General features: G+C 52.6%; 34 protein-coding genes and 1 pseudogene (1 of these 35 running past the window's edge). 23 read left to right on the plus strand and 12 right to left on the minus strand.

All coding sequences use genetic code 11. From position 1 onward, the window contains the following. From nusA to rpsO, 5 genes are all read left to right on the plus strand, one after another. On the plus strand, window positions 1-640 hold the end of the coding sequence (gene nusA, locus CBE72_RS13865; RefSeq protein ID WP_100144242.1) for a transcription termination factor NusA. It extends 860 nt beyond the left edge of the window; only the last 640 of its 1500 coding nucleotides appear in the window; its start codon lies beyond the left edge, outside the window; the stop codon is at window positions 638-640. 24 nt (window positions 641-664) lie between these two features. Next, a complete protein-coding gene (gene infB, locus CBE72_RS13870; protein WP_100144244.1) occupies window positions 665-3322 on the plus strand; it encodes a translation initiation factor IF-2 in 2658 nt (885 codons plus the stop codon). 57 nt (window positions 3323-3379) lie between these two features. Further along, entirely contained in the window at window positions 3380-3793 is a 414-nt protein-coding gene (gene rbfA, locus CBE72_RS13875; protein ID WP_100144246.1) for a 30S ribosome-binding factor RbfA, read from the plus strand. Continuing rightward, a complete protein-coding gene (gene truB / locus CBE72_RS13880; RefSeq protein WP_100144248.1) occupies window positions 3793-4740 on the plus strand; it encodes a tRNA pseudouridine(55) synthase TruB in 948 nt (315 codons plus the stop codon). Before rbfA ends, truB begins: the two co-directional genes overlap by 1 nt. A gap of 101 nt (window positions 4741-4841) precedes the next feature. Then, window positions 4842-5111, plus strand: a complete 270-nt coding sequence (gene rpsO / locus CBE72_RS13885; RefSeq protein WP_100144250.1) for a 30S ribosomal protein S15 — start codon at window positions 4842-4844, stop codon at window positions 5109-5111. A gap of 111 nt (window positions 5112-5222) precedes the next feature. Here rpsO and CBE72_RS13890 read toward each other — a convergent pair whose 3' ends face one another. Next, entirely contained in the window at window positions 5223-7277 is a 2055-nt protein-coding gene (locus CBE72_RS13890; RefSeq protein ID WP_100144252.1) for a putative bifunctional diguanylate cyclase/phosphodiesterase, read from the minus strand. 200 nt (window positions 7278-7477) lie between these two features. Here CBE72_RS13890 and pnp point away from each other — a divergent pair, with 200 nt between their 5' ends. From pnp to deoD, 10 genes are all read left to right on the plus strand, one after another. After that, the gene (gene pnp, locus CBE72_RS13895) at window positions 7478-9580 is read left to right on the plus strand and encodes a polyribonucleotide nucleotidyltransferase (protein ID WP_100144254.1); all 2103 of its coding nucleotides are present in this window, start codon (window positions 7478-7480) and stop codon (window positions 9578-9580) included. A gap of 153 nt (window positions 9581-9733) precedes the next feature. Continuing rightward, a complete protein-coding gene (nlpI, locus tag CBE72_RS13900) occupies window positions 9734-10633 on the plus strand; it encodes a lipoprotein NlpI (RefSeq protein ID WP_100144256.1) in 900 nt (299 codons plus the stop codon). 99 nt (window positions 10634-10732) lie between these two features. Continuing rightward, window positions 10733-12316, plus strand: coding sequence for a peptide chain release factor 3 (prfC, locus tag CBE72_RS13905; protein WP_100144258.1), 1584 nt, complete (start codon window positions 10733-10735; stop codon window positions 12314-12316). Between the two features lie 226 nt (window positions 12317-12542). Continuing rightward, complete coding sequence (locus tag CBE72_RS13915) at window positions 12543-13340, plus strand: TatD family hydrolase (RefSeq protein WP_167387676.1); 798 nt, start codon at window positions 12543-12545, stop codon at window positions 13338-13340. A 176-nt stretch (window positions 13341-13516) separates the two neighbouring features. Continuing rightward, on the plus strand, window positions 13517-14812 hold the full coding sequence (locus CBE72_RS13920) for a NupC/NupG family nucleoside CNT transporter (protein WP_100144262.1): 1296 nt from the start codon (window positions 13517-13519) through the stop codon (window positions 14810-14812). Window positions 14813-15108: 296 nt separating this feature from the next. Then, a complete protein-coding gene (locus tag CBE72_RS13925) occupies window positions 15109-16023 on the plus strand; it encodes a nucleoside-specific channel-forming Tsx family protein (protein ID WP_100144312.1) in 915 nt (304 codons plus the stop codon). Between the two features lie 385 nt (window positions 16024-16408). Further along, window positions 16409-17182, plus strand: a complete 774-nt coding sequence (gene deoC / locus CBE72_RS13930; protein ID WP_100144264.1) for a deoxyribose-phosphate aldolase — start codon at window positions 16409-16411, stop codon at window positions 17180-17182. 143 nt (window positions 17183-17325) lie between these two features. Then, entirely contained in the window at window positions 17326-18666 is a 1341-nt protein-coding gene (gene deoA / locus CBE72_RS13935; RefSeq protein ID WP_100144266.1) for a thymidine phosphorylase, read from the plus strand. Window position 18667: 1 nt separating this feature from the next. Continuing rightward, window positions 18668-19885, plus strand: coding sequence for a phosphopentomutase (locus tag CBE72_RS13940; RefSeq protein ID WP_044733933.1), 1218 nt, complete (start codon window positions 18668-18670; stop codon window positions 19883-19885). Between the two features lie 76 nt (window positions 19886-19961). Next, window positions 19962-20672 carry a purine-nucleoside phosphorylase gene (gene deoD, locus CBE72_RS13945; protein ID WP_039033651.1) on the plus strand — a complete coding sequence of 237 codons (711 nt, stop codon included), beginning with the start codon at window positions 19962-19964 and terminating at the stop codon, window positions 20670-20672. Between the two features lie 96 nt (window positions 20673-20768). Here the strand turns inward: deoD and CBE72_RS13950 are convergent, their stop codons facing one another. Continuing rightward, window positions 20769-21824 (minus strand): YtjB family periplasmic protein, encoded by a 1056-nt coding sequence (locus CBE72_RS13950; protein ID WP_100144268.1) that lies wholly within the window; start codon window positions 21822-21824, stop codon window positions 20769-20771. 78 nt (window positions 21825-21902) lie between these two features. Between CBE72_RS13950 and serB the strand changes: the two genes are divergently transcribed. Together serB and CBE72_RS13960 are read left to right on the plus strand one after the other, a co-directional pair. Further along, window positions 21903-22880 carry a phosphoserine phosphatase SerB gene (gene serB, locus CBE72_RS13955; RefSeq protein WP_100144270.1) on the plus strand — a complete coding sequence of 326 codons (978 nt, stop codon included), beginning with the start codon at window positions 21903-21905 and terminating at the stop codon, window positions 22878-22880. A 91-nt stretch (window positions 22881-22971) separates the two neighbouring features. Continuing rightward, entirely contained in the window at window positions 22972-23892 is a 921-nt protein-coding gene (locus CBE72_RS13960) for an alpha/beta fold hydrolase (RefSeq protein ID WP_167387675.1), read from the plus strand. On the opposite strand, the gene CBE72_RS13965 is transcribed toward CBE72_RS13960, so the two are convergent. After that, a complete protein-coding gene (locus CBE72_RS13965; RefSeq protein ID WP_100144275.1) occupies window positions 23859-26273 on the minus strand; it encodes a PilZ domain-containing protein in 2415 nt (804 codons plus the stop codon). The genes CBE72_RS13960 and CBE72_RS13965 overlap by 34 nt on opposite strands. Before the next feature lie 168 nt (window positions 26274-26441). Between CBE72_RS13965 and radA the strand changes: the two genes are divergently transcribed. Next, window positions 26442-27806 carry a DNA repair protein RadA gene (radA, locus tag CBE72_RS13970; RefSeq protein ID WP_100144277.1) on the plus strand — a complete coding sequence of 455 codons (1365 nt, stop codon included), beginning with the start codon at window positions 26442-26444 and terminating at the stop codon, window positions 27804-27806. 35 nt (window positions 27807-27841) lie between these two features. Here the strand turns inward: radA and CBE72_RS13975 are convergent, their stop codons facing one another. Beyond that, on the minus strand, window positions 27842-28210 hold the full coding sequence (locus tag CBE72_RS13975) for a PilZ domain-containing protein (RefSeq protein ID WP_100144279.1): 369 nt from the start codon (window positions 28208-28210) through the stop codon (window positions 27842-27844). A gap of 148 nt (window positions 28211-28358) precedes the next feature. Here CBE72_RS13975 and torR point away from each other — a divergent pair, with 148 nt between their 5' ends. After that, window positions 28359-29069 carry a two-component system response regulator TorR gene (gene torR / locus CBE72_RS13980; RefSeq protein WP_100144281.1) on the plus strand — a complete coding sequence of 237 codons (711 nt, stop codon included), beginning with the start codon at window positions 28359-28361 and terminating at the stop codon, window positions 29067-29069. Here torR and torT read toward each other — a convergent pair. Next, window positions 29059-30168, minus strand: a complete 1110-nt coding sequence (torT, locus tag CBE72_RS13985) for a TMAO reductase system periplasmic protein TorT (protein WP_100144283.1) — start codon at window positions 30166-30168, stop codon at window positions 29059-29061. The genes torR and torT overlap by 11 nt on opposite strands. A gap of 126 nt (window positions 30169-30294) precedes the next feature. Here torT and torS point away from each other — a divergent pair, with 126 nt between their 5' ends. After that, a complete protein-coding gene (gene torS / locus CBE72_RS13990; protein ID WP_100144285.1) occupies window positions 30295-33156 on the plus strand; it encodes a TMAO reductase system sensor histidine kinase/response regulator TorS in 2862 nt (953 codons plus the stop codon). A 185-nt stretch (window positions 33157-33341) separates the two neighbouring features. Here torS and torD read toward each other — a convergent pair whose 3' ends face one another. The 4 genes from torD to CBE72_RS14010 all read right to left on the minus strand — a co-directional run bounded on the left by torD (window position 33342) and on the right by CBE72_RS14010 (window position 37894). Beyond that, on the minus strand, window positions 33342-33971 hold the full coding sequence (gene torD, locus CBE72_RS13995; RefSeq protein WP_100144287.1) for a molecular chaperone TorD: 630 nt from the start codon (window positions 33969-33971) through the stop codon (window positions 33342-33344). Window positions 33972-34042: 71 nt separating this feature from the next. After that, window positions 34043-36532, minus strand: a complete 2490-nt coding sequence (gene torA / locus CBE72_RS14000) for a trimethylamine-N-oxide reductase TorA (RefSeq protein WP_071475593.1) — start codon at window positions 36530-36532, stop codon at window positions 34043-34045. A 12-nt stretch (window positions 36533-36544) separates the two neighbouring features. Then, entirely contained in the window at window positions 36545-37723 is a 1179-nt protein-coding gene (gene torC / locus CBE72_RS14005) for a pentaheme c-type cytochrome TorC (protein WP_100144289.1), read from the minus strand. 18 nt (window positions 37724-37741) lie between these two features. Next, window positions 37742-37894, minus strand: a complete 153-nt coding sequence (locus tag CBE72_RS14010; RefSeq protein WP_025009952.1) for a nitrate reductase — start codon at window positions 37892-37894, stop codon at window positions 37742-37744. 352 nt (window positions 37895-38246) lie between these two features. Here CBE72_RS14010 and CBE72_RS14015 point away from each other — a divergent pair, with 352 nt between their 5' ends. Beyond that, on the plus strand, window positions 38247-39602 hold the full coding sequence (locus tag CBE72_RS14015) for an NCS2 family permease (protein WP_028781194.1): 1356 nt from the start codon (window positions 38247-38249) through the stop codon (window positions 39600-39602). A gap of 189 nt (window positions 39603-39791) precedes the next feature. On the opposite strand, the gene CBE72_RS14020 is transcribed toward CBE72_RS14015, so the two are convergent. Further along, window positions 39792-40298 carry a GspH/FimT family pseudopilin gene (locus tag CBE72_RS14020; protein ID WP_100144291.1) on the minus strand — a complete coding sequence of 169 codons (507 nt, stop codon included), beginning with the start codon at window positions 40296-40298 and terminating at the stop codon, window positions 39792-39794. Window positions 40299-40392: 94 nt separating this feature from the next. Next, complete coding sequence (locus CBE72_RS14025; RefSeq protein ID WP_100144293.1) at window positions 40393-40923, minus strand: GspH/FimT family protein; 531 nt, start codon at window positions 40921-40923, stop codon at window positions 40393-40395. Between the two features lie 347 nt (window positions 40924-41270). On the opposite strand from CBE72_RS14025, the gene glnB reads away from it, so the two are divergent. Further along, the gene (gene glnB / locus CBE72_RS14030) at window positions 41271-41609 is read left to right on the plus strand and encodes a nitrogen regulatory protein P-II (protein ID WP_025009956.1); all 339 of its coding nucleotides are present in this window, start codon (window positions 41271-41273) and stop codon (window positions 41607-41609) included. Window positions 41610-41873: 264 nt separating this feature from the next. Here the strand turns inward: glnB and CBE72_RS14035 are convergent, their stop codons facing one another. Next, entirely contained in the window at window positions 41874-42371 is a 498-nt protein-coding gene (locus CBE72_RS14035; RefSeq protein ID WP_054744774.1) for a hypothetical protein, read from the minus strand. A 260-nt stretch (window positions 42372-42631) separates the two neighbouring features. Here CBE72_RS14035 and CBE72_RS20425 point away from each other — a divergent pair. Beyond that, window positions 42632-43749 (plus strand): annotated as a pseudogene (locus CBE72_RS20425) (transposase). Window positions 43750-44625: the final 876 nt, after the last annotated feature.

Raw genomic sequence — 44625 nt, forward strand, 5'->3', positions numbered from 1 at the left:
TGTTATCAACGCTATGGCGCCGGCCGATGTGGCCTCAATTATTGTTGACGAAGATAACCATTCCATGGATATCGCCGTCGAAGCCGATAGTCTGGCACAAGCTATCGGCCGCAATGGTCAAAACGTTCGTTTGGCGACACAGCTGACCGGCTGGGTACTGAACGTGATGACAGTGGAAGACATGAACAAGAAACATCAGGCCGAAAGCGCCAAAGTGATGGAGCTGTTCATGGGTGCGTTGGATGTGGACGAAGATTTCGCCCAGGTGCTGGCCGACGAAGGATTCACCTCTCTGGAAGAGGTGGCTTATGTTCCTGTTTCCGAGCTGTTGGCCATCGAAGGATTTGATGAAGACATAGTTGCCGCATTGCGTGAGCGCGCCAAGGCTGCCTTGTCTACCCGTGCACTGGCATCCGAAGAAGCACTGGATGGTGCCGAACCGAGTGAAGAGTTGTTGTCCATGCCTGGAATGGAGCGCCACCTGGCCTACGTTCTGGCAAGTATGGGTGTGATAACTCTGGAAGATTTAGCCGAGCAAGGCATTGACGATTTGATCGAAATTGAAGAATTGACAGAAGAAAAAGCAGGTGAGCTCATCATGGCAGCCCGCAACATCTGTTGGTTTGGCGAAGAAGCATAGTCGATCAACAGGGGGATTTAACTGATGGCAGAGACAACAGTAGAGAAACTGTCCACTGAAGTGGGAAAAAGCGTAGAGCGATTGATCGAGCAGTTTTCCAAGGCCGGTATCAAGAAAGGCAAGAATGACAGCGTCACCGAGGCCGAGAAACAGCAACTGCTGGACTACCTGAAAAAACAACATGGTGCGGACAGTGCGCCCACCAAGATGACATTACAGCGTAAAACCGTATCGACTTTGAGTGTTGCCGGCAGCGGCGGCCAGTCCAAAGACGTCAAAGTCGAAGTACGCAAGAAACGCACCTTTGTGAAGCGTGACCCGGCCGAATTGGCCCGTCAGGCGGAAGAACAGGCTCGCGCCGAAGCCGAAGCCAAAGCTCAGGCAGAAGCCGAAGCGAAAGCCAAGGCAGAAGCTGAAGCCAAGGCTAAGGCAGAAGCCGAAGCGAAAGCCAAGGCGGAAGCTGAAGCCAAGGCCAAGGCTAAAGTGGCTCAGGATGCCGGTAAAGCCAAAGAAGAGGTTAAGGCCGATCCCAAGACCAGCGCTGAGCAGGAAGCTGCCCGTGTTGAGGCCGAGCGTCTGAAAGCGGCTCAGGCTGAAGCTGTTAAGCGCAAGGCCGATGAAGAAGCCGCCCGTGCGGCAGCCGAAGCCCGTCGCCTGGCTGAAGAGAATGAAAAGCGCTGGGCCGAAGAAGAGCGTCAGCGTCTTGAGGCCGAGAAGCGCAGCGATCACCATATCACTACCTCTAAAGTGGCCCGCGCCGCCGAAGACACCAGCGATATGGATGAGGAGAAGCGTGGTCGTCGTTCACGTCACAAGAGTGCCGGTAAGAAACGTACCAAGGACTCCCGTGACGGTCGCGAGCGCAACATCCGTAACCGTGCGCCTCAAGCCATGAACCATGGCTTCAATAAGCCGGTTGCCGCAGTCAACCGCGATGTACGCATAGGTGAAACCATTACTGTGGCCGAGCTGGCGCAGAAGATGGCCATCAAAGCCACTGAAATCATCAAGACCATGATGAAGATGGGCTCTATGGTGACCATTAACCAGGTACTGGATCAGGAAACTGCCCAACTGGTTGCCGAGGAGATGGGCCACAAGGTTGTGCTTATCCGTGAAAACGAGCTGGAGCATCAAGTTCTGGCCGACCGTGACGGTGAAGATGTCAAGCTGGAGCCTCGTGCGCCGGTTGTGACCATCATGGGTCACGTTGACCACGGTAAGACCTCGTTGCTTGACTATATCCGTCGCACCAAGGTTGCGGCCGGCGAAGCAGGTGGTATTACCCAGCATATCGGTGCCTACCATGTAGAAACCGATAACGGCATGATCACCTTCCTGGATACTCCAGGTCACGCTGCGTTTACCGCTATGCGTGCCCGTGGTGCCAAGGCTACTGATATCGTGGTTCTGGTAGTGGCTGCCGATGACGGCGTAATGCCTCAGACCATTGAAGCTATCCAGCATGCCAAGGCCGGTGGTGTACCGCTGATTGTGGCGGTGAACAAGATGGATAAGCCTGAAGCCGATGTCGATCGCGTCAAGAGTGAACTGTCTCAGCACGGCGTGATGTCGGAAGAGTGGGGCGGCGACAACATGTTTGTGTTCGTATCTGCCAAGACAGGTATGGGCGTAGACGAGCTGCTGGAAGGTATCTTGCTGCAAGCCGAAATTCTCGAGCTCAAGGCCGTACGTGACGGCATGGCCGCCGGTGTGGTTGTTGAGTCTCAGCTGGACAAGGGCCGTGGTCCTGTTGCTACCATCCTGGTTCAGGAAGGTACTCTGCGTCAGGGCGATATCGTTCTGTGTGGTTTGGAGTACGGTAAGATCCGTGCCATGAAGGATGAAAACGGCAAGAACATCACTGAAGCCGGTCCGTCGATTCCGGTTGAAATCCTGGGTCTGTCTGGGGTGCCTTCTGCCGGTGACGAAGCGACCGTTGTTCGTGATGAGCGTAAGGCCCGTGAAGTTGCCCTGTATCGTCAGGGTAAGTTCCGCGATATCAAGCTGGCGCGTCAGCAGAAGTCCAAGCTGGAAAACATGTTTGCCAACATGACCGAAGGCGAAGTGAAAGAGCTGAATATCGTGCTCAAGTCCGACGTACAGGGTTCTTTGGAAGCCATCGTCGACTCGCTGACCCGTCTGTCTACCGAAGAAGTGAAAGTGAACATTATCGCCAGTGGCGTGGGGGCACTGACCGAGACAGATGCGACTCTGGCCGCAGCGTCCAACGCCATCATGGTGGGCTTTAACGTTCGTGCCGATGCACAGGCTCGTAAGACCATCGAAAGCGAGAGTGTGGATCTGCGTTACTACAGCGTGATCTATGACCTCATCGACGAAGTTAAGTCGGCCATGAGCGGTATGCTTTCTCCTGAATTCAAGCAGGAGATCATTGGTCTGGCTGAAGTGCGTGATGTGTTCAAGTCGCCTAAACTGGGTGCAATCGCCGGTTGTATGGTGACAGAAGGTATCGTTAAGCGTAGCGCACCTATCCGGGTTCTGCGTGAGAACGTGGTTATCTATGAAGGTGAGCTTGAGTCTCTGCGTCGCTTTAAAGATGACGTTAGCGAAGTTCGCAATGGCATGGAATGTGGTATCGGCGTGAAGAACTACAATGATGTTCGCGTAGGCGACCAGATTGAAGTGTTCGAAACCGTCGAAGTTGCCCGTACCCTGTAACGACAACATCGAAAAGGGCGGCTGAGGCCGCCCTTGTTGATTTTGGGGAAGAATACTATGGCAAAAGAATTTAGTCGTACCCGACGTATCGCCCAGCAACTGCAACAGGAGCTGGCGCAGGTATTGCAGCGTGATATGAAAGATCCTCGTGTAGGCATGGTCACTGTCAACGACGTGGAAGTCTCACGGGATCTGAGTTATGCAAAAGTGTATGTCACCTTCTTTGAAGAAGACCCGGTCAAGGTCGATGAAAAGTTGGCTGCACTCAACAAGGCAGCGCCTTATGCCCGCACCCTGGTTGCCGGCAGAATGAAGCTTAGGGTGATGCCAGAGCTGAGATTTGTCTATGACAAGTCACTGGTCGAGGGGATGAGAATGTCTAACCTGGTGACCGAGGTCATCAATCAGGACAAGGCCAAGCAGCAAACCTTTGGCACCGAATCCCACGACAAGGATGAGGAAAATAACTGATGGCGCGTCGTCCCAAAGGCCGTTTGGTCGATGGTATCGTCCTGTTGGATAAAGACACAGGCATGAGCTCCAACTTTGCCTTGCAAAGGGTAAAGCGGATTTACAACGCCGCCAAGGCCGGCCATACCGGCGCGCTGGATCCTCTGGCGACCGGTATGCTACCCATCTGCCTTGGCGAAGCCACCAAGTTTTCCCAGCACCTGTTGGATGCCGATAAACGCTATCTGGTGACCGCCAAGCTTGGGCAGCGCACCGATACCAGCGATTCTGACGGCGAAGTGGTACAAACCCGGCCGGTTGAGTTTTCCATGGCCCAACTGGAACAGGCGCTGGAGCATTTTCGTGGCGATAGCATGCAGGTGCCTTCCATGTACTCAGCGCTCAAGTATCAGGGCCAACCCTTGTACAAGTACGCCCGGGAAGGCAAGGAAGTACCCCGTGAAGCTAGGCCTATTCATGTCTATGAGCTCAAGTTCATCTCTTGGGAGAATGATGAGCTGACGCTGGATATTCACTGCTCCAAGGGCACGTACATTCGCACCATAATAGATGACTTGGGTGAAATGCTTGGTTGCGGCGCCCATGTGATCATGCTGCGCCGCACTCAGGTGGCGGGTTATCCCTATGAGCGCATGGTTAGTTTGGCACAGCTCGAAGCCTTGCTGGAACAGGCCATGACCGAAGAACGGGTGCCTTCCGAACTGTTGGACCCTTTGTTGCTCCCCATGGACACAGCGGTAGCCGACCTTCCAGAGTGCAATGTTCCCGATGCCATGGCTGGTTATCTGCTCAATGGTAACCCGGTGCGGGTCGCCAAGCTGGAGGCCGATACTCTGGTGCGGATCACCTTGGGTGATGACAAGCGCTTTATCGGTGTTGGCATGATGAATGATGATGGTTTGTTGGCTCCCAAGCGTTTGGTCGTACTGCCAGAAGCAAAAAACTGAGCTCGACTTGCGATCTACAGCCCTTGGGGTTATTATGTCGCGCCCTTTGGCTGAGTTAGTGATCGGCTGGGGAAACTATCAAGACTATTTTGGAGAGACACATGTCACTAAGTACTGAAGCGAAAGCGAAAATCCTGGCTGAATTCGGCCGTGGTGAAAACGACACAGGTTCTACTGAAGTTCAGGTTGCACTGTTGACTGCTCAGATCAACCACCTGCAAGGCCACTTCAAAGAGCACACTCACGATCACCACTCTCGTCGTGGTCTGCTGCGTATGGTTAGCTCTCGTCGTAAGCTGCTGGCTTACCTGAAGCGTACCGACGTTGCTCGTTATACTGCTCTGATCCAGAAGCTGGGTCTGCGTCGCTAATCGCGAACTGTACCCAAAGAAGAGGAGGCCTTGGCCTCCTTTTTTTGTGTCTGTTCTAAGGCGATTAAGCTATGAGAGACTTCCCCCCGGTGTGCCATCCTTAGTAACCATTTAGCTTAACTGACCATCGAGATCGAGGATCCTGGCGTTATGGGGGACGATATACTTGGCTTCAAATTCTTCCAGTGGCAGAGGTTGACTGAAATAGAAGCCTTGGCCTATGGCGCAGTGGTTTTGCTTTAACCACTCCAGTTGCAACTCGTTCTCAATGCCTTCGGCGACAATTTTCAGATCCAATTGCCGCCCCAACATCAAAATAGTGGAGGCTATTGCGCTCTCTTGCGGCAGATCGGTTACAAAACAGCGGTCAATCTTCATGGTGGTGATTGGTAGGTGTCTTAGGTAAGAGAGGGACGAGTAACCCGTGCCGAAGTCATCGACGGCAATACCGAATCCTGCCGATTTAAGCTGTTCTAGTTTGCTGATTGCCAGCTCAATATCATTCATCAGTGAGGTCTCGGTGATCTCCACTTCCAGTAATTCAGGCTTTATTTGATAGCGCAGCGCCATCTGTTTGATATCCGGTACCAGGCTAGCATCGGCAAACTGTTGCGAGGCAACATTGACGGCAATAATGGTGCTAAAGTTGTAGTGCTTTTGCCAACGTCGTAGCACTCTACAGCTTTGTTCTATGACCCAACGACCGATAGGGATGATGATCCCGGTTTCTTCCGCTACCGGAATAAACGACATGGGGCTTATCAGACGACCATCTTTTTGCCAGCGGATCAGCGCCTCGCATCCCACTAATTCGCCGGTTTCGATATTGACCTTAGGTTGAAAGTGCAGCAGGAATTCGTTGTTACGAATGGCGTCGTGCAGCGAGGCCTCGGTGCGCAGCCTCACCGCCGCCCGCTCTGTCATCTGCTGCTTGAAGAAGGCCCATTGGTTGGAGCCTGCGGCCTTGGCGCTGTACATGGCGATATCGGCGTGACGAATAAGGTCTTCGGCGCTCAGACCATCTTCCGGATAAATGGAAATACCTATGGATGCCGCCGGATGAATGGCATGTTCATTGAGCTGCACCGGGGTATTGAGTTGGATCAACAGTTTGTCGACAAAGTCGGCGGCTTGGGTTGGTGATTGAATTTCATCGGCCAGGATCACAAACTCATCACCGCCGAGGCGGGCCACAGTGCCCTTGTCCCCAACAACCCGCTCCAAGATACGGGCTATCCTTGCCAGAAACTGATCGCCCACCGCATGCCCCAGTGAGTCGTTGACGTTTTTGAATCTATCGAGGTCAATAAACAACAGACTGAAGTTGCGTTTATGTACCCGGGCGCGTTGAATGGTAACGGCTATGGTTTCCAGCAGCAAGGTACGGTTAGGTAGGCCGGTGAGCGGATCCCGGGTCGCCATTTTGCGCAGCTTACCTTGAGTCTTGCTGAACTGCTTGAGGATCTGGTTGAACTTGGAAGTCACCAGCCCCAATTCATCATCTTTGTGATTGGCCGACACCGGCAGCATGTTTTCATCCGGAGATTCCGGGTCAATCTTGTCTATCGCTTCACTGATCCGGGCGATGGGCTGAGTCAGGAAACGGTGGAACACTATGGACAGCACCAGAGTCAGAAATAGCGCTCTGGCCAAGGTTGCCGTAAAACTGAATTGCAGTTGTCTGATCAGGCTTTGGGTTAGCTCCCGAGTATCATAGTTGATGGTGAGCGTGCCTATCAGTTGCTCCTTTTGCGCGCCTTCAAAATAGAAGGGTCTCAGCAAAGGTCTTGAGATCTGTTTAAGATCGCCAAACAGTTTGAGACTGATATCTCCGAATGTATCTGAGTGTTCGGGAAGACCGCTGCCGAGATTAACGAATAGGGAGTTATCATCCAAAGTGATCTTGGCCGAGCCGACATGCTCTACCTTCATCACCCCTTCAAGGGTTTGCCGGGCCAGATTATCATCCAGCGCCCAAACTGCATTGGCGGCCGGCTGCTCCACAGAATCGAGCAACTCTTGTTGACTGCTGAGTAATGATTGTCTCTCAGTCTTTACCACAATGGCTATTTCGATGATAAAAATGGCAACGGCAAAAAAAAGCGCGGTGAAAACCACCAGGTTGGTTTGCTTCCAAGTGAGTGATTTAAACCTGGCAGTATTCATCTGCCTCTTCCTGCTTTGTGAGCGATATCTATATTCAAGGCTAGTCCAAATTGGTAGCAATGCCGCAACTTGTGGCTGATATAGTCCACTTTAGAAAAAAGAAGCGCCTTTGTCATCATCTGGCACTCTTTATCTATTCAAGAGGTTTGCAGTATACTTACGCGCGAAATTCAAGGTTATTAAATTAAGGAATGGGTCAAGTGAATCCTATTGTAAAAAGTTTTGAGTATGGTCAACACACAGTCACTCTGGAAACAGGGGTTATTGCACGCCAAGCCGATGCAGCCGTTCTGGCCAGCATGGGCGATACTACAGTTCTGGTGACTGTGGTTGGCAAGAAAGAAGCAGACCCAAGCCGTGACTTTTTCCCGCTGACTGTTAACTATCAGGAAAAGACTTACGCAGCCGGTAAGATCCCTGGTGGTTTCTTCAAGCGTGAAGGTCGACCATCTGAAGATGAAACACTGATCGCCCGCCTGATTGACCGTCCTATCCGTCCACTGTTCCCTGACGGCTTCACCAACGAAGTCCAAGTGATCATCACTGTGGTTTCTGTTGATCCACAGATCGAGCCAGACATTGTGGCCATGATAGGTACCTCTGCTGCTTTGGCTATTTCCGGTATTCCATTCAATGGTCCTCTGGGTGCGGCACGTGTCGGTTACATCAATGGCGAATATGTGCTGAACCCTGGTGCAGAGCTGCGTGAAAACAGCGAGCTGGATCTGGTTGTTGCCGGTACCCAGAGCGCCGTGCTCATGGTGGAATCTGAAGCCAAGGCCCTGCCTGAAGAAGTAATGCTGGGTGCCGTGGTATACGGTCACGAGCAGCAGCAGGTGGTAGTTAATGCCATCAATGAACTCAAGGCCGAAGCCGGTAAGCCTGCTTGGGACTGGACGGCTCCTGTTGCCAACGAAGAGCTGGTTGCCAAGGTTAAGGCGCTGGCCGAAGAAGGTCTTACTGCCGCTTACCAGATCATCGCCAAGCATGAGCGCCGCGATGCGGTAGTTGAAGTCAAGAAAGCCGCTATCGAAAAGCTGCTCGAGGAAAACCCTGAGCTGGATCAGCGTGAGCTGGACGGCCTGCTGGGTAGCCTGGAGAAGAAAGTGGTTCGTAGCCGCATCATCAAAGGTATGCCTCGTATCGACGGTCGTGAGCCTGATATGGTGCGTGCCCTGTCTGTGATGGCCGGCGTGCTGCCACGTACTCACGGTAGCGCCCTGTTTACCCGTGGTGAAACTCAGGCTCTGGTGACCTGTACTCTGGGTACTGAGCGTGATGCGCAGAAGATTGACTCCATCATGGGCGAGCGTACCAACCGCTTCATGCTGCACTATAACTTCCCTCCATACTCTGTCGGTGAAACCGGCATGGTGGGTTCACCCAAGCGTCGTGAAATCGGTCACGGTAAGCTGGCATGGCGTGGTATCAACGCAGTAATGCCTTCTGCTGAAGAATTCCCATACAGCGTGCGCGTAGTATCTGAAATCACTGAATCCAACGGCTCCAGCTCTATGGCGTCTGTGTGTGGTACTTCTCTGGCGCTGATGGATGCCGGTGTACCTATCAAGACTTCTGTTGCCGGTATCGCCATGGGTCTGGTGAAAGAAGGTGATGACTTCGTGGTACTGTCTGACATTCTGGGCGATGAAGATCACCTGGGTGACATGGACTTTAAAGTGGCCGGTACCCGTGATGGTGTGACCGCACTGCAGATGGATATCAAGATTGAAGGTATCACTAAGGAAATCATGGAAATTGCGCTGCAGCAAGCCTATGGTGCCCGTGTGCATATCCTCAATGTAATGGATCAGGCCATTGGCTCTGCCCGTGACGATATCTCTGACCATGCTCCACGTATCACTACCATCAAGATCAACCCTGAGAAGATCCGTGAAGTGATAGGTAAGGGCGGTGCAACTATCCGTGCACTGACCGAAGAGACTGGTACTACCATCGAGCTGGAAGACGACGGCACTGTGAAGATTGCTTCAAGCAATGCCGATGCCACCAAGGAAGCTATCCGCCGCATCGAAGAGATCACCTCTGAAGTGGAAGTGGGTCGCATCTACAAGGGTAAAGTTATCCGCATCGTTGACTTCGGTGCCTTCGTTAACATTCTGCCCGGTAAAGATGGTCTGGTACACATCTCTCAAATCGCTGAAGAGCGTGTGGCCAACGTATCCGACTACCTGCAACTGAACCAGGAAGTTACCGTTAAGGTAATGGAAGTGGATCGTCAGGGCCGTGTACGTCTGTCTATCAAGGAAGCACAACAAGCTGCTCCAGAAGCAGCCGAGTAAGCTTTCATCGCATGAGAAAAGGAGACCTTAGGGTCTCCTTTTTTATTGCCACCACTTAAATTATCTTGGATTTGCCCGCGTTGGCGGATAGCGTAGCCACGGCTGTATTGCTATGATTGAGCCTGCATTGGGATATGACAAAGGAAGGATTGGATGAGTTTTAATCTGCGCGCCGCTGTGTTTTCTGTACTGGCCGGAGCCAGTTTGCTGACTTCGGGATGCGCTTCCCTGCCGGCGTCTGAAACCAACAGTGAGCTGTTGGTCGCCCCTGTTTTGCCTGACTATAAGTTGGAAGTCACTCTGGCAAAACTCAACGAGATTCTGGCCAGAGCTGAACTGACCACAGAGCAACGCGCCCGTTTTCATTATGATCGCGGCGTTATATACGACAGCGTTGGCTTGAGGATCTTGGCTCGCATCGATTTTCATCAAGCGTTGAAACTGCAACCGGATTTAGCCGATGCCTATAATTTCCTTGGCATCTATTACACTCAGGAAGGTGAGTTTGAAAGCGCCTACGAGGCGTTTGATGCGGTTCTTGAATTATCGCCCGAATATGATTATGCCTTTCTCAATCGCGGAATTGCGCTTTACTATGGCGATCGCAAAGAGCTTGCCGCCAAAGATATGGAAAGCTTTTACCTCAAGGATGAAAGCGACGGTTACCGGGCGCTGTGGTTATATTTGACCGAATATGAACTCTCACCCCAAGAGGCGATTGCAAGGCTGCAATTCAACCGCACCCGTCTGGATGATAATGCCTGGGCGACAGTGTTGGTTGACTTCTATCTGAGAGCGGTTGATGAGTCTCAGGTATTTGCCATGGCCAAGAGCGGCCTGACTCATCCCAAAGAGTATGCCGAGCGTTTATGTGAAGCTTATTTCTATCTCGCAAAGCTGGCCGCGGAACAGGGAAATAAAGATAAGGCGGCCGATTATCTGCGCCTGGCGCTGGCCACCAATATCTACGATTTTGTTGAACACAGATATGCCAGAATGGAACTGGCATTGCTGGAGCAAACGCCGGAACCCGTGCAACAGACGGCTAACTGATCTGCCTTTATCTGACAATCAAAGGCCTTGCCTAGCCAAGGCCTGAGGGAGGCGCTATAATTTGCGCCTTTTTCAAGCGTCATAAGTGTACGGAAGAACATGTCAGGTATTAAAGTCGAAGTGGATAAGCGCCGCACCTTCGCCATCATTTCTCACCCGGATGCGGGTAAAACCACCATTACAGAAAAAGTCTTGCTTCATGGCCGCGCCATTCAATCTGCCGGTACAGTAAAAGGCCGTGGTTCGTCTCAGCATGCAAAATCTGACTGGATGGAGATGGAAAAGGAGCGGGGGATCTCGGTCACGACTTCTGTGATGCAATTCCCCTATAACGACTGCCTAGTTAACCTGCTGGATACCCCCGGCCACGAAGACTTCTCTGAGGATACCTACCGTACCCTGACAGCGGTGGACTCCTGTCTTATGGTTATCGATGCCGCCAAAGGGGTTGAGGACAGAACCCGCAAGCTGATGGAAGTGACTCGGCTGCGTGATACCCCTATCGTCACCTTCATGAACAAACTTGACCGGGATATCCGCGATCCAATGGAATTGCTCGATGAAGTGGAAAACGAGCTCGATATTCTCTGTGCTCCGGTCAGTTGGCCCATAGGTTGTGGTAAGTCTTTCAAAGGCGTTTACCATATCCACCGCGATGAAACCATTCTGTATCAAACCGGTCACGGTCACACCATTCAGGAAGTACGGATAGTCAAAGGGTTGGATAACCCTGAGCTGGACCAAGCTGTTGGCAGCGATCTGGCCGCGCAGCTGCGTGACGAGATGGAGCTGGTAACCGGCGCCTCCAATGAATTTGATCTCGAACTGTTCCTGAGCGGCGAGCTAACACCTGTGTTCTTCGGGACCGCTTTGGGTAACTTCGGGGTCGACCATATGCTGGATGGCTTGACCGCCTGGGCGCCCAAGCCTATGCCAAGACAGACTACTGAACGTTTGGTCGAAGCCGGTGAAGAGAAGTTTTCCGGTTTCGTGTTTAAGATCCAGGCGAACATGGATCCCAAGCACAGAGACAGAATCGCCTTTATGCGCATCGTTTCCGGTAAGTACACCCAGGGCATGAAGATGAAACATGTCCGTATAGGGAAAACTGTCAGCATCTCCGATGCGGTAACCTTTATGGCCGGTGACCGTGAGCGCGCCGCCGAAGCCTATGCCGGCGATATCATAGGTTTGCACAACCATGGCACGATTCAGATAGGTGATACTTTTACCCAAGGGGAAGAGTTGAAGTTCTCCGGGATCCCCAACTTTGCGCCAGAAATGTTCCGTCGTATTCGCCTTAAAGATCCGCTGAAACAGAAACAGCTGTTAAAAGGTCTGGTGCAACTCTCGGAAGAGGGGGCCGTGCAGGTTTTCCGTCCGCTGGATACCAATGATTTGATTGTAGGGGCTGTTGGGGTACTGCAGTTTGAGGTGGTAGTCGCCAGACTCAAATCGGAATACAACGTGGAAGCCATCTATGAGGCCATCAACGTGGCAACTGCGCGTTGGGTGTACTGTGATGATGCCCGTAAGTTGGAAGAGTTCCGTCGTAAGTGCTCCACCAACCTGGCGTTGGATGGTGGTGACAACCTGACTTATATTGCTCCGACCATGGTTAATCTCAATTTGTCCGTGGAGCGCTATCCGGACATTGAGTTTGCCAAGACTCGGGAACATTAACTATAAAGGTGGAGCTTGCTCCACCTTTTTTATTGGATGTTGTTGAGAGATCTTCTGATGTTGTTTATTCAAAAGTGCTGGCAAAGTTACATACGCTTTTGTGATCGTTTGGGACTAACTGAAGAAAATCGGCGCTGCTGTATGCCGAGACTCAGCGATCCTCCACTGCAAAAAAGAGCACAAACGTCTGATGGTCAAGAAAGGCCAAAAGAGGACGAGCGGCATGATCTTTGACTCCCATGCCCACTTGGATTTCAGTGACTTTGATCATGACAGATTGGCCTTGATAGCCGCGATGAAGGCTGCCGGTATTGGTGGGGCCATTATTCCCGGTGTCAGCCGTGAGCATTGGTCAAAGCAGAAAGCGATTGCTCACCAACTGCAACTGCCTTTCACCTTAGGGATACATCCTTGGTATTGCCCGCAAACGCTTGTTGATTGTGATCTTTCTTTGGCTGCGCTCAAAACTGAACTCACGACCGCGAATGACTCTCTGTTGGTGGGAATTGGTGAGTGTGGTTTGGACAAACCCAAGGCCGAACTTGCGCAAGACAATCCGGCGCATGTCTCTTGGAACCGTCAATACCGGGTGCTGGAAGGGCAGTTGGCCTTGGCCGAAACATTGAACCTGCCGCTGATACTGCATTCGGTGAAGACCCATAATGAACTCTTGGGCATGTTGAAACAGCATTCGTTGCCGCGGGGGGGCGTAATCCATGCGTTCAATGGTTCTTACGAAATAGCCACGGCTTATCTGGATCTTGGCTTCAAGCTGGGGATCGGTGGTTTGCTGCTCAATAAAAATGCAAAAAAGTTGCGTGATGTTGTTGGCAAATTGCCGCTCGATGCCCTGTTAGTGGAGACAGATTCGCCCTCAATGACGCCGAGTATCCTATCGGAAAAACGCAATACCCCATTGACATTGGTACAAATAATCGCCGAATTGGCAAATTTGCAGAAAAATACTAATGTTCTAATATCAGAACACTTGCAGCAGAACTTGATGCAACTGTTTGAGCTTTAGTTTTTTTTAATTAAACAGGTGTAACTCGCATTCGGCTGTGTGACTAAACTTTTGAAAATTAACTTCAAAAACTTGATCAAAACGACGATTTTGCCCCGGAGGTCGGGTATAATCTTGCTCGGAAAAAGGTTGGTTAACAACATAATTAAAAAGCGTTAACAATAGGGTGATGGTTAATGAATATACTTATGAGCTTGGTAGGGGTGGTCACCCTACTCGCGATTGGTTTCTTGTTGTCAAACAACAAGAAGGCAATCAATCTTAGAACGGTTGGTGGTGCACTGGCGATTCAGGCCGCTTTCGGTGGTTTTGTGCTGTATGTGCCGGTTGGTAAAGATATCCTGAAAAGTATATCCGATGCTGTTTCCAGCGTTATCGGTTATGCACAAAATGGTATTGGTTTCCTGTTTGGTGATTTGGCTAACTTCAAAGTCGGCTTTATCTTCGCAATAAACGTACTGCCAATCATAGTGTTCTTCTCCTCTCTGATCGCAGTGCTCTATTATCTGGGCATCATGCAGTGGATTATCCGCATCATAGGCGGCGCCTTGCAGAAGGCTCTGGGTACCAGCCGTACCGAATCTATGTCTGCTACTGCCAACATCTTCGTGGGTCAGACAGAAGCGCCTCTGGTGGTTCGTCCCTTCATTCCTACCATGACTCAATCTGAGCTGTTTGCCATTATGGTGGGTGGTCTGGCATCTATCGCAGGCTCTGTTTTGGCTGGTTACGCGCAAATGGGTGTACCGATCCAGTATCTGGTAGCGGCTTCCTTTATGGCGGCGCCTGGTGGTCTGTTGATGGCCAAACTGATGCATCCAGAGACCGAAACCGCCAAGAATGACATGGATGAACTGCCGGACGATCCCGATAAGCCTGCCAACGTGCTTGACGCCGCTGCAGCCGGTGCATCTTCTGGTATGCATCTGGCGCTGAACGTTGGTGCTATGCTGCTGGCCTTCATCGGTTTGATTGCCATGCTCAACGGTATCATTGGTGGTATCGGCGGCTGGTTCGGTGTTGAAAACCTGACGCTGGAACTGATCCTGGGTTACATCTTTATGCCGCTGGCTTACCTTATCGGTGTGCCATGGAACGAAGCCATGGTTGCTGGTTCTTTCATCGGTCAGAAGATAGTGGTCAACGAGTTTGTGGCTTACATGAACTTTGCACCCTACATCCATGATGCTGCTATGGCTTGTACTACAGTTGCCGCTGATGTCACTAAAGAGCTGCCTATGTGTGTGGCTGAAACTCAGGCGCCAATGACAGCCCGTACAATGGCGATTGTCTCTTTTGCTCTGTGTGGCTTCGCTAACCTGTCTTCTATCGCGATCCTGCTGGGCGGCTTGGGTGCAATGGCACCAAATCGTCGTCACGACCTGGCTAAACTGGGTCTGCGCGCTGTGGTTGCCGGTTCTCTGGCTAACCTGATGAGTGCGACTCTGGCCGGTTTGTTCCTGGCACTGTAAAGGTGATAGTAAATAGAGGTCTGGATCTCCAGGCCTCCTGTTTAATCCAATCGATTTCCAAATTAGGTTTGCTTGACTCCAATGCCCGCTAAGGTAGGCAATGAGAGTTGGACAAGAGTGCAGATAATTCTGACTACAGACTTAAATTGGCATTTTTGTTCAGATAATAAAATTTAGTGTTCGTATTTTATTTAGTCTTTCTTGTGGTTTTGGATGGAGTAGGTAGAATGCGGGCGCCAATTAAAAGAATGCTGCTCCAAGAGGGTAGCGAGAACCAAAGATGAATGGGGTTGATGATGAAAAACGTTAAAACTTTAGCTTTAGCCGCTACTGCAGTCGCAGCCATGTCTGGCAACGCCTATGCTGCCGATCGTTCTGATCTGCACGGTAGTGACTACAAGTGGATGCAGTTTAATGCGATGTACTCTATTGATGAGCATCCAATTGCTGCCGGTTCCGATGCCGAACATAACTACCTGGAAATGGAGTTCGGTGGTCGCTCTGGTATTGTTGATCTGTATGGTTATGTCGATGTATTTAACCTGGCAAACAGCAAGTCTGGTGACAAGGTTGATGGCGCGAGCAAGATGTTCATGAAGTTCGCTCCTCGCTTCTCAATCGACGCTATGACTGGTTGGGATCTGTCAGCCGGTCCTATCCAAGAAGTTTACTTCTCTACTCTGTTTAACTGGGGCGGTGGCGCTATCACAGGCGTTTACGATGCCAAAGACCCAGATGGTAAAGACGTTAAAGTAGAGACTGAAGGTGATACCAACGTATCATTCTGGGGTATCGGTGCAGACGTTATGGTGCCTTGGTTGGGTAAAACCGGCATGAACCTGTACGCTACTTATGACTTCAATAAGAAGGATTGGAACGGTTATCAGTTCTCTATGAACTGGTTCAAGCCTTTCTACTTCTTCGACAACAAGAGCTTCCTGTCTTTCCAAGGTTATATCGATTGGCAGTTCGATATGGACGTTGATCCAAACAACTTCAACGCCTTTACTGGTAAGAACAATAACTCTTCTCATGGTGGTAACGTGTTCCTGGGGCTGTACTGGCATTCAGATCGTTACGCGGTTGGTTACGGTGCCAAGTACTACAACAGAGTATATGGCCTGAATAACCAAGCGTTTGCCAACGAGTTCTGGGGTGGTTTGGATACAACGGGTTGGGGCCACTATTTCAGTGTGACCTACAAGTTCTAAGTTGTGATGGGGGCTGCCCTCAGGGCGGCCCCATTTTATTTGCTCTGACTTAATCTTTACCTAAGCCTGAGCTATAGTGAGTTGGGTTCGTTGAGCCCGCAATAATAGCCGGAAGCTGATTCAGCTTGTTTATGTAAAGGTTGACAGATTTCTCGCGTTAAAAGGGATTTTTCGCGGCAAGGCAAGGAACTCGAGTTCCCCCTTCCCGGTCTTCAAGGATTCAAGTCGTGATACTCGTTATCAAGGTTGAATACCCTATAAAGATGATTTGCAGTTAAATGCAGGCGTCGCCCGAAGGCCCGGCCATAACAATAACCACAAAAGCCCCTCTGGCGCTGCCAAGACAGATTTTTAATCCTTTGATTTTATGTCTCGGAGAGCAATTATGAGCGATTTAAAACTAGCAGCACAGCGCGCCATCCAACTGATGGACCTAACCACTCTGAATGATGATGATACCGATCAGAAGGTGATTGAGCTGTGTCATAAGGCCAATACTCCGGCTGGTCATACCGCTGCTATCTGCATCTATCCACGCTTTATTCCCATTGCGCGTAAGACTCTGGACGCCATGGGCGCCGATGATATTCGTATTGCCACAGTCACTAACTTCCCTCACGGCAATGATGACATCGCCATCGCCGTACTGGAAACCCGCGCCGCCGTAGCCTACGGTGCCGACGAAGTGGATGTGGTATTCCCTTATCGCGCACTGATGGAAGGCAACGAAACTGTTGGTTTTGAGTTGGTAAAGGCCTGTAAAGAAGCCTGTGGCGAAGATGTGCTGCTGAAAGTGATCATCGAATCCGGTGAGTTGAAAGACCCGGCGCTTATTCGCAAGGCTTCAGAGCTGTCTATCGATGCTGGTGCCGACTTTATCAAGACCTCTACCGGCAAGGTGCCGGTAAACGCCACTCTTGAAGCGGCTGAAATCATGTTGACCGTTATCAGTGAAAAGAACCCCGCAGTAGGCTTCAAGCCTGCCGGTGGTGTGCGTGATGCCGCCCAAGCCGCAGAGTTTCTCGGTACAGCCGAGCGCATCTTGGGCAGTGATTGGGTGTCCCCCCGTACTTTCCGTTTCGGTGCATCCAGTCTGCTGTCCAGCCTGCTACACACTTTGGATTTGGCCGATGCGCCTGCAGTCACTCAAGGATACTAATTCCCTCAGAGTGTGATCTAAGTCTATTTGGTGGCGTCAAAACTTGATTCGTTTCTGTAATAAAGTTACTACATGTTTTGACGTCCAACCCCAATACTGTGATGGTTATCTAGATTGATTCACAGTAGAAAGGAGGCAGTATCATGTTTCTGGCACAAGAAATAATCCGTAAGAAACGCGAGAAAATGGCGCTTTCCAAGGAAGAGATCCAGTTTTTTGTCAAAGGCATTACCGATAACAGCGTGTCTGAAGGTCAGATAGCTGCATTCGGGATGGCGGTGTATTTTAACGACATGAGCATGGATGAACGCATTGCGTTGACTACGGCCATGCGTGATTCCGGCACTGTGCTCAATTGGGACAGCTTGCAGCTCGACGGCCCCGTCATAGATAAACACAGCACTGGCGGTGTGGGCGATGTTATCAGCCTGATGCTCGGCCCCATGGCGGCAGCCTGCGGCGGGTATGTTCCCATGATTTCCGGTCGTGGTCTGGGCCACACAGGTGGCACTCTGGATAAGTTTGATGCCATCCCCGGCTATCAGACAGAGCCCGACAGCGAACTGTTCCGTAAGGTGGTTAAAGAGGTCGGTGTGGCCATTATAGGTCAAACCGGCGATCTGGTGCCCGCCGACAAGCGTTTCTATTCCATTCGTGACAACACGGCCACTGTCGAATCCATTCCGCTTATCACCGCCTCTATTCTGTCGAAGAAGCTGGCTTGTAGCCTGGATGCGCTGGCGATGGATGTCAAAGTGGGCAGCGGAGCCTTTATGCCTACTTATCAGGCATCCGAGGAACTGGCTCGTTCTATTGTTGCGGTTGCCAATGGTGCCGGTACCAAGACCACGGCGCTGCTGACAGATATGAACCAGGTGCTGGCCTCCTGCGCCGGGAACGCGGTCGAGGTGCTCGAGGCGGTGAACTTCCTTACCGGCAAATACCGCAATCCGCGCCTCTACGAAGTCACCATGGGACTTTGCAGTGAGATGTTGCTGCTCGGTGGCCTAGCCGCCAATGAGGCTGAGGCCCGCAGTAAGCTCAACGCCGTGCTGGATAACGGTAAGGCTGCCGAGATCTTCGCCCGTATGGTTTGCGGACTGGGTGGCCCGGCCGATTTTGTCGAACACCCTGAGAAATTCTTGCCCCAAGCCAAGATTATTCGTCCTGTATATGCCGAGCGTTCAGGTTTTGCTTACAGCATGGATACTCGTGAACTCGGCTTGGCTGTGGTTACACTGGGTGGTGGTCGCCGTAAGCCTGGTGATGCCCTGGATTACAGTGTCGGCCTGACACAAGTTTGTGCCCTGGGACATGAAATCAATGCCGACAAGCCGCTGGCAATGGTGCATGCCCAGTCAGAAAGCGCCTTCGAAGAAGCCGCTGCCGCGGTGCGCCGAGCCATAGTCATTGGCGACAGTGCCCCTGAGAAAACACCGGAGATCTATCGCGCCATCCGCGCCGCCGATCTCCAGGAGAAGTAGTATGAAACGTACCATTATTTTAATGCTGGATTCCTTCGGCGTCGGCGCAGCAGGTGATGCTGCCAAGTTTGGTGACCTGGGTTCAGATACCTTTGGTCATATCGCCAAGGAGTGTGCCGAAGGCCGCGCCAACGATGGCCGTGAAGGGCCGCTGAAGTTACCCAATCTGAGCCGTCTGGGGTTGGCACATGCCGCCATGGAAAGTACAGGTCAGTTTGCCCCAGGGTTTGACGCCGATGTCGAGCTGATAGGCGCTTATGGTCATGCCGAAGAGCTGAGCTCAGGCAAGGACACCCCCAGTGGTCACTGGGAAATGGCCGGCGTTCCCGTGCTGTTTGATTGGGGCTATTTCAGCGACAAGCAAAACTCTTTCCCCAAAGAGTTGACCGATAAGATCCTGGCGCGCGCCGGCCTTGGCGGTTTCCTCGGTAATTGTCACGCATCCGGTACTGCGATTCTGGAAGAGTTGGGTGAAGAGCATATGCGTTCCGGCCTACCTATCTTCTACACCTCGGCCGACTCTGTGTTCCAGATTGCCTGCCATGAAGAAAGCTTCGGCCTGGAGAACCTCTACCGTTTGTGTGAAATCGCCCGTGAAGAGCTTGAGCCATATAATATCGGCCGAGTCATAGCGCGACCCTTTGTTGGCAGCGGCGCCGCCGATTTTGCCCGCACCGGTAATCGCCGTGACTACGCGGTAGAGCCACCGGCGAAAACTGTGCTGGATAAGCTCAAAGCCGCCGGCGGCCAAGTGGTCAGTGTCGGTAAAATTTCCGATATTTATGCCCACTGCGGTATCACCAGCAAGGTTAAGGCCTCGGGCCTGGAAGCCTTGTTTGATGCTACACTGGAGCAGGTCAAGGCTGCCGGTGACAACACCATAGTCTTCACCAATTTCGTGGATTTCGATTCCCACTATGGCCACCGCCGTGATGTGGCAGGTTATGCTCGGGGACTGGAATACTTCGATGCAAGATTGCCTGAAATCCTGGCACTGCTGAATAAGGATGACTTGCTTATCCTGACCGCAGACCATGGTTGCGATCCTACCTGGGAAGGCACAGATCATACCCGCGAACATGTGCCGGTTCTGGCCTATGGCGCAGGTTTGAGTGCCGGCTCGTTGGGGCGTCGCAAGAGTTTTGCCGATATCGGCCAATCCATTGCCAGCTATTTTAAGCTGGAACCAATGGAATACGGCGAATCATTTATTCGCTGACAAGATTTGGCTCCCTCGCCGGAGTCGTCTTTAATAAACAGACTTGAGTCTCTATAAAACTAACGGGGTTATTTCGATGGCAACACCACATATTAATGCAGTTGACGGCGCATTCGCTGAAACCGTACTTTTCCCAGGCGATCCTCTGCGGGCCAAGTACATCGCCGAAACTTTTCTAGAAAACGTAGAGCAGGTTACCGACGTACGTAACATGCTTGGTTTTACCGGTACTTACAAAGGCAAGCGTATCTCTGTGATGGGTTCAGGCATGGGTATCCCTTCCTGCTCCATTTATGCCACAGAGCTTATCAAGGACTATGGCGTCAAGAACCTGATCCGTGTAGGCACCTGTGGTGCAATCAGTACTGACGTTAAAGTGCGCGATGTGATCATCGGCATGGGCGCCTGCACCGACTCGCAGGTGAACCGCCTACGTTTCAAAGGCCAGGACTTCGCTGCCATCGCCAACTATGAGCTGATGAGCGCCGTGGTTGATTCAGCCAAGGCTCACGGTACCAAAATTCGTGTAGGTAACGTGTTCTCTGCCGATCTCTTCTACACTCCGGATCCTGAAATGTTCGACGTGATGGAAAAGATGGGGGTACTGGGCGTGGAAATGGAAGCTGCCGGTCTCTACGGTGTTGCCCATGAATTCGGTGCCCGCGCTCTTTGCGTGGTAACTGTTTCCGACCATATCCGTACCGGTGAGAAGACCAGCTCTGATGAGCGTCAAACCACTTTCAACGATATGATCGTCATGACGCTGGACGCCGCGATTACCCTGTAATCCGGTAACCAACTGACATCATAAGGGCTCCCTCGGGAGCCCTTATTGTTTTTAAGCCTTTTCACTTATTCCTAGAGCGCGGCTCTGCAACTTATGCTAGTTCTCTGGTTGCTTGTTCTTTTCTGTACTTACTGGCTCCCGCTTCGGAGCAACTCCTGGCCAGGGCCGTTTACCGCGGGGATCGTCTGCATCGACAGGATCCGGGATCAAGCTATCGTTGGCTTGCTTGGCTTCGCTTTGGTTACTTGGGTCAATTGGGGCCGCTGAAGTTTCAGCGCCTGTTTCTGTTTGGACCTTTTCCCCTGTTTTATTGTCAATCCCAAATTCAGTGTTGACCTCCGAGTGCTTTGGCCTGGCAGCCTTTCTGGCCAGGGCTTTGGCGGGCTTTTCTGCCTGTTTGGGAGATATATTGGTGTTGGATTCAGCGTTAAGCTCGGTCTGGGAACCGCCGGTATCCGGGGCTGAATCTTGGCTTTCGGTGGCATTAGGTTCAATATCCGCGGCTTCCTTGGCGGTTGCTTTTTCCTGCTGTTTAAGCTTTTTACGCCTGCGTTTGACCCGGGTACGGCGGCGGTCAAAGTCGGCACGCTTGAACGACAAGGCCCGCGACAGCAATAGGCCGATAAAGCCTGCGACTATCAGCATCAGTTGCTGCTGCTCCATATTCAGCTCGTGGGCTTCCTGGATCTCATTGAAAAACAGCTTGGGATCCAACCTGACTTCGACAAAGCCCAGGTTTTTACCTTGCTGGATCACCGGCTCGACATACGGAGGGTAGGGGGCCAGCAGATCATCCAATTCCGGGGAATCCGGTTCCAGTCGCTCTGGGCTGACATCCTGGGCAAACGATAGTCGCTGGCCATCCTCGCTGTAGATAGTGGCCGCCATCACCTTGGGATCTTCCACCAGGGCGCTGGCCAGCCACTGCAACTGCTCATCATTTTGCAGCTGCAGCGCCGGGGCGGCCCCATAGGCAGTCTGTTGCACCAATAATCTGGCCATCTTTTGGGTTTGGGTCTTCAGAAGCCGTTGCCCTTGTAGTAGGCTTGTCTGCCACAGCTGGACCAGGCCGACCAGCAGAGTGACGGCTATGGCGATCTGCAGCAGTCTGCTGATCTTCTGGCTTTTTTTGAGGCCCTTGAACAATAACACTTTGTCCCTTAATCAAATTCGGTGTTTCCCTAATCATAATGGATTATGGGTATGCCCGATAGCCGGAGAGCAGTGACCATGGAGTCAGTCTTACCTTTTCCCCTGTTGGCCAGTCAGCGTCAGGATGGCGTTTATACCTTGAGTCTGCAGCAGCACACCTGGCCGGCTTTCAAGGAAGGACAGCATACCCAAGCCGAGCGACTGCGGCTGATCTTCAGTGAAAAGGCCGCGGCGGCTGTTGCCGACTTGCTTCCCGAGTTGGCACCGAGGGCGGTGGCGATTTTGCAGCGTAGGCAACCTTTGTATGGGCTCGAGGTGCAGCTCGAAACTAGCCCCTGTCAAGCCATGTTGCAACGTCTTGAGTCAATTGGCGAGCTGGATTACCTGCCCATAGCCGCGACAGCGAATTTACCTGAGCTTTCGACTCCGGGGCTGTTGGTGATGGATATGGACTCGACCGCGATTACCATTGAATGTATTGATGAATTGGCCGCCGCTGCCGGCGTGGGCGCCGAGGTGGCACAAGTGACCGAACGGGCGATGCAGGGGGAGCTGGATTTTGAGCAGAGCCTGCGCCAGAGGGTAACTAAGCTCAAGGGCGCCGACCAAAGTATTATTGATGATCTCTGTGCCCGCTTGCCCCTGAGTCCAGGGCTTGAGAGCATGGTAGCCGAACTCAAGTTCCATGGCTGGCGCACTGTGGTAGCCTCAGGTGGTTTTACCCCCTTTGTTGGTCATCTGCAGCAGTTGCTTGGGTTGGATGCCGCTTTTGCCAACGAGTTGGTGATAAGCGATGGCAAGTTGCTCGGCGAGGTTCGCGGCCAGGTAGTGGATGCCGCCTTCAAGGCCGATGTGGTGACAAAATGCGCCGAGCAGTGGCAGATAGCTGCCGGGCAAAGGCTGGCCATAGGTGATGGCGCCAACGACATCCCCATGGTGCAGGCGGCCGATTTTGGTATCGCCTATCATGCCAAACCTAAGCTGGCTGCGGCGGCTGCGGCGAAGATCAATAAGCTGGGCTTGCAGGCATTACCTTTCTTGCTGCAAGGGCGCTGAAGCGTCAACCGTTAGAACTAGAGTGATTGCTCTTGTTTTTATGACCGGGTTTTATTAGCTTCTGCTTTATAACCCGGTGATGACACAATTCATGGAAACTGTACAGCAATCAATCTTTCTGCCTTATCGCGATGGTGAGCTTCACCTTCGCAAAATTTCTCCCGCTGCCGGTTTTCGGCATCAGATCCCGATTTTGATGTTGCATGGTGCCATGTCCAACGGCCGGGTATTTTATAGCAGCAGTGGTCGAGGTCTGGCGCCGTTTCTGGCTCAGGCGGGCTTTACCGTCTACGTACTGGACAGTGCAGGTCGCGGCCTCAGCACGCCTAAGCTGGCGCGCGGGTTTGAGCTTGGGCAAGGCGAGGTTATCCGTGAACAGCTGCCCCTAGTGCAGCAATATCTGCTCGAAGCCGAGTCTTTGGACAAGCTGCATTGGTGCGCCCATTCCTGGGGCGGGGTGCTGATGGCCAGCGCTTTGGCCCGGTTTCCTGAACTGCAAGCCTCGGTGGCATCACTGCTAACCTTTGGCAGCAAGCGCACCATAAGAGTCAGGTCATTGAAAAAATGGTTGATGGTGGATCTTGTTTGGAACCGCCTGGCTCCTGGGATTGCCGCCAGTCACGGTTATCTTGCGGCCGACAAGTGGCGTATGGGCATGGATAACGAGAGCCAGGCCTCGCTGCAGCAGAGCATAGATTGGGTACGCGGTGATTGGATAGATCACGACGATGGTTTCGACTATGGTCGGGCTGCCGCCCGGGCCACTTGGCCCAAGAGTTGGTTTATCGCCGGGCAGAATGACACTGTACTCGGCAACCCGGAAGATGTGTTGGATATGATGGCCGAATGCGGCTTGCAAAATAGCCGCTTTACCTTACTGTCACGGGAAAATGGCAACCGCCACGACTATGGTCATGCGGATATGCTGACCCATGTGGATGCACCAAACGATCACTTCAACAAGGTGCTCGCTTGGTATCAGGGGTTTGAACTTTCCAGCGTCAGTGACTGAGCCTCAGGGTTCAGTTCCGGGTAGCGCAGCAAGACTTCGTTGCTGATCTCCAGAAACTCGCCAACGCCGACCACTCGCCATAGCATCTCTTCGAGCTTCTTGGCCTTGTGCTTGGCATGGACACCTATATATTCCAACTCGCGGCGAATATAACCCAGATCCGGTTTGCCGGCGGCGCCGCGATAGACTTTCAATGCCATAAAACGGCCAAGCGATTGCGCCTGACGAATAAAATCTATTTGAGCCTGACGTCCCGCCAGTTCGTCTCGAGGAATACAGCGCAGCCGCAATTGGCCACTGGATTGTCCCACCAATTGCACAAAGACCTCGAAGCTGTCCATGGCCATTTGCGGCTTCATCGCCCGTATCGGGCCGATAAAGTCGCGCTTCAGCCGGCCGTCTTGCAGTAAAGGTTCGAGATTGAATTGCAGCTGCTCTGTGCTGCTATTAGCGAATAAATCACTGGTGGCGTTGGGCTCTACACCGACCCCTAGCGCCGAGATGCAAAAAGACTTGGCCGTTTTTTCCAACAGGAAAGGCACTGAGTGCAGTTTGCGCATCAAGAGATTTTTCATTCCCTCTGCCAGCTCTTTGACCTCAGCGTTATCTTCGGTCAATTGCTGAAGTTTCTTGCGGTTTTGCTCTATCAGTCTGCGCAAAAACTCCACGCCCGGGTGAGGTGTGTGGCCCATCACCGCGGCCAGATGCAGAGTGACGCCGTTTTTGCGGCTACGTACCAAGCGGTAGGGCAGCGCCTGCAATTTTGCCTTGGGTGCCAGCTCCTGCAGCTTGGGAAAACTCAGCAACAGCGGCTCTTTGGGGTTAAGGCTGGCGTTGTCATCCAGATTCAGCTGCAGGCCGCGACTGGAAATATCATGGGTGAATCCTGTGTACTGCTGTTTGCCCTGACTGATATTAACCAGGGTCTTAAAGGAGAACCTGGCCTCCTGGCGCCTTTCGCTAAAATACAAAGACACCAGCCGGATACTGTTGGTGGTGATTTTGGCTTGGCCAAAACGCTTGAGTTCATTGACATCCATCTTGAATGGCCAGCGGCGATACTCCTCGGCTGCCTGCTCGTCGGTCACATCCATCAGTTGCAGTATGTGGCTGTATTTTTGCAGCTGTTGCTCTGTCAGCGCCGAATAGTTGCTGTCATCCCCCGGGAGCATGGAGGCCTTGTAGGAACCCTGGTGGTCTATGGCATCCAGGCTCACCTGAATCACCTTCCAGCTGCCTTTGGTGGCACCAAAACCCAAAAATAGAGGTTGCAGGCGGCTTTTTTTCAGCTCGCTGAGACTGGCCGAATAAAAGTACAGCTGACCACGGGCATTGTAAGTAAAGCTGAACAGCAATCTGTGCTCGGCGTTGTCCGGCTCGGCGAGCATGGCCGCCAGCCTCTTTGAGGTCAAGAGTCCCGGCAATTGGTTGATATCGGCTTCATCGAGAAAATCGTGCAGCAGTGCCTGATTGTCTCGACTCAGCAGCAGTGCGCCAATGCTTGGGGTTCCCTGGCTGTCCCGCTCGATAAACAGCGGCAGATGAGGCAGATGCGCCAGATAATGGCGCTCGAACCCTAATCCTGTGGCCGTTACCAGCACATCATTGACATCCACCTTGTAACGGAACTTATAACCACGGATCAGGTTGGCGAGCAGCTCGGAGAGTTGTTCACTGCCGCCGATGCGTTTGAGTCGCATCCAGCAGGCGTCTTGCTCTGTCTGGGCATCGACTATCTGGTAATCGACTCCGAGTTGCAGATCCCGGTAATAATATTCATCGCTGAGATCCAGCAGCTTGACCCTTAGCGGCCGGTTAAGATCTAAGTTGTGTCTGGCGGGCAGGCGCACTCTGGCACCACCCACCGAGAGGTCTGCGGTATTGCCGCGTATTTCCTCTCTGCCGGGTTGGGAAACCGCAATTCTGATACTGTAGTTCATCCGCTCTTCGCTACGGTTGAAGTAGCGCCCCAGGACGATTCCGGGTACCTGATAGGGATTGTCTTGATCTTCTTGACCGCGAGGCGCTTGCTTGAGCCGCTGGCGCCGCAGATGATGCGTTTTCATCACCTGCTCGTACACTCCCATGGTGTACTGGCCGCGGTACAGCGCCAAGGCGGCATCGAAGGCCTCTTTGGCCGGGGCATCGAGATAATGGCGTTGGTCGGCAAAAAGATACTCTTGGCAGGGCAGTTCCGACTTGTCTCTGAGGTCAATGATCCTTAGGCAGGAGGAGGCTAGGCGCTGGATCTCCATTTTCAACAGAAAGCGGGTCGAGTTGGACTCTTCGGCGGTGAGCTGCAAGAAGAGCTCGTTGAAGTCCGGCTCCATCATCAGGGGCTTGAGTTGTTCAATCAGGGCGCTATGGTGATCTGGGCTCATGGACTCGCTCTTTAAATGGGTGCTTATTCTTGTGCTGACTGTTAGTCTTATGTCGGCCCGCTTTTGGGAAGCTTGAACCCAATTCGGGATTATCACGCTGAAAGTATCACTTTGAAAGTGCAATTATTTTAATTAACTATTACAGATTTTACACAAGTTTGAATTCAGATGGCGAAGAATAAAACAGCATACGTGTGCAACGAATGTGGTCAGGACTTTCCCCGTTGGCAGGGACAGTGCAGTGCCTGTCATGAATGGAATACCATTACCGAAGTCAGGTTGGGGGCGGCTACGCCATCCCGGGGCGGCCAGTTCAGCGGTTATGCCGGTGCCGGTGCCAGTGAGATCCAGACGCTGGATCAGATAGATCTCAACGAAGTGCCACGGATCCCCAGCAGTTTTGTCGAATTCGACCGTGTGCTCGGCGGTGGCATAGTCGCTGGCAGCGCCATTCTGATTGGCGGACATCCGGGTGCCGGTAAGAGTACCCTGTTGTTGCAGACCCTGTGTCAACTGGCCGAAACCATGCCGGCTCTCTATGTCACCGGCGAGGAATCTTTGCAGCAAGTGGCGATGCGTGCCCACCGTTTGGGGCTGCCCACCGGACGTTTGAAGATGTTGTCCGAGACCAGTGTCGAGACTATCTGTACTGTGGCACTGCGGGAAAAGCCCAAGGTCATAGTGATAGACTCGATTCAGGTGATGCATATCAGCGATGTGCAGTCCTCCCCCGGCAGCGTGGCTCAGGTTCGGGAATCTGCCGCCTTTTTGACCCGTTTTGCCAAGCAAAATGGCATTGCCATCATCATGGTGGGTCATGTCACTAAAGACGGCTCCCTGGCCGGTCCCAAGGTGCTGGAGCACTGCATAGATTGCTCTGTGATGTTTGAAGGGGACAGCGATAGCCGCTACCGTACCCTGCGCTCCCACAAGAACCGCTTCGGTGCCATCAATGAGCTGGGAGTGTTCGCCATGACGGAGCGGGGACTCAAGGAAGTGGCCAATCCATCGGCGATATTCCTGTCACGCGCCGATGAAGCCGCCTCCGGCTCGTTGGTGATGGTGGTTTGGGAGGGCACCCGGCCCTTACTGGTGGAACTGCAGGTGTTGGTAGACAGCTCGGCACTGTCGCATCCGCGGCGGGTCGCTGTGGGGATGGATGCCAACCGTTTGGCTATGTTGCTGGCGGTAATGCACCGCCATGGCGGCTTACAGATGTCGGATCAGGATGTATTCGTCAACGTGGTTGGTGGTGTCAAGGTGACCGAAACCAGCGCCGATTTAACGCTGCTGCTGGCCATGGTTTCCAGCTTCCGTGGTGATATTTTGCCCAGGGATCTGGTGGTGTTTGGTGAAGTGGGTCTTTCCGGCGAGATACGTCCTGTGCCCAATGGCCAGGAGCGTTTGGTGGAAGCTGCCAAGCACGGCTTTACCCGGGCGATTGTGCCCAAGGCCAATATGCCGAAAAAGCCGCCTATGGGGATGCAGGTGATAGGAGTGAGTAAGCTCAGTGAGGCGCTAGGAGCTTTGTGAGTAATAGCCCTGTAAAGGGCGAAACAGGAGCCGCCTTAGCGGCTCTGTTCATGCTCGGCGATAAATTGCTCCAACTCCCGGTGCAGCAGTGAGGCATCGCCAAGATTCAACTCCAGCAGCCTTCTCAAGTGACTGATGCTCTCGACATCGATGAGGGCGCACTTGAGGCCCAACCGGCCGTTACGGCGATGCACAAGTTCGGCCTCCATGCTGAGTTGAACCTCGGACTGAGGCAGGCTAAAACTTAGCTCCAGCACACCTTCGGGAGCGAAATCGGCAGGTTCTTCTACCAGAGCGCCGTTGAGGCAGAGATCCAGCAAGTGGGTGTCCCATATCTTGTCACCGCAGCTCAGCTGGGCATCCAAGGAAAACAGGATCCGTGAAAACTTGCGCTTGTCGTCCATATTCAGTCCTTTAATTCTTGGTCTGTCCTTATTGTAGCCACAATAAGAAGCGCTTGACACCGGACTTAGGTCAAATATCTTTCGGCTACAGACAAAATGTAAAAAATTGTGAATAATGGCGCCTATCCCGGTCGGTAGGAATACAAGCATGGCATACCGTATATTGATAGTGGACGATGAGGCTATCATTCGGACTCGTTTAAAAGGCTATTTTGAAAAAGATGGCTACCAGGTGATGGAAGCCGCCGATGGTGAACAGATGTGGCAGCAGCTGCAACAACAGGCTGTTGATCTGGTGATGTTGGATATCAATATGCCAGGGGACGATGGTCTGATGCTGACTCGTGAGCTACGCAGTCGCTCAGATGTCGGCATTATTCTGGTGACAGGCCGCGATGAGGCAATAGATAAGATAGTCGGTCTGGAGATGGGCGCCGATGACTATGTCACCAAGCCGTTTGAGTTTCGCGAGCTCAGAGTCAGGGTCAAGAACCTACTCTGGCGCATCTCTCTGGTGAAGAAGGCGCAGCAGCAAACGGCAGAGCAACTGGCGCGTTCGGACGACAACCTCTATTTCGAGGGCTATCATCTGCAGCTCAACAGTCGCCGTTTGAGTCAGGACGGGCAGGCTATCAAGCTGACCAAGGCTGAGTTTGAACTCTTGGTGGCTTTCGCCCTGCACCCGCAGCAGGTGCTCTCGAGAGAACGCTTGATGCAACAAACCAGCCACAGGGATCAGGATGTTAACGACCGCACCATAGATGTGATTATTCGGCGTCTGCGCAATAAACTGAGCCCGGAGCTATTTGTTACCGTGCATGGTGAAGGTTACCTGTTTGCCGCCGAAGTCAGTGATTGAGTGCTGAGGCCTTGGCTTCTACTCTATACACAGGGTAGAAATCCGCCGGGGCCAGGCTGTCATCCAGCTGCATGCTGTTGAGATTATCCGGGCGCAGCTGCAAAATCGCCGGGCCTATATCACCAAACGCCTTTTCCCCCTGTAATCGCCTGACCGCAAGATCGACCGCCAGTCGGCCCTGCAACACCACTCTGTCATCGTTGGCATAAGCGACCTTGTTGCGCTTGAGGCCACGCATGACATCCGGAGATAAGTAGCTGCTCACCAGCGCCATTTTATCCGTCATATTTCCCTGTCTCAGCGTGCCCATGGCGGCTTCAATCGCCACGGCACTGCCGAGTAAGGCTTGCGGCAGTGGCTGCTTATTTTGATTGAGCAACAGATTGAGCTGATCCCGGTAGAGATTGCGGTTGTTGTCGGCGTGCATCACCGCCACTATCTCTACGGTGCTGTCTTGCAGCGCCTGCCTGACGCCTTTTTCCACCAGATCGGTACCACCGCGGCCTTCAGGCCCCGCCAGCATTGCCAGACGTTGATATGGTGTGGATGCGAGAAATTGGCCTGTGAGATACCCCATCTGATACCAGTTGACTCCTATATGGGTTTGTACTCGGCTGTCTGCCAACTGGTTCACCAGTGCCAATACAGGTTTGGTCAGCTCAAGACTCTGGTTCTCGAGTAGGTGAGGGCTGACGGCACCGAGCAAAATCGCATCGGCATCGCCATCGAGGCAGGATTTGAGTTGTGCCAACTGGGTCTGAGTGTTGCCATAGCCACCGGCTTCATGGAGTTCCAGCCCGAGCCCCAATACTTGGCTCTGTTTAGCTAAGCCATAATTAATCCCTATCCAGTAAGCATCTTTGAGGTGTGGTACCAAAGCACACAGTTTCCAGGGTTTATTAGCCTTGGTGAGCGGCGTGTGGGTTAGGGGGCTGGCCTGCTGGATTGCTTCGTTGAAAGGACTGCGTTGCTCAAGCTCCCAGGCTTCATAGGCCTGCGCAGGATAAAGGCATAACCACAACAGCAATAGTGACCAGAGTTGCAGTGGTTTTTTGCCTACAGGCAACACAGCCTCGAACGTGGCAGCAAATTGGCTCATGGGGAAGATCCTGATATATGATGCAAGTATTCTATAAGCCTAAGGCTCTTGAGTGTACCATACCATGCCTGTGAACCGCTTGCGTCAGTCAATGCCGAAGCAGCATGGTATCAATAAGGATGACGAGTGAGACCTTTATCTTCATGGCTGAGCAGCCTGACCGGTCGTTTGATGCTGGCGTTTTGTTTGCTGGCGCTGTTGCTGTTATTGCTGGTGACTCTGGGCAACTTGAGTCTGCATTGGGTCAAGGGTGCCGACAGCTTTCTCTATGAGAAGGCCTTGCCCGCATCAGAAGCCGCGCGGCAGTTGTCGCAGTCGGCCACCTCGTTGGCGGAGAATGCCCAGCGTCTAGGCACAGTGGCCGATGAAAAACAGCGCCAATATTTGGGGCGCCGCCTGTCTCTTGAAAGTAACCGCATGCTGGCGGCAATTGCGACCCTGGAGCAGTTGGCAGTGCCGGATTCGGCCGAGCTGAAACAGGCGGCGGCTACCATCATCGCCGAGCTGACCTTGCTCGGCGAGCAGACGGGTGAGTTGCTAGAGCGCACTCAGGCGCTGAAACAGCAAGGGCTTTTACTGGTGCAAGCCGCCAAGCAGGCCGATAATTTGCTGCGCTCAGAGCTGGCGGTGTTGGACTCTGTAATCATTGCCAAGCTGAGCCAAACTCCCGGGCCGGCGACTTTGGATGACATTATAGAGCTGGATCTCAGCAGCGCCGAGCAGCTCAACCGCGCTCTGAAATTGACCCACAAGATAGCCTTGCTCGGACAGATATTTGCTGCCGCCGATGCGCCGCAAGACTTGGTCGGCGCCATCAACCAGGCGCCGCTGGCCGATGATGCCCTGTCCCCGGGATTGCTCAAGCGTATTCCTGTAGCTGATTTGGTTCGGGATCCCGGTAGAGCCGAGGCGCTCGAGGCCGAATTTGCTCGTCTTGACCAGGTGACCGCTGGCCAACAACAGGCCGAAGCGATCTGGCAACTGCAACAACAACTGGAGCAGCGGCAACTGGTGATATCTGACAATCTCAAGTCGATGGAGCAAACCGTGGATGCCGCGCTCGAGGGGCAACAGCAACTGCTGAGTCTGGCTCGTCGCGACTATCTGGGGCAGCTCAACTGGGCCAGTGTCGGATTATCGGGCACTGGTGCCTTGATGTTACTGCTGATCCTGTTTGTCAGCTGGCAGGTGATCTACAAGGGCATTGCTCGGCGCTTGAGTGATGCCACCCGGGCGCTGAGTCGGCTGAGTCTTGGCGATACCAATGTCAGCATTCGTTCATACGGCGATGATGAACTCACCGCCATGGCCTCGGCGCTGGAGGCCTTCAAACAGAAAACGGCCCATAATCAAAAGCTGCAACAAGATTTGCAGCGCACCGCTGCCGAGTTGACCGAGCATAAATTGGCGTTGGAGCGGAAGGTGGCCGAACGAACCCGCGAGCTCGCCCAAACCAACGCCCAGCTGGAAGAAGCCAGTCAGGCCAAGTCGTTGTTTTTGGCTACCATGAGTCATGAAATACGCACGCCGCTTAACGGGCTGCTCGGCACCTTGAGTCTGTTGGGGCAGGCGGAATTGCCGGTCAAGGCGCGGCAGATGCTGGCGTTGTCCCAGTACAGTGGCACCTTGCTGCAAACCGTGCTCAATGACATCCTCGACTTCTCCCGCCTGGAGCAGGGCAGTCTGCTCAATGAACCCAGGGCCGTGGAGTTGCCAGCGCTGCTCAACGAAGTGACCGCCATCATGTTGGCCGGAGCCAATCTTGCCGGACTTGAGCTCAGGTTATTAAAGCCGGAATTACCCGAATGGGTCTGGCTCGATGGGCCCAAGCTCAGACAAGTGCTGTTTAATCTATTGGGTAATGCCATCAAGTTTACCGCCAAGGGCAGTGTGACCCTGGAGGTCAGTATTGAAGATGCGCGCCTTCGTTTCAGTGTCACAGACACTGGGGTGGGCATTCGTCCCGAGGCCATGGCACGTCTGTTTACCCCCTATGCCACAGAGGCGACCCATGCCAGCGCCAGGGGGACTGGACTTGGGTTGAGTATTAGCCGCGATCTGGTGCTGCTGATGAATGAGTGTGATGATGCGGATAGCGGCGCCATCGAAGTCATCAGTACGCCGGGGCAGGGCAGCCGCTTCAGTTTCAGTGTGCCGCTTCAGCCCTGTGAACAGGGGGAGCAACAATCGAGTAGCTTGCCGCAGAGCGCCATTGCCAAACGGGTGTTGCTGGTGGAGGACAATAGAGTTAACGCCTTGGTGGCTCAGGGCTTTTTGGCGCACCTTGGACATGAGTCACTCTTGTGTGTCAGTTTGGCCGAAGCGCGGCAACTGCTGCATGATGACACAACTTCAGATCCATTCGATGCGGTGATGCTGGATTTACAGCTGAGTGATGGCTCCGGCAGCGAGCTGCTGCCTGAGCTCAGACGACAGCTGGGCACCAAGGTGCCGATTGCCGCCTTTACCGCTCAGTTGCAGACTCAGGATATGGCAGATTACCAGGCCATGGGCTTTGATCTGGTGTTGGGGAAGCCCCTGGGATTACAGGCGCTGGCCAACTGGCTCGGTGTCGTCTCCGGTGCGAGGGCGAGCGATGAGCGCTCCAAGGAAGAGGACTCTCAAGCGCCGGATTGTCAGTCCTGGAATACGGACAACGTTCAATGGCTGGCGCTGGAGCAACTTGAACAGGACCTGCAGGTGCTCGGCAAGGCCACTTTGCTGGAGATGCGGCAGCAGTTTGTGGACAGCTGTGACGCGCAGCTGCAAGCTTTACAGGCGGCAGATGGGCAACGGGATATCATTGCTGCCAAGTTGCACGCACTCAAGGGCAGCAGTGGCAACATGGGGCTTGAAGCGCTTCATTTGCGCTGCGCCGCACTGGAGCAGGCCATCAAGGCTGGCAATCCTTTGAGCGACGAGGAACTTACCGAGCTGACAGATTGCGTAGCGGCATCATTGCAGGCGCTCGATAGCTGGCTGGAATAGCAATCAGACTAAGGCGCTTTTTAAGCACTGAAGACAGGAAGTGCAGCATTTAACGGCTGCTGAGGATATAGAAAGGGCGCCGCTCGATACTCGAGTTGGCGCCCTTTGATCCTTTGATTAGGGGGGCCTGCATTACGTTTGATTCAGGCAAGCACTCGAGTCAGCGCCTGTCTAAATCGCCTCGCTCAGTGCGCTGCGGCGCCTTTCAACCACTCGGCATCGCTTTGAACAAAGGCCAGGGTCAGGCGCGCGAGCGCGGCATAAAAACCGCCGCGATCGCATTCGGTCACCCGCTGACAAAATGGCTCCAACCAACTGAGCAGACACTCTTGCAGATACTCCTGCTGTGTTGATGCCGAGGCGTTCAGACACAGATGAGCCTGATAGGCCAGAATCACCGCTAGGTGGTCTGCTGGCTCGGGGAAGTCACTGCTTTGTTGCAACTGACTTCGCTGCAAAAAGGCCAGCATCTGTTGATGCTGCTCACCAAACAGAGTGACTTCTTCATCCGCTTGCAGATAGAGGCCGGCATAGGGCGACGCGCTCTGTTTACTGCCCACCAGAAACAGCCCGCAGAAGTCTGCCGCCAGCTCCAGCAGCGCCTTGTCTCTGTCCTGCATCCAGGCGATGGATTGCAGCTTTTGCTCCATCAGCTTGGCTTCTTGCTTGAGGCTGGGCTCACTGCCCAGCTGTTGCCAAAAGGCCTTGCTCTCCGGTGCCGTCAGCTGGCTGAGGCGCTCGGCGTTCAACTCGCGGGCGAACAGCCCCGAGAGGAAGTTGTACAGCATGGCTCTGCCTTGATTTAACTGTTCCATTGGCTTACCTCAGTTATCAGCGATTAGTGATGGTGCGAATAAGTCATCGTGGGACTTGTTTGCACCTTCCCTTAGATTTTAACCTCAATCGGACCATCGAAGGAGGATACCTTGGGCGCCTTGCCGGTGAACTTTTCAAATTCCACCTGGCAAGTGTAGGCCGAGCAGGCCTGCGCCAGCTTGGAGGTACCTATATCCTGAGTCAGGGTATTGGGGTCACCATAGCTGCACAGGGCACCGATTTCGGCGCCGCCTTCGACGCTGCCATCTTTGCCGACCGGGCCATACCAGGCACCTTCATGGATCCGGATTACCCCTTTGGGGAAACGGCCGGAGACGACGGCACCGGCCAACAGTTGACCGCGGCCGTTGAACACCCGCACCAGATCGCCGTCTTTGATACCGCGGGCCCTGGCATCTTCTGGGTTGATATAAACCGGCTCACGCCCTTGCACCGTATAGGTTTCGCGATATTCCTTGGACTCACACATCTGTGAGTGCAGGCGCTTGTCCGGGTGGCAGGACTGCAGCCAAACCGGGTACTTATCGCTGCCTGGACCGCCGTGGCTGCGCTCGGATTTTTCCATCCACACTGGGTGGCCAGGGCAGTCATCATAACCGAACTGGGCAATCTTACGGCTGAAGATTTCAATCAGGCCGGAAGGGGTTCCCAAGGGATTGATCTCAGGATCCTCACGGAAGTCGGCGTGTCTGACCCAGTTTTGCCCTTCACCGAAGTGCACATAACCCTGCTTCCAGAACTCGTTGAAGTCCGGCATGGCAAACTTGCCCTGGTTGGCGGCCTTACACTCGTTGTAGAGTTTTTCCAGCCATTCCATTTCGGTTAGCCCGCGGGTGTATTCCTTCTCTTTGCCGAGTATTTTGGCAAAGCGGGTGAATATCTCAAAGTCAGACAGACTTTCAAACAGCGGTTCAACCATCTTGTGCATCGCCAGAATACCGCGGCCGGCGTAGGCACCGTAGACATCGATATCGTTGCGCTCCATTGTGGTACAGGCGGGCAAGACTATATCGGAGAAGCGGCAGGTGGCGGTCCAGTTCACATCTATGGAGACCACGCATTCCAGCTTGCGGAACGCCTGCTTCATACGGTTTCTGTCCTGATGGTGGTTCCAAGGGTTGTTGCCCGAGAACACCATCATGCGGATATCCGGATAGGTGACCTTGCTGCCGTTGGCATCAATAGTCTTGCCGGGTTCCAGAATGGCATCTATCCAGCGGGCGACCGGAATAGTGCTGCTGGCACCCTTGAAGTCGTTGTTGTCAAACAGTGGCTTTTGGCCTTCGTCCAGGTTGCGCGGGAAGGCGCCCGGTGCTGCGGCACCTGTGGCGGGTACGCCGATACCTGAGTAGTGGTGACCATAGCTGATACCACCGCCAGGCAGGCCTATCTGGCCTATCATGGTGGCCAGTACCGCCGCCATCCAGTAAGGCTGCTCACCGTGTTGCTGACGCTGAATACACCAGCCCATCATGATCTGGGTACGGCCCTTGGTCAGGGTGCGAGCCAGGTCGCGGATGACTTCAGCCTTGACGCCACAGATGGCTTCTGCCCATTCCGGAGTCTTGGCGATGCCGTCTTTGTCACCCAGGAGGTAGGGCAGGAACTCTTCAAAGCCCAGGCTATAGCCTTCGATAAACTTGGCATCGTGCAGCTTGGCTGTGTACATCTCATGGGCGATACCCAACATCAAGGCCACGTCTGTTTGTGGGTTGACATACAGCTGCTCACAACCGAGATAGGCTTGGGTCTTGGTTTCGACCGGATCTATGCTGATCACCCGGATCTTACCGGCTTTGACCTTTTCCTTGAGCTGCGCCAGATAGGCGAAGGACTCGTGGGTTTCGGCGTTCCAGCCCACCTGCAGGTTTTTGTAAGGATCGTTGGACCAGAGCACTATGGTATCGCTGTGCTCGAGGATCAGCGGCCAGGAGGTGCCCTGAGCGTACACTTCGGTAGAGCCCAGCACATAAGGCATAATTGTTTGCCCGGCGCCGGTGGAGTAGTCGCCCACTTTCTTGACGAAGTTGCCGTGCATGGCGATGGCGCGCTGCATATGGCTGGTGCTCGAGTGCAGCTGTCCGGTGGCACGCCAACCGGTTTGTCCGGCGTGCAGGCCAGATGGGCCGTACTGGGTTTGAATGATATCCAGCGACTCCTTGAACAGAGTCAACGCCTTGTCCCAGGTGACACGAACGAAACGGAAGTCGCCGCGTTCATGGGTATTGCTCTTGTGTCCCTTGAGCAGGAAGTCGAGCCGCACCATGGGATAACGGATCCGTGATGGATTATAGACCAGGCCACGGATGCCACGGATCATGTCGGTGGGATACTTGTCGTATTCCAGTGGTTTGACTTCGGCGATAACCCCGTTGCGGCGCTTGATACGAAATGCGCCGAAGTGGGAGCCTGTGGTCAGCCAGGCGTCACCGTCATCCATCCCCTTGGCCAGCGCCGACAGGGGAGCGAGTACCGAACTGCTTCCGGCAACCACAACGGAAGTGGAGGCCAGGCCTTTTAAAAAGTCTCTTCTGTTCATAACGCCAACCTCTTAGTGCTCTTCTTTGCTGAAGGTGGAAGAATGTTGTTGCAGGTATTTCTGCACCAGTGCCTGGGTGTCCTGATCCATGTTGACGAAGGCCAACATCCCCTGGAACATGCCCGGCCAGGTGTTGGCATCGAAGTGATGCTCATCGGGCTGGGTGTGGCAGACACTGCAGCTAGAGGCATAAGTGCTGCGGGCATAGCCCCAGAGTGGTGCCAGTTCGGTCAGCAGATAATCGCTGTCGGTCCAGATCTCGGCTTCCACACGCTGCCACTTGAGGCCAGTCATGGGATCTTCTTTCTCTTCAAAGGTCTTGATCACCCCGTCGGTTTCGGCAGCGGCCTTGGTCAGTTGAGCCGAGAGGATATTGATACCGAAATCCATGTAGATCACCCGGCCGGCACCTATCTTCTTCCGCCAGCCATCGATGGCGATTTTGACCCGTTTGCCCTTGAGCTCCAGCACCTTGATTTCGGTGGCCACGTTCAGAGTACCGGCTTCTTCCGCGCTCTTGTCATCCAGATACAGAGGCTTGGTCAAGGCACTGAAATATTTGCCGCCCTGTTGCAGTGAGGTTTCACCCGAACCCACTTCGGCAATCAGTTCCGGGGCTCTGGCCGTGCCCATATCAGGCAGCTTGTGAGCTATGCCCTTGTGGCAATCGATACAGGACTGATCTTTCTCGGCCGCTTGTTTCATCTGTTTTTGCGCCAGGGCTGACATCTCGTCCCATTTCATTGACTTGTAGTCATGGCAGTTTTTACAGGCCTGGGAGTTGTCACGGGCAAAGCGTTTCCATTCACGGCTGGCCATTTCCAGACGTTTGGCTTCAAATTTTTCCGGAGTGTTGACCGTTTGGAACAGCCAGCCCCAGACATCGTGAGAGGCTTCCATCTTACGGGCTATCTTGCGGCTCCAGTCGTGGGGCACGTGGCAGTCTGGGCAGGTTGCCCGCACGCCGGAGTGATTCGACCAATGCACAGTTTGTTGCAGCTCTTGATAGGGATTGTTCTCCATCGAGTGGCAACTGATACAGAAGGCTTCGGTGTTGGTGGCTTCCAGCGCTGTGTTGAAGCCGCCCCAGAAGATAATGCCCATGATAAAGGCCGACAGGCTGATGGCGCCCAGGCTCAGGTACTTGGTCGGGCGATTGAGAGTACGCCAGATTGCTATTAACCGTTTCATCTATTCAATCCTCTTGTATCAGTGACTGGCTACGCCGCCGAGGGCCAGCATGATCCAGATGATCAGGCCATAGAGGCTGATACCTGTGATGGTTAGGGCCGGAAACAGCATGAAAATAATCAGGCCGTGGGCCATAAGTTCCTGTTTTTTGCTTGATGTGGACTCAGACATAGTGATTGCTCCAACGCAGCAGGGTTTGCTCGATGGGGCCACTATAGGGAAAGGATGTGAATGGCGATTGCGCTGCCAATGAATGGGATTTGAGAAAATATGAAAAGTTATGAACAACTGCATATTCAGGATGAGCCACAGATCCCGAAATCTTTTTAGCCGGGCGCGCCAATTTGCAGTATTATCCGCGACCAACAAAGGCTGCGTTGGACATCGTTTGACGATAATCCTTGGTGCCCACCACCTGCAGGTCACGTTTTGTTGTGGATCTCTCACCCGCCCAGCGGGGCTCTCACCTGCCGTAGCCGGCGTCATCTGACCCGAATAAAGAGATCAAAAAGGTAGAATAATTATGATGTCTTCAAAGACAAATACCGCTGTACCTACTACATCATCATGGCTGGAACGCTTCTTCAATATCAGCGCTCGTGGCAGCACTGTCCGCCAGGAAGTGATCGCCGGTTTGACCACGTTTCTTGCCATGGTTTACTCAGTTATCGTTGTCCCCTCCATGCTGGGAAAGGCCGGGTTTGATCCCGGCTCCGTGTTTATTGCCACCTGTCTGATTGCCGCCTTCGGCTCACTGCTGATGGGCCTGTGGGCCAATCTGCCGATGGCCATAGGCTGCGCCATCTCACTGACTGCGTTTACCGCCTTCAGTCTGGTGTTGGGGCAGGGCATGAGCCTGCCTGTCACCCTGGGAGCGATTTTCCTTATGGGTATCGTCTTTACCTTGGTGAGCGTTACCGGCATTCGCCAGTGGGTGCTTGCTAACCTGCCCAAGGGGATTGCTCATGGTACAGGGATAGGTATCGGCCTGTTTCTGCTGCTGATTGCCACTAACAGTGTGCAACTGATTGTGGCCAATGATGCCGGTTTACCGGTCAAGCTCGGCGATATCCACAGCCTGCCGGTGATCGCCACTGTCGTGGGGTTGGCTGCCACTATCGGACTCGAGCGGCGCCGGGTGCCGGGCGGTATTCTGTTGGTGATCATCGCTCTGTCAGTGTTTGGTTTGCTGTTTGACCCCAATGTGGAGTTCAAAGGCGTGTTTGCGGTACCCGACTTGGGCGCAGAAGGCTCTTTGATTGGCCAGCTGGATATCATGGGTGCCCTTAACCCTGTGGTGCTGCCGATAGTGCTGGCGCTGGTGATGACTGCCATCTTCGATGCCACAGGCACCATAAGAGCCGTGGCCGGACAAGCAAATTTGCTGGATAAGGACGACAACATCATAGGTGGCGGCAAGGCGCTGACCTCGGATTCTGTCAGCTCTATCTTCGCCGGTCTGGTGGGCGGCGCACCTGCCGCCGTTTACATTGAATCGGCTGCCGGTACTGCAGCAGGTGGAAAAACAGGCCTGACCGCCACTGTGGTGGGGGTACTGTTCCTGCTGATGATCTTCCTGGCACCCCTGTCTTATTTGGTACCTGCCTACGCCACGGCGCCAGCGCTCATGTATGTGGGACTGCTGATGTTGTCCAATGTCACCAAGCTGGACTTCGATGACAAGGTGGATGCCATGGCGGGACTGACCTGCGCAGTATTCATCATACTCTCCTGCAACATAGTTACAGGCATTATGTTGGGGTTTGCCACTCTGGTTATCGGCCGTATCTGCAGCGGCGAGTGGCGTAAGCTCAAGCCAGGTGTGTTGGTTATCACCATAGGCCTGGTGGTGTTCTACATGGGCGGCTGGGCCATTTAACCCTTAGGCCCTTAGACCCTTATGGCTGGTGGCGGAAACTATCCCCCGCGAGAGTAAGCTTAATCGACTTAAACAAAGACCCCAGCCTAGGCAGGGGTCTTTGTTGTGAGAGCCGAGTCTTTCACCCCTGAGGCACACTTGGGTGCTAATGGCTAGCCGTCCTTGATAACTTGTCCGATACCGCAGCTGTTAGCTGCAGGCAAGCCCGTCGGCGCCGTATTTGATCATCCCTGAGCTGGAAACCGTCACACTTCTTGAGCCGCTGGCCTGTTTGGACGGGCAATAGATAAAGGTTACTTCGCCCGTGCTTGAGCTTAGGCCATCGGCACGAAAGCCGACATTACCGCCCTTGATGGCATCTTTACTATCGATGCCTTCCACGACTCGCAGCACTTTTTCATTGCCACTGGCCTTGGTATAAACCTTGAGACCATTGTTGAAGTTATCGGCGCAGCCATCGGCCTTTTGATAACCACAAACTTCCACTGCCATGCCGTAGCTGATGGCCTGATTGCGGGCAAAAGACAAGGCTTGTTCTATGCGGCTTATTTCCGATTTACTGCGATAGCTTTCATATAAGGAGGTGAGTGAAGGGACCCCTACCGACAGCAGTATGGCGGCAACGGCAATGGTGACCATGAGTTCGACCAAGGTAAAGCCGCGGGTTCTGGAACAGGAACAATCAGGTACAGCCATAATCGACTCTTCACGTGAATAGATACGCTTAAGTATAAGTGAATGAGTTGTTAATTACAGCTATCTTTGCAAATCCGGGAGATTGGCGGTTTATTCAAACACCATCAGTATTCTGACACTGGATGTTTTCATCCTGGGAGTGACGAACTCGCCCGGCCGAATTGATCACCAAGGCCCTGGATTGAGGGCTGTCTACCCGACCTGGGCAGTAGGTGAAGGTGGCATTGGTTCCTGTTGCCAATCCGTCTGGCAAAAAGCGTATCGCCTCCCGGTTGCACTTGAGTATGTCTTTACTATTAAAGGCCCCGGTTTGATATAAGAGTTTGTCATCTTCATCCAGGACATGGTTGCCGTTGCCATCACTGAAAACCGTTACCCCTTGCTGCCAGGCATCGGCTTCACAGCGGCCATCCTTGAGCGCGCAGACACTGACTCTGACACCATAACTGATGGCCTGATTGCGGGCAAATTGCAGCAGTTGTTGTACTTGTTGGATACCGGTTTTTGCACGATAACCTTCGTAGAGGGAGTTGAGCGAAGGCGCTCCGATGGCAACCAGTACCGCCAGCAATAGCAAGGCGATCATGAGTTCCAGTAGTGAAAAACCAAGCTGTAAATGACGCATAATCTCATCCTTGAGTGTTGGATGGCCCGCATCCGGCGAACCTGAGTGTTGTCTTAGTTTAGTCGTGCTTAAAGCTTGTTTTTGGAGCATCCTTAGATGAGTTTGTACTAAATATTGCAGTTGCTTCCGCAAGGAATGAATAAGTCAACGGCATGGCTGAGTGCGGCTGCTGAATAGAGCCTTGGTTTTTTCATCTGAGCGGACAATCACTTCTTGCCCGCAGTATGTCGTGATAAGCTATTGCAATTGTATGCGAACAAGCAAAATAGCGAGCTATTTCTCCGGTCAAATTGACTTGGAAATGGTCATGAGTTGCGGAAGAATTCCAAGCCCTAAAGGAGTGCCTGATGAAGAAAGTGGAAGCCATAATCAAGCCGTTTAAACTGGACGATGTCCGTGAGGCGTTGGCTGAGATAGGAATAACCGGTATGACGGTTCTGGAAGTCAAAGGTTTTGGCCGCCAGAAGGGACATACAGAGTTGTACCGTGGTGCCGAGTATATGGTCGACTTTCTGCCCAAGGTGAAGATAGAGCTGGTTATTCAGGATGATCTGCTGGAACAGGCTCTGGATGTGATTGTCGAAACCGCCCGTACCGGTAAAATCGGCGACGGCAAGATCTTTGTGACCGATATTGAACGCATTATTCGTATCCGTACCGGTGAAGAAAATGAAGAAGCGGTATAAAAACGAACGTAAAAAATGAGGTTCATTGCAGATTCGCGTGAACTGAAAATGAAAACGGTTGGAGAGTTATTGTTTAGTCGCCAAATAAAAATAATGACCCATTCCAACCGTTCTTGATGTCGAATATTACCTGCACTAGCTCAGACTTGTACTGACAGTGTAGTGGTCAAGTTAATTGGCCACTATAAGCCAATCACACTCAGAACCAAAACCACCGAATGTTCCTGCGTCCGTTTTAGCAGTTTTTTATGTGTAAAACCACGATTATCGTAGTAAAGAAAAATATTTATCCAAGGTGATCTCTGCTACCCAACACTCCAGCGTACCTTCACAGGATAAACCTAATGGATTCAAAGGAGTACAGGCACTTTTGATAGGTACTAGAGAGTTTTCAATTTGATATTCAAAAGTGTAATATTCCGTTTTGTATATGAATTTATCCCCCAATAAACGACCATTCTCATCGTCGTGCCTCATAAAATAACGCGTAATTACGTGGACTTCCTCATCGTTCTCTTCAACTAATTGAGAAACAACATTGGCCATTCCTTCGTAACATTCAAATATTAATTCAGAGAACTTATATTCATTAAAAGTATCAGTCATATTGATAGGGCGAAAATATATATGAGGTCTAAGAATAACACCTTCATTAGAACTAAAAGCCACATTTAATCCACTATGAGGCACTTGTTCATATAAGCTTTTTTTAAGAATCAAATGTTGGTCGAAATATATAACCTCATATAAATCATCACTCATTTACACTACATCTCCTTAACTTGTTGGCAGATTCAAATCCACATATAAAAATCAAGCCACCCACTGTAAAACAATAACTTAATCTTCTTTCTGTCTGCGTTCAAGCACCAGTAGTGGATTTGAGCACCCGGAGGTCGAAAGATATCCGTGAGTTGCAGAGGTTTGATGAAAAAAGACAAAATGAAGACACCCATAATTCTTGGCAGGTTTCTCTCACCTTGTCTAGGCTTGAATGGAGCCTTTGAAAAGGAAAGGATGCCATGCCGAGGCCAAGATATGCTCAAGTTAGTCTTGAGGACACCCCCTTCTACCACTGCATTTATAAAGCACGTCCCTGTGCTTTCCCCTTCGGGCCAGCTGGAGCTGTTCAAATTCATTCCCGATGAATTTGTCCCGCTGTGTACGCCGCGCCTTTCTATGTGGTGTTGATGACTATTCCGGCAAGAGCTATGAACATCGCCGTGATTGGGTTGAATCGCGTCTATTAGAGCTGGCGGCCGTCTTTTCCATTGACTTGTGTGCCTATGCGGTCATGTCCAATCATCTGCATTTGGTACTCAGAGTTGACTTGAAAACAGCCACTGAATGGACATTGGAGCAGGTTTTACAGCGTTGGCACCTGCTTTACAGTGGAACTCTGTTATCCCAGCGTTTTCTGCGCGGTGAAACACTTTCTGATATTGAATATCTCACTCTGCAACAAACCACTGAAGTCTATCGCCAACGTTTGATGGATATCAGTTGGTTTATGCGGGCGCTCAATGAACCTATTGCCAGACAAGCCAACCGGGAAGACGGATGCCGCGGTCGCTTTTATTCGCCGCCATCCCTGGCGCTCTCCCTGCGGGCCAGCTAAAGCTGTTCAAATTTATTCCGGATAAATTTGTGGGAAGGCCGCTTCAAATCCCAGGCACTATTGGATGATGCAGCCGTATTGGCCTGCATGGCTTATGTTGACCTGAACCCTATCCGCGCGGGAATAGCTAAAACCCCGGAAGACTCAGACTATACCAGTATTCAACGGCGGATACGGGCCGCGATGCAAGGTAAATACACACCTGAGCTGTTACCCTTTGTCGGCAATGAACGGCTGAACATGCCACAAGGATTGTACTTTGAAGCCAAAGATTATCTGCAACTGGTCGATGATACCGGGCGCATTATCCGCCATGACAAGCGTGGCCGCATTACTGCCGACACTACGACCATTTTGAATCGTTTAAACATCCCTATCGACAACTGGCTCAAGTTAACGACTGATTTTAGCCGTCTATTCAAAGGGCCAGTGGGTACACTGGAGTCACTTACAGACTACTGTACTCACCTACAACGACGACGAAGACAAGGGGCCGCTAATTGTCAGACGCTGTTTAGCTGAATCCNAGACTACTGTACTCACCTACAACGACGACGAAGACAAGGGGCCGCTAATTGTCAGACGCTGTTTAGCTGAATCCCCGAGGCTCCAAGATATTTATCTCCAATCGAACTTTGTTCGACCTCCATCGTGTCTGAAATTCGACTTTTTCGCTCATTTCAATAACCGAGCGCCCCTCAAAAGGCTTGAAAGATTATTTTCTCCCAGTGAAAACATCAGTGTTTCTGTGATCTAGGCAACTAGAGTCTTCACTCAGCTAATAATGGGTGTCTTTGTTGTCTTACGTCAGGAGCGTCGTAGGCCGCGTTTTTTGCGGCCGATTTTTGATGGCCTTGTTAGCTGTATACAACGAATACTTCCTGTAGTTTAGTTTTATTTGTTGCCGAGATTTCGCACCAATAGATTCCAAATGGTATGCCAAAGTAATATGGCTTTAACTTCAGCTTGAATAAACCTGGGGTATATGGCTTGAAAGACATTCTCAACTTCAATATGCCTTTCTTTATAAGAAGCTCATTATCTTCATTTTTTAATACCTCTATCTTCGATAATGGCGCATTAAGATAAAAGTTCGTGCTCGTGCCAAATATTGGCGTGATTGTGTAGTAAGTCTCGCCGTTTTTCTCGTAGAGCTTTGAATTCAGTGTCCCTAATGGTATTTCCTGCATACTCTTCCTAGCAGCTAACGCTCTGTTAAGGTGTAAGCAACGCAATACCCAAGCCGCCGCATGCCACCTAAACACTAAACGCAACGCATACCAAAAATGCCACGCGTTGCGAATCACTCTTAAACAGTTTGTATGGATAATAACCAAGCCAAAAGGGTAAAGTGAGACCCAGGCTTTAGCGGCAACTAAAGCTTTCTATGTGGCAGTT

It is taken from the genome of Shewanella carassii, from assembly GCF_002777975.1.
Classification (GTDB): Bacteria; Pseudomonadota; Gammaproteobacteria; order Enterobacterales; family Shewanellaceae; genus Shewanella; species Shewanella carassii.

Excerpts from the sequence above, each read along its gene's own strand:
- CBE72_RS13965 (WP_100144275.1), bottom strand. The coding sequence starts at position 26,273 with ATGAGCCCAGATCACCATAGCGCCCTGATTGAACAACTCAAGCCCCTG.
- torC (WP_100144289.1), bottom strand. The coding sequence starts at position 37,723 with ATGAAACGGTTAATAGCAATCTGGCGTACTCTCAATCGCCCGACCAAG.
- nlpI (WP_100144256.1), top strand. The coding sequence starts at position 9,734 with ATGAGTTTTAATCTGCGCGCCGCTGTGTTTTCTGTACTGGCCGGAGCC.
- CBE72_RS14035 (WP_054744774.1), bottom strand. The coding sequence starts at position 42,371 with ATGAGTGATGATTTATATGAGGTTATATATTTCGACCAACATTTGATT.
- torD (WP_100144287.1), bottom strand. The coding sequence starts at position 33,971 with ATGGAACAGTTAAATCAAGGCAGAGCCATGCTGTACAACTTCCTCTCG.
- CBE72_RS13940 (WP_044733933.1), top strand. The coding sequence starts at position 18,668 with ATGAAACGTACCATTATTTTAATGCTGGATTCCTTCGGCGTCGGCGCA.
- CBE72_RS13920 (WP_100144262.1), top strand. The coding sequence starts at position 13,517 with ATGAATATACTTATGAGCTTGGTAGGGGTGGTCACCCTACTCGCGATT.
- CBE72_RS14015 (WP_028781194.1), top strand. The coding sequence starts at position 38,247 with ATGATGTCTTCAAAGACAAATACCGCTGTACCTACTACATCATCATGG.
- rpsO (WP_100144250.1), top strand. The coding sequence starts at position 4,842 with ATGTCACTAAGTACTGAAGCGAAAGCGAAAATCCTGGCTGAATTCGGC.
- radA (WP_100144277.1), top strand. The coding sequence starts at position 26,442 with ATGGCGAAGAATAAAACAGCATACGTGTGCAACGAATGTGGTCAGGAC.
- glnB (WP_025009956.1), top strand. The coding sequence starts at position 41,271 with ATGAAGAAAGTGGAAGCCATAATCAAGCCGTTTAAACTGGACGATGTC.
- CBE72_RS13960 (WP_167387675.1), top strand. The coding sequence starts at position 22,972 with ATGGAAACTGTACAGCAATCAATCTTTCTGCCTTATCGCGATGGTGAG.
- CBE72_RS13925 (WP_100144312.1), top strand. The coding sequence starts at position 15,109 with ATGAAAAACGTTAAAACTTTAGCTTTAGCCGCTACTGCAGTCGCAGCC.
- rbfA (WP_100144246.1), top strand. The coding sequence starts at position 3,380 with ATGGCAAAAGAATTTAGTCGTACCCGACGTATCGCCCAGCAACTGCAA.
- truB (WP_100144248.1), top strand. The coding sequence starts at position 3,793 with ATGGCGCGTCGTCCCAAAGGCCGTTTGGTCGATGGTATCGTCCTGTTG.
- torR (WP_100144281.1), top strand. The coding sequence starts at position 28,359 with ATGGCATACCGTATATTGATAGTGGACGATGAGGCTATCATTCGGACT.
- prfC (WP_100144258.1), top strand. The coding sequence starts at position 10,733 with ATGTCAGGTATTAAAGTCGAAGTGGATAAGCGCCGCACCTTCGCCATC.
- CBE72_RS13975 (WP_100144279.1), bottom strand. The coding sequence starts at position 28,210 with ATGGACGACAAGCGCAAGTTTTCACGGATCCTGTTTTCCTTGGATGCC.
- infB (WP_100144244.1), top strand. The coding sequence starts at position 665 with ATGGCAGAGACAACAGTAGAGAAACTGTCCACTGAAGTGGGAAAAAGC.
- serB (WP_100144270.1), top strand. The coding sequence starts at position 21,903 with ATGGAGTCAGTCTTACCTTTTCCCCTGTTGGCCAGTCAGCGTCAGGAT.
- CBE72_RS14025 (WP_100144293.1), bottom strand. The coding sequence starts at position 40,923 with ATGCGTCATTTACAGCTTGGTTTTTCACTACTGGAACTCATGATCGCC.
- deoC (WP_100144264.1), top strand. The coding sequence starts at position 16,409 with ATGAGCGATTTAAAACTAGCAGCACAGCGCGCCATCCAACTGATGGAC.
- deoA (WP_100144266.1), top strand. The coding sequence starts at position 17,326 with ATGTTTCTGGCACAAGAAATAATCCGTAAGAAACGCGAGAAAATGGCG.
- CBE72_RS14010 (WP_025009952.1), bottom strand. The coding sequence starts at position 37,894 with ATGTCTGAGTCCACATCAAGCAAAAAACAGGAACTTATGGCCCACGGC.
- torA (WP_071475593.1), bottom strand. The coding sequence starts at position 36,532 with ATGAACAGAAGAGACTTTTTAAAAGGCCTGGCCTCCACTTCCGTTGTG.
- deoD (WP_039033651.1), top strand. The coding sequence starts at position 19,962 with ATGGCAACACCACATATTAATGCAGTTGACGGCGCATTCGCTGAAACC.
- CBE72_RS14020 (WP_100144291.1), bottom strand. The coding sequence starts at position 40,298 with ATGGCTGTACCTGATTGTTCCTGTTCCAGAACCCGCGGCTTTACCTTG.
- CBE72_RS13890 (WP_100144252.1), bottom strand. The coding sequence starts at position 7,277 with ATGAATACTGCCAGGTTTAAATCACTCACTTGGAAGCAAACCAACCTG.
- torT (WP_100144283.1), bottom strand. The coding sequence starts at position 30,168 with ATGAGCCAATTTGCTGCCACGTTCGAGGCTGTGTTGCCTGTAGGCAAA.